Here is a 55,310-nt window from a genome sequence, read left to right as displayed (position 1 = left end):
GTCGAGGCCAAAATCCGCCGGATGATCTATGATGTATTTGGCTGCCGCCTGAAGCCGGGGTGGCATCTGGTCGATGTTTTTCCTCAGATGATCTGTCAGCTGGTGTTGGGTCTCGGTCATGAAAAAACATATGTTATGAAAGTAGAAGATGTAAAACATACGCTGCTTACATAGATGCGGCAACATGCAAACGGGGGCAGCGAATGTCACAGCATCGGTCGAAATCGGAACCCTATATTCTGGCAGCGCCCAATGGTGCGCGCCGAGGTGCGGCAGATCACCCAGCCCTGCCTGTCACAACCGTGCAAATTCTTGAAGCGGCCAGAGCATGCCATGAGGCCGGTGCGGCCGGTCTTCATCTGCACATTCGGGACACAGAAGGCCGTCACTCTTTGGACGCGGGACAGTATCTGGAAACACTTGCCGAACTTCGGCGGAGGGTTCCGGCCCTGGACATCCAGATCACAACCGAGGCGGCAGGGATTTTTGATGTAAGCAGCCAGTTCGAATGTCTGAGGAAGGTTAGACCGGCTTGGGCGTCGATCTCGGTCCGCGAAATCGCGCGCGATAACGATCTGGCTGACCGGATCTATGGTCTTTGCGCGGATCAGGGGACGCGGGTTCAGCATATTCTTTACGACGCTGAAGATGCGGCCCTATTAACACGGTGGCAAAAGCGTGGTGTTGTGCGCGAACAGCAATCCGACCGTTTGCTTGTTCTGGGGCGCTATCGGACTGATCAGGAATCAAAGCCCTCGGATCTGGATGCGTTTCCGGACGGGGATTCGCCCTGGATGATCTGTGCCTTTGGAAAACAAGAGCATGACTGTCTGGTACATGCGGCGTCCTTGGGCGGTGATGTCCGGGTCGGATTTGAAAACAGCATCGCAGATCGGAACGGAGACACTTGGGAAAATAACGCCGCCTCAGTCGCGGCCCTTGTTGCCAGATTGAAAGAGGATAGATCATGAGCCACGTTTTCCCACGCCATACGAAATCTCAGCTGCCAGTCGCGGTTGGCGGCGAAGGCTGCTATCTGATCGATGCTGACGGTAAGCGGTATCTGGATTGCGGTGATGCTGCTGTGTCCTGTCTTGGCCACTCTAACAGGGCGGTGATCGAGGCGGTTCAAGGCCAGGTTGAAAAGATCGCCTTTGCGCATACCGGGTTTATGACGTCCGAGCCTGCCGAAGCCCTAGCGGACCTTCTGATTGATCATGCGCCCGGGGATTTGGATCGCGTTTATTTCGTATCCGGAGGGTCCGAAGCAACAGAGGCCGCCATCAAACTGGCGCGGCAGTATTTTCTTGAGATCGGTCAGCCCGAGCGCCGCCACGTCATCGCGCGCCGCCAAAGCTATCATGGAAATACTTTGGGGGCCTTGTCAGCGGGGGGAAATGCCTGGCGCCGTGCGCAATTCGCACCGATGCTGATCGAAATGACCCATATAGCGCCCTGCTACGAATATGCCGAAAAGCAAGATGGTGAGAGCAGCCACGCCTATGGTCAACGGGTGGCCGATGAATTGGAGGCCGAAATTTTGCGTCTTGGCCCTGAAACCGTCATGGCGTTTATGGCCGAGCCAGTCGTGGGGGCAACGCTGGGGGCGGTCCCGGCGGTCGAAGGGTATTTTGGGCGCATACGTGAAATCTGTGATCAATATGGCGTTTTGCTGATCCTGGATGAGGTCATGTGCGGAATGGGGCGCACCGGGCATTTGTTTGCCTGCGATCACGATGGAATTGCCCCGGATATTCTGTGCATCGCCAAGGGTTTGGGGGCGGGTTATCAACCCATCGGCGCAATGTTGTGTACGAACGGGATATATAAGGCGATCCAAAATGGGTCAGGGTTTTTCCAGCACGGGCATACCTATGTCGGCCATCCGGTGGCAACTGCGGCGGCATTGGCGGTGCTGAAGGAATTGACGAGCCAACAACTGCCCCAGCGCGCCGAGTTTATGGGGCATAGACTGCAATCTGCGCTGGAAACTGCGTTCAGCGAGCACCCTCATATCGGCGATATTCGGGGCCGCGGGCTGTTCCGCGGTATCGAGCTGGTCTCGGATCGGGCCGGAAAAACACCGTTTGATCCCTCACTTGGTCTCGCGGGCAAGATCAAGAAGGCGGCGTTGAACGCTGGTCTGATCTGTTACCCCATGTCTGGCACGCGCGATGGTCGAAGTGGTGACCATATTCTGTTGGCGCCGCCTTTCATTATCGACGACGCACAGATTGAGGAATTGGTTGATAAGCTGGGGGTTGCACTCAAAGCCGCGATCTGACGCTCTTTTGATCTGACTTTCTCTTTTTACTCAATAGGGTATCGACAAAAGGTCAATTCCTGAAGGAGCGATGATGATTGTCGACATCTGGAAGAGTTTTCGGGACTTGCCCGCCTGGGTACAGATCTGGTTGGTGGTGCTGCTCATCCCGACCAATCTGGCACCTCTGACGTATCTGGATCAGCCAAATGGTATTCTAATCGCAGCACTCGCAATCGGTGGGATGGCATTGAATCTTCCGATCATGCTGGCGGCACGAGGGATGAGCAAAGCGATGGCATTTCCGCATCTCATCTGTTGGGTGCCAATGGTTTTCGTCGTGATTGCAGTATTTGCAAGCGAAGCCGAACTGGCGACTGGATATGCGAAATTTCTGGTGTTTCTACTGGTTATTGACTTGATTTCGCTGGCATTTGATGTGAATGACGCAAGGGTCTGGTTCAAAAGCCGAAGCGCAAAATAAAACCCCCTCAATCCGAGGGGGTTTCGAATAACTCAGTTGTCGCAGGGCTTACTTCTGCGGCAGCGGGCCGATCATCATGATCATCTGACGGCCTTCCATCTTGGGCATGTTCTCGACCTTGCCGATTTCCTTGGTGTCCACGGCAACACGTTCCAGCAGCTCACGGCCCAGATTCTGGTGTGCCATCTCACGACCACGGAAGCGCAGAGTCACCTTTACCTTGTCGCCGTTTTCAAGGAATTTGAACACGTTGCGCATTTTGACTTCATAGTCATGCGTATCGGTGTTGGGCCGGAACTTGACCTCTTTCACCTCAATGACTTTTTGCTTTTTGCGCGCTTCGGCCTCGCGTTTCTGCGTTTCGTACTTGAATTTACCAAAGTCCATGATTTTGCAAACCGGAGGGTTTGCATTCGGCGAAATCTCGACCAGATCCAGGCCGGCTTCGTCCGCGAGTTGCATGGCTTTGGCGGGATGAACCACCCCGACATTTTCACCTTCGGCGCCGATAAGGCGAATTTCGGGGGCACGGATCTTATCATTGACGCGCGGGCCGGTGTCTCTCTGAGGCGGCGCGTTGTGAGGTCTGCGAGCTATGGGTTCATTCCTTTGATGATTGCAGAATTTCAAGCCCGGAATTTAGACTGGGCTGCGGGACGTTTCAAGCGGCATAAGTGACCACCAGCGTGAATTTCCCATGATATTCCCGCGTTTTTGCCGATCTGATGTCGCATATCAGACCGGCAAACCGGATTAGCCAACAAAGGCCTTTTCAATGACGAATTCCTTGGGGTCGGAATTTGCGCCTTCGCGCAGTCCGAAATCCTCGAGGATTTTTTTGATATCCAGGTTGAAAGCCAATGATCCGCAAACCATCGCGCGGTCCGTATCCGGCTGGATGCCGCCCTCAATCGCCAGATCAGCAAATACTGTGCCGTCTTTCAACAGCTCTGTAATGCGGCCCATCTTGGGGCTCTGTTCGCGTGTGGTGGTCGGGTAGTAACGAATCTTGTCCGCAAAACCTTCGCCCATCAGCTCAGCCAGCATTTCGTCCTGGCGAATGTCTTCGATCAGCTGACGGCCATATTCCAGCTCGGCCACTTCGCGGCAGGTATGAGTGATGATGATCTCGTCATAATCCTCATAGGTCTGCGGTTCGCGCAGCAGTGAGGCGAAGGGTGCAAAGCCGGTGCCGGTGGCAAAGAACCACAGGCGCTTACCGGGCAGCAGGGCGTCATGGACCAGCGTGCCAACCGGCTTGGGCCGCAGGATGATCTGATCGCCTGGTTTGATGTGCTGAAGTTTCGAAGTCAGCGGGCCGTCCTGTACCTTGATCGAATAGAACTCAAGCTCTTCATCCCAGGACGGTGAGGCGATGGAATAGGCGCGCAGCAAGGGTTTGCCGTTGTCACCCAACAGGCCGATCATCACAAACTCGCCCGAGCGGAACCGCAAGGACGCGGGGCGCGACACTTTGAATGAGAACAGGCTGTCAGTCCAATGCTTGACGTCTGTCACAGTCTGGGCGTCCGGCAGAACGGGGGCCTTCACGGCGGTTGCTTCGGTCACGGGTTTCATCTCTGTCATCGTTTCACTGCCGGTGGAGTAAACCGACATCTCCGTTTAATCTTTGATCCAAGTCAGGAAAAGGGGGCTTTTGCCCCTACGTTCCTATTTGAGGCTGCGAAAGGCGATTTTAGCCGCGCAGGCGGGCCTGATAGTTGTTGTCCTGCCAGTTGGCGCGAGCCACCCATTGATCTTCGGGCTGACGATCGGCCAGAGTGTCTTCAATCTCGACCTCATCAAAGCCGCTGCGCCGCGCCATGGCATACTGGTCGGCAAGGACATGACCTTTGGCGCGCAAGCGACCGGTATAGCCTTTCAGGCGCAGGGTCCGCGCGATGGTAAAGCCGCGCCCATCCGCAAAGGACGGGAAATCGACACGCACCATCTTGGCGCAGCCCAGCCGTTCGGCAAGCTCATCGGGATCCGTGTCTGAGCTGACATCCAGCGCGACCACATCATTGGCCGCGTCTTCCAGCGTGACATAGCCATCAGTCCAATCATCGGGGGCGAACCCCTCATCGGTTACGATAACGTTCATGTGTTCTCTCCGGCGCGCATCATCTTGCCATCTACAAAATGAATGCCGCATTCTTCCTTGTTCTGATCGCGCCACCGTCCGGCGCGGGGGTCTTCGCCCTGTTTGACCGGCGAAGTACAGGGCGCACAGCCGATCGAAGGGTATCCTTTGGCCACCAGCGGGTGCCTGGGCAAGTTGTTCTCTTCCATATAGGCGCGCACATCTTCGGGCGCCCAATGGGCCAGCGGGTTGACCTTGATCCGGCCTGTGCCGTCCTCGACCTCAAAGAAATCAAGCGTGGCGCGGGACCCGGCCTGAAACCGTTTGCGCCCGGTGATCCAGCCATCATATCCCAACAATGCCTGTTGCAGCGGGAAGGTCTTGCGCAGGTTGCAGCACGCATCCATGTCCCGCAGACGCAGCGCGCCATAGGGGTCGTCGCGTTGAACATCCTCGTCATCCGCGCGGATGATCTTGACGTTTAGCAACCCCAACCGCTCGCTCACCTCCTGCTGATACTCCAGCGTTTCGGTGAACAGCATCTGCGTGTCGATGAACAGCACCGGGGTCATCTTGTCGACCACGGCCGCCATATGCAGCAACACCACCGATTCCGCACCGAAACTTGAGACCAGAGCGAGATCATCGATCTCTTCCATTGCTCCGTGCATCACGTCATGCGCGCTGTGGTGGCGGAACCGGGCGTTCAACTCACTGACCCGTTCGGTCAGTTCACGTCTATCCCGGCCCAGTTCAGTCTGGATCAGATCAAGCGGCATTCGCTCGCGCCTCGGGGTAGAGGGCCGCCTTGAACGGAGCCATTCCGACACGGCGATAGGTCTCGAGGAAGGTTTCTTCGGTGCCCTCACGCTGCTCCAGATAGGTTTCGACTATGCGCTCAACGGCCGGAACGATCTCATCATAGGCAAAGCCAGGACCCGTACGATCGCCGATTGCGGCGTTTTCCGTGCCGTCACCACCCAGAGTGATCTGGTAGTTTTCGACGCCTGCACGATCCAGACCAAGAATGCCGATATGGCCGACATGGTGGTGACCACAGGCGTTGATGCAGCCCGAGATCTTGATCTTCAGGTGGCCTATATCATGCTCCAGTTTGAGGTCTTCAAACCGGGTCGCAATTTCCTGAGCAACCGGGATCGAACGCGCCGTTGCCAGCGCGCAATAGTCCATGCCGGGGCAAGCGATGATATCGCTGATCAGGCCGATATTGGCGGTCGCCAGCTCGTATTCCTTCAGCTTTGCGTGGATCGCGGGCAGGTCCGATTTGTGGACATGCGGCAGGATCACGTTCTGCTCATGGCTGATGCGCAGCTCGTCATAGGCGAACTCTTCGGCCAGATCGGCCATCACGCGCATCTGCTCGGCAGTTGCATCACCCGGCGTCGCGCCGTGTTTCTTGATCGAGATTGTCACAATCGCGTGGTCCGCATTCTTGTGCGGCGCAATGTTTGTATCCACCCACGAGCGGAAGATCGGATCATTGGTGTAGGCGCCTTCAAACGACGCAACCGACGCTTCGCGGAAGGTAGGTGCAGCGAAGTGGCCCTTGATCTCTTCCAGCAGGTTCATATCCGCGCCTTTGAACTGCGGGCGGACCTGCAGGAAACGCTCGTTCACCTTGGCGCGGATGGCGTCGATGCCGTGTTCATGCACGGTGATCTTGATGCGCGCCTTGTACTTGTTGTCACGGCGACCGATCTGGTTCCACACGGACACGGTGGCCTCAAGGTAGGCCAGCAGGTCGTCGAAGGCGACGAAGTCAGACAGCTCTTTACCGATCATGGGCGTACGGCCCAGACCGCCACCGACGATGACACGGGCACCCAGAACGCCGTCACGCTCGACCAGTTGCAGACCGATATCATGCGCCTTGATCACGGCGCGGTCATTTTCGGACCCGGTGATGGCGATCTTGAATTTGCGCGGCATGAACTGGAATTCCGGGTGGTCGGTCGACCACTGGCGCAGCAGTTCCGCATAGGGGCGCGGATCGGCGACCTCATCCGCGGCGGCACCGGCGAAATGGTCGGCGGTCACGTTGCGGATGGTGTTGCCGCTGGTCTGGATGGCGTGCATGCCAACCTCGGCCAGCGCGTCCAGCATATCCGGGACGTCCTGCAGCTTGGGCCAGTTGTACTGGATATTCTGACGCGTGGTGAAGTGGCCGTAGCCCTTGTCCCACTTTACAGCCAGCAGGGCCAGTTGGCGCATCTGCGCGCTGTTCAGCGTACCGTAGGGAATGGCGACCCGCAGCATATAGGCGTGCAGCTGCAGATACAGGCCGTTCATCAGCCGCAGCGGCTTGAACTCATCCTCGGTCAGCGAACCGTCAATGCGGCGCTCGACCTGGGCGCGGAACTGTCTGTTGCGTTCTGCCAAAAATGCTGTGTCGAACTCGGAGTAGCGATACATGATTAGCTGTCCTTAAGTGCAGCCCCGAACCTGGGGCCTTTGTAGGGGAGAGAGAGGGCCAGAGATCAGGCCCGGGGCTGCGGGGAAGTTTCCTGTTTGCCGTGGGCATAGTTGGACGGACCAGTCCGGCGGAAGTCTTCCCGAAAATGGGTTGGCTCTGGGCCGTTGTCGCCGGCGACGGCGTCAGCCAGATAGGCACCGACAATCTTGCCTGCTTGGCGTTCGGCATCCAGAAGACGGACCTGTGCGTGGGCTTCGTCTGTGATCAGCTCTGCCTCGGATAATTCACGCGACCAGCGGTCGTCCTCGGTCAGATAGATGACGTCACCTTCCAAAAGATCGTTGGCGGTTACCACTTTGGGGGTAAAAGCGCGGGCCATCAGGCGTGCTCCTTTTTGAATTCAGTCAGGGCCTTGGCTGCCTGGCGGGGGGCAAGGCCGTAAAAAGTAAGGGTGGGGCCGTCCATGTCCGAGGCGTTCAGATCGGCGGGCATGTGATCCAGCGTCGTGGTCAATATGCGCTGATAGGGACGCGACGCGTTTTCGATCAGCGTCACAGGTGTGGCTCGGTCGGCGCCGTGCATGATCAGGCGGCCCTGAATAAACCGGGCAGACTTTTTGCCCATATAGATCGCCGCCACCGAACCGGGCTGCGCCAGGGCGCTCCAATCGTGATCGGCGAAGCCCTTGATGTCGTGCCCGGTCAGGAAACGGATCGAGGAATTGCGCCCGCGGCGCGTCTGGCTTTGCCCGATGCCTGCAACAGCGGCCGAGGCTGCGGTGATGCCAGGGATAATCTGCCACGAGATGCCAGCGGCTTCGACAGCGTCGATTTCTTCGTCCAAACGACCAAATACGGTGGGGTCACCGGATTTCAGGCGCACGACCCGTTGACCCTTCAGGGCGTGCTTTACCAGCAGCGCGTCGATGTCTTCCTGTTTCCACGAGGGGCCAAACCCGGCTTTACCAACATCGACCAGAACGGCCGTTTGCCCGGCAAGGGCCAGCACCTCGGCGCTGATCAGCCGGTCATGCAGAACCACATCCGCGCGCTCGAACGCGCGCAGGGCTTTGAGCGTCAGCAATTCGGGATCACCGGGGCCCGCGCCGACAAAGTCGACATGGCCTGCGTCCTGATATGTTTGCGTCACTTGCATGTTTCGGTCCGGGTTGGTTTGACTTGACCCTCAATATAGGAAATATTCCCGGTATTGCGCCATATGCGCGCATAAATAAGAACAAGCGTTTCGCTGTGTTGGTCAAGCGATACGAAAGTTTCGAAACGAGGAAGAAATTGGAATGTCAGTGCGGATTGATGACACGGATCGGAAAATTCTGGTTGAGCTGCAGCGCGACGCCAGCCAATCGCTGGACGAAATAGCGGCCCGGGTAGGCAGTTCCAAGACGCCTGTCTGGAATCGCATCCGCAAGCTGAAAGGGGCCGGGGTGATCGGTCAGCAGACGGTATTATTGGATGCCGAGGCGCTTGGTTTTGAGGCGACGTTCTTCGTGCTGATCCGCACCTCTGAACACGAGGCGGATTGGCAGCGAAAGTTCCTCAAAGCCCTGCGGGACCGCCCCGAAGTGCAAGAGGCGCACCGGCTGGCGGGGGATATCGACTATATCCTCAAGGTGCGGGTCAAGAACGCGCGCGCCTATGACGTGTTCTATCAGACTTTGATTTCCGAGGTGCGCGTCCACAATGTGACGGCTCTGCTGTCGATGGAAGAGATCAAGTCGACGACCATGCTGCCGCTGAATGCCCTGATCGAGAACTAGCGGTCAGACCTGAACCATCAACCGCTTTAGCCCGTGAAAATGGTAGCTGTTGGAATATTCCGGTTCCGCGCTGAGCGCTAGGTTGGGACAGCGTTCGAACAGTGCCGCCAGCGCTATTCGCATTTCGAGTCGGGCCAACGGTGCTCCGACGCAGAAATGCAGACCCGCGCCAAAGCTGCTGTTGGTCAGGATGGGGCGGGTTGGATCGAACTTATGAGGTTCGGCCCAGACTTGGGGATCACGGTTCGCGGCTCCAAGCAACAAAGCGACTTCGTCACCGCGTTTAAAACTGTGCCCGAACAGGTCGATCTCTTCATAGGCATAGCGCGTGAACATATGCAGCGGGGGATCAAAGCGCAGGATTTCTTCGACGGAGGCGTCAATCGTTTCAGGCTGAAAGGCATCGGCTTTTACACCTTTTCGCAATACGGTCCTAAGCCCATTTCCCAGAGAATGAACCGTGGCCTCATGACCGGCATTCAACAGCAGAATGCAAGTTGCAACCAATTCGTCACGCGACAGTTTTTCACCATCTTCTTCAGCGGCGATCAACCGGGTAATCAGGTCATCCCGAGGGTCAGACCGGCGCTTTTCGACGTAAGACGAGAGAAAGTCGGTGAACTCTTTTGCCGAGGCCGCCGCCGCATCCTCGGTCTGGCGTGTGCGGCTGGCCTGATACATCGCCACCATGTCATGGGACCAGCGCAAAAGCTCGGGCGACATCTCTTCGGGAACGCCTAGAAGGCGGCAGATCGTAACGACCGGAACTTGCGTGCAATAGGTGTCCAGAAGATCGAAGGGCGCATCCGGAAAGGCGTCGATCAGCTTGTGGCTGAGGTCTTGGATCGTTGGTTCCAGTGCCGCAATGGCACGTGACGTAAAGGCGCGCAGGACCAGGCGTCGAAGCCGGGTGTGGCGCGGCGGCTCTGCTTCTAACAACGAATGAGATTCGACCATCAGCCAGGGGGCTAGATGCGCAGGACCTGGACGTTGCATTTCCGCCGGTACTTCGCGACCGAAACGACGGTCCTTCAGCAAGGCCTGAACCGCCCGGTGGGATACAGCAGCGTGCATCCGGTAGTCGGCCCAATACACAAGGTCGCCATGCGCGCGGGCCGCATCATAAATCGGATAAGGGTTCTGGACAAAATTCGGGTCAACAGGGGATTGATGCAAAGTCTTCATGGCGGGCACACTTGCCATGAGGCGCGTTGAATGCAAGACCCAATGTCATGCAAAGGGTATGGTTAATTTCGACATTTCTGATTGCTGTTGGGCTGCTCACTGTTGGGGTGTGGTCATACGGCTTTCGTCAGGCTTTGTCGCCGCTGAGCGATAAGGCTGAGGCCGATCTGGAATTGGCCGCCGACCGTCTGAGCACACAAATGCAGGTCTATCAGGAACTGGCCGTTTTAATGGCCAGCCATCCAGCCGTTCAAACGCTGGTCACGCCCGAGGATCGCGCAACCGCGCAGGCGGTGTTGCTGGACGTGGCAGACAAAGCCGCCGCGGTGAACATTCTCTATCTGGACCGTCAGGGCAAGGTGCTAGCCGCCGCCCACCCGGTGCTGGATCCGACAATGGCAGCCCATCCCGCATTCAGGCGTGCCCTGCAGGGTGCGATGGGCAGCGACCACGGGGTCGAGCCTGCAAGCGGCGACCGGACCTATTCTTACGCAGCCCCCGCCTTTGGGCCCACCGGAACGGTCGAAGGCGCATTGATGGTTATCGCCGATGTGCAAGATGTCGAGCAAACTTGGCGGGGCAGTACCGAGGCTATTTTCTTTGTCGACGCAGAGGGCGTGGTCTTCATCTCGAACCGTTCTGATCTGTTGTTCTGGCACCGCACCGAAGGCCAACCGGGTCTGGCTCCGCCCGAGGGGCAGACGGTCGATTTCTCGTCGAACCTGATCGGACGGCACGAGCTTTGGACCTTGAACTGGGGCCGGTATCTGCCACAGCGTGCGTTACACCTTACACTTGATCTACCGGTGATAGACATGACAGCCGAGGTGCTGGTGGATGTGGCCCCGGCGCGCCGTCTGGCGAATTTGCAAGCAGCGGCGGTCGCTGCGATCTGTCTGGCCTTCGGGGCGCTTTTGTTTATGGCAACCGAACGCCGGCGCGCGCTTGCTGAGGCCAATGCGGTGCTGGAAAGCCGCGTGACGCGCAGAACCCATGCACTTACCGCCGCGAACTCCGCCCTGCGGCGCGAGGTCCATGAACGGGAAGAGGCAGAGGTGGCGCTGAAACATGCGCAGGAAGAGCTTATACAGGCCGGGAAGTTGAGTGCGCTCGGGCAGATGTCGGCGGGCATTAGCCATGAGTTGAACCAGCCGCTGATGGCCATTCGCCAATTCGCCGAGAATGGAACGGCTTTTCTGACCAGAGGTGACGAGTCAAAAGCCGCCGAGAACCTCACCAGAATTTCCGATTTGGCCGCGCGAATGGCGCGAATTATCAAGAACCTCAGGGCTTTTGCCCGCAATGAAAACGAGCCCATGGGCAGAGTTGATCTGGTTCAGGTAATAGAAACGGCGTTGGAACTGACCGAGGCCCGGCTGAATTCGGAAAACGTTCGTATGGAATGGCAGGCTCCGGATGTCCCTATCTATGCTTGGGGTGGCGAAGTGAGATTGGTGCAGGTGTTCGTAAATCTGATTAACAACGCCGCCGATGCCATGAGTGAGCAACAACAACGCATGATCAAGATCTCGATAAACAGTGACAAGACCTTGACGGTCACAGTCAGCGACACAGGTCCGGGGATCGAGAACTCGGAGAAGCTGTTCGAGCCGTTCTATACCACCAAAGCTGTCGGTTCGTCTGAGGGCATGGGGCTGGGGCTGTCGATCTCTTATGGTCTGGTTCAAAGCTTTGGTGGTAATATTCGGGGCACCAACGCTCCGACAGGTGCGGTATTCACTGTGGAACTGGAACATTTCAGGGAAGTAGGGGCAGCATGACCCGCAAAGTGCTTTTGGTCGATGACGACTCGGCAGTGCGCGAAGCGCTGGCCCAAACGCTGGAGCTTGCCGATTATGAACCCGTAACAGCCGGGTCCTTTGTGGCGGCGAAGGATCATATCCGAGCGGATTTCGCAGGAGTGATCGTGTCGGATATCCGGATGCCTGGTCGGGACGGGTTTCACCTGTTGACCTACACCCGCGATATGGATGCTGATCTGCCTGTCATCCTGTTGACTGGAGAAGGCGACATACCAATGGCAGTGCAGGCCATGGGGCAGGGCGCATTCGACTTTTTGGAAAAGCCCTGCGCCGCGGCAGATCTGCTAAAGGTGTTGGGCAAGGCATCCGAAGCGCGAGAACATGTCCTGCAACAACGCGCAATGAAAAGCGAACTCGAACGCGGCGATCCAGCGGCACGCCTGCTGTTCGGTCTCTCATCAAAGGCCGAAGAACTGAGGGAAAGGGTTCGTACGGTAGCCCAGACAGGGGCCGAAGTTTTGGTCACCGGACCGGCTGGCAGCGGAGTGTCCAAAGTTGCCGAGGTCGTTCACCTAATGTCGCCGCAAAGTCAGGGCCCATTTGTCAAACGTCCATCCGCCGGTTTGTCGACCAGCGATCTGGTTCATGTCTGCGAAGATGCAGCCGGTGGTTCCCTTTTTCTGGACGAAATCTCGGCCATGCCCGAGGCCACGCAATATGCAGCACTGGAGATGGTTGAACAGGGTGTAGGCGCCCGAATTCTGGCGGGCACGACCACTGACCTGGCCGAATTGTCTTCGGATGGACGGTTCCTTGCGGATTTGTTCTATCGTTTGGATGTGATGCGCGTTCGCATACCGTCGCTTGCCGAGCGCCCCGAGGATATACCTGTAATCTTCCGCCACTATGTAGCACAGGCAGCCGAACAGGCCGGGATAAAGGAACCGGAAATCACGTCGGACCATCTGGCATCGCTGATGACCAGAGACTGGCCGGGCAATGCACGGTCGCTGATGTCAGCCGCAATGAGGTTTGTGCTGGGAATGCCCGAAGATGTCTCGCAGGCCGCAGAACTGGGGTTGAGCGAGCAGATGGCACGGGTCGAAAGATCTCTGCTGATTGCTGCCCTTGGCCGGCATAACGGCAAAGCATCAGAAGCCGCAAAGGCGCTAAAGCTGCCTCGCAAGACCTTTTACGACAAACTGGCGCGATATCACATTCGTCCGGAAGACTACCGTAGGTGAAAGCTCCTGCCAGCTTTTCCCGCATTGTCATGCGGTTAAGCTGTTGGGTGTAGCAGTCCGCTGACGCGGACCGTGGGAAGAGCCAAAGCCTGGTAAACGATTCGCGTTCGGCGAATCGATATTTGTGCGGAAATCCACACAATGGCGCATATATATGTGCGGATTCTCGCACGGCTTCCCGAATGGCTCGAATGGATACCAGGCAGAAAGTGCGTAACACTCAGTAAATAAATGATAAAATACTACCCGATAGTGAAGCCCACAATAAGTTGAGGGCTTGACCCTGATTCGGTTCACTCGCCGCCATGGGACGGCTTCTGCGCGTCCGGAGACGTAGTGAAGTATCTGGGAGAACTCGACTGATGAAATTTTTGACAACGGCAGCGACGGCCGTCGCTCTAACCGTAACAGCAACCGCAGGCATGGCCGCTTGTGAAGACGGCGAAATCGTCGTGAAATTCGCGCATGTGACCAATACCGATAAACATCCCAAGGGTATTGCAGCCTCGTTGCTGGAACAGCGCGTTAATGATGAGATGAACGGCGTGATGTGCATGGAGGTCTACCCGAACTCCACGCTCTATAACGACGATAAAGTCCTTGAGGCGATGTTGCAGGGCGATGTGCAACTGGCGGCCCCGTCATTGTCCAAGTTCGAGAAGTTCACCAAGCAATTCCGCCTGTTCGACCTGCCGTTCATGTTCAAGAACATTGACGCGGTAGACGCATTTCAGGCTTCGGCTGACGGTCAGGCGATGAAAGACAGCATGCAGCGCCGTGGCCTGCAGGGGCTGGCATTCTGGCACAATGGCATGAAACAGATGTCGGCCAACAAACCGCTGGTCGATCCGTCGGATGCCGATGGCCTGAAATTCCGCGTCCAATCTTCTGACGTGCTGGTCGCGCAGATGGAGGCGATTGGCGGAAGCCCGCAGAAAATGGCTTTCTCAGAGGTTTATGGCGCGTTGCAGCAAGGTGTCGTCGACGGACAGGAAAACACTTGGTCCAACATCTACGGCAAGAAGTTCTTTGAGGTTCAGGACGGTATCACTGAAACCAACCACGGTGTCATCGACTATCTGGTCGTGACATCGGTTGACTGGCTGGACAGCCTGGATCCTGCGGTGCGCGAACAGTTCCTGACCATTCTGGGCGAAGTGACAGAACAGCGGAACAAAGAATCCTTCTCGGTGAACGAGGAAGCCAAGGTCTCGATCACAAATGCGGGCGGTATCATCCGTGAACTTAACCCTGAACAGCGTCAGGCCTGGATCGACGCCATGAAACCTGTCTGGGAACAGTTCGCCGGTGACGTGGGTCAAGAAAAGATCGACGCCGCACAGGCTATCAACGCCGGGTTCTGATCCTGGTATACGCCGCGCGTCCGGGGACTGGGGAGTATTCGACGCGCAGGCAGGGTGGGCCGATTTGGCCCGCCCAAACAGCACTTATCTCAACAAAATGTGGGGACAGATAGATGTCTGGTGCGCAATCCGGCCAAGGCGGGCTGGTCGACCATATCGAAGAAACCTTGATCGCATCGTTGCTGGGCCTGATGACGGCTGTGACATTTGCCAATGTGATCGCAAGGTATTTCTTTAATTCCAATATCCTATGGGCACTAGAGCTGACGGTATTCGCCTTCGGCTGGTTGGTGCTGCTTGGGGCGTCTTATGCCGTCAAGAAACACGCTCATCTGGGAGTGGACGCCATCCTGAACATGCTCAGCCCGGCGCCTCGACGGATTTTGGCTCTGATCGCTGTAGTCTGCTGTCTGGTGTTTTCTCTGCTGATGCTAAAAGGCGCATATGACTATTGGGCCGTGTTCGCGGATCTGCCGCCCACATCGGGGCGATGGTTCCCTACCGGGTTCAACTTCGATGCGCGCAGTCAGAGCTTTTATGAGGTCGACGACATTCCGATGGTTGCCCCGCTGCGGTTTCTGGAGGATCTGATCAACTATGGCGAGGGCTATGAAAAACTGCCCAAGGTGGTGCCGTATCTGGTTCTGCCCGTGTCGATGCTACTTTTGGTGATCCGCTTTGCGCAGGTTGCGGTACAGATTTGGCGCGGCGAAGCCGATCGGATGGTCGCTAGCCACGAAGTCGAGGACGAGATTGAAGAAGTCCGCGCTCAGCAAGGAGAGCACAACTGATGGATGTCATTCTTCTGTTCTCGATGGTCGTAGGCTTGCTGTTGATCGGTGTACCGATTGCGGTGGCTCTGGGGCTCAGTTCGACCCTGTTTCTGCTGATCTATTCCGACAGTTCGCTCGCTTCGGTCGCAGGTACCTTGTTTGAGGCTTTCGAAGGGCATTTTACCCTGCTGGCGATCCCTTTCTTCATTCTGGCCTCGTCCTTCATGACCACGGGCGGCGTGGCTCGGCGCATCATCCGTTTCTCGATTGCCTGCGTGGGGCACTTGCCCGGAGGTCTGGCGATTGCGGGCGTGTTCGCCTGTATGCTGTTTGCGGCCCTGTCGGGGTCGTCTCCGGCTACGGTGGTGGCCATTGGTTCGATTGTGATCGCTGGCATGCGGCAGGTTGGCTATTCTAAGGAATTCGCCGCTGGCGTTATCTGTAACGCAGGGACGCTGGGTATTCTGATTCCGCCGTCGATCGTGATGGTGGTCTATGCCGCCGCTGTCGAAGTTTCTGTCGGGCGCATGTTCCTCGCCGGTGTGATCCCCGGCCTGTTGGCTGGGCTGATGCTGATGATTACCATCTATGTGATGGCCAAGGTCAAGAACCTACCCAAGGGTGAATGGAAAGGCTGGGGCGAAATCCTTGTCTCGGCACGCGAAGCAGGTTGGGGTCTGTTCCTGATCGTGATCATTCTGGGTGGCATCTATGGGGGTATCTTTACCCCGACCGAGGCCGCTGCGGTGGCCGCAGTCTATGCATTTTTGATTGCCAGCTTCGTCTACAAGGACATGGGTCCCCTCAGCACCGAGGGTGAGGAAAAGAATATCTCTTTGCTCAGAAAGCCTTATGCGCTGATCACGGCGATTTTTCACCCCGACACCAAGCAGACGTTGTTCGAAGCTGGGAAACTGACCGTTACCCTGCTGTTCGTTATCGCCAACGCCCTGATCCTGAAACATGTTCTAACGGATGAACAGGTACCGCAGCACATAGCAACTGCCATGCTGTCGGCAGGTCTGGGACCGGTGACTTTCCTGATCGTGGTCAATGTGATCTTGCTGATCGGCGGCCAGTTCATGGAGCCTTCGGGCCTGCTGGTTATCGTAGCACCACTGGTGTTCCCGATTGCAATCGAGCTGGGCATCGACCCGATTCACCTAGGCATCATCATGGTTGTGAACATGGAGATCGGGATGATTACACCGCCGGTCGGCTTGAACCTGTTCGTGACCTCGGGCGTGGCGGGCATGCCGATGATGGGCGTTGTCCGGGCGGCCCTGCCATTCCTGGCGGTCCTGTTCGTCTTCCTGATCATGGTGACCTATATCCCGTGGATATCCACCTTCCTGCCCAACACCTTCATGGGGCCGGAGATCATAACAAACTAGCGGGTCCAACCGCTGAGAAAAAGACCGGGCAGGGGATCTCTGCCCGGTCACTGCGTCTTGAACGGGGCGCCATGGGGATTATCTAAAGGCAGAGGACGACCTCTCCATCACGGGACAGTATCCGGGACGACCCGGACTGATCAGAGGTCTCTTCTATGCCCTGGATTATCCTGTTGTTTGCTGGCCTGCTTGAAATTGTCTGGGCCGTGGCGATGAAGCAATCTGCCGGGTTCACCCGGTTCTGGCCGACCGCCCTGATGGCGGTTTCGATGCTGGGTTCGTTCACCTTGCTGGCACTGGCCATGCGGACGCTGCCTTTGGGAACAGCCTATGTCATCTGGACGGGAATAGGAGCGGTTGGCGCGTTTACCGTCGGCATCTTGTTTTTGGGCGAAGCCCTGACCGCCACGCGGATCTGCGCGGCAGTCTTGATCATTGCCGGGATGGTGACGATGAAACTGGCCTGATCAGGCCTGTTCCAGAGCCTGAATGATGCCCGAGAAATCGTCAGCCTTCAGGCTTGCCCCGCCAACCAACGCACCATCCACGTTCGACACGGCGAAAATCTCGGCGGCGTTCGATGGCTTGACCGAGCCGCCATAAAGCAGCCGGACCGAACGCCCAACGCCTTCGCCAAAGCGCCGTTCCAGCCGCGCGCGGATAAAGTCATGCACCTGACCGATTTCATCCAGAGTGGGCACTTTGCCCGTGCCAATGGCCCAGATCGGTTCGTAGGCGACTATTAGGTTTTCGCCCGTTGCCTGATCCGGGATCGAGCCGGACATCTGACCGCCGATTATATCCAGGGTATTGGCGGCCTCGCGCTGTTCCAGGCTTTCACCGACGCAGATGATTGCCTTTAGCCCACCATTCATAGCGGCAATAGACTTAGCACGAACATCTTCATTCTGTTCACCATGGTCTTCGCGGCGTTCAGAATGGCCAAGAATGACGGCTGACGCTCCGGCGTCGACCAGCATCTGGGCGCTAATGTCACCTGTATGCGCGCCCGAGTTTGCCGCGTGGCAATCCTGACCGCCTATCTGGATGTTTCCGCCCGGGACCTTCTCTTTGGCCCGATGGATCAAGGTGGCAGGTGGGCAGATCAGAATATCAACTGCCGGGGCAGCATGCATGTGAGAAAGGGCCTGAAGCTCGCTCAAGTCGGCAGCATTACCATTCATCTTCCAGTTTCCAGCCGCCAGTTTACGCCGCATATCGCGTCCCCTTGAAATAAATCGGTTTTCTGGTGACCGGATATCATTGCCAGTCAGGTCTGACAATTCCGGTTGCAGAGCCCGTTGCAAAACGGCAGTTTCCGCCGCGATGAGGAATGAGCAATATGATCGAACATCTTGATCTTGAAAAACTGGATCGGTGCGACACGGCGGAATTGGCCAAATTGACCCGCGCCGTCGGTGAAGTTGGGTTTCTGACCGTGTCCAATACTGGTATCTCCGCCTGTCGGGTGGAACGGGTCATCTCGGCATATCACGCATTCTTCCGGCTGCCAGAGGCCGAGAAACGGCGCGTTGATATGGCTGTGACCGGGTCCAACCGTGGGTGGGGCGCCTCGCGCTCGGAACAGGTAGATCCAGCTGCAAATCCTGACTTCAAAGAGGTGTTCGATTGCGGATACGAGCTAGCTGAGACCAATAGGTACTTTGGCAAGAACCTCTCGGTTTATGCCCCGAACCAATGGCCGGAAGCTGTGCCCGAGTTTCGATCAATCATCGAGGCCTATTATGGTGACGCTTGTTCGGTTGCCATGCGGGTGTTGCGCGCCATTTCGGTGGCATTGGGCAAGGATGCCAACAGCTTTGACACTGCCTTCGACACGCCCATGGCCCTGTTGCGCGGCAATTATTACCCGCAAAGGCCAGTCTGGGCAGGCGAAAAGGATTTCGGTATCGGAGCGCACACTGATTATGGCTGTCTGACTCTGCTGGCCACCGATGGTCGAGCCGGGTTAGAGGTACAGATGCCGGACCAGAGTTGGGCTCAGGTCCAAGCGCAGCCCGGAACATTCATTATCAATTTTGGGGAGATGCTGGAGCTCTGGACGGCAGGGGCGGTCAAGGCAACTCTGCACCGTGTGATCGGTGGATCTGCTGAAAGGCTGTCGGTTCCTTTGTTCTTCAACCCGTCTTATGACACCAATGTTGCCCCGCCACATTCAGAGAATGTCATCCAGGCAGGAGAGCACTTGACGCGTCGGTTCAACGAGACCTATGTGCACTTGCAGGCAGCGTCTTAAGGCTGAGTTGCAATGCTTTCGTCGAACTTGATGGATTCTCCGCAACCGCAGGCATCTACAACATTCGGGTTGCGGAACTTGAAACCGGATTCAAGTAACGAGACCTCATAGTCGATCTCTGTTCCAAACAGGAACATCTGTGCCATCGGGGCGATCATGATCCGCGCGCCGTCCTGCTCGACCACTTCATCATTGGTGTCAGGCTGGTCGACATAGTCCATGGTGTATTCCATCCCGGCACAGCCGCCTTTCTTGACGCCAATACGCAAACCAGCATGACCGCCCGAAGTCATCAGGCGGGCAATCTGCTCTGCAGCCTTTGGTGTCATTGTTACGGCCTGTTTGCCGGGGATGCCGAACATCATGATCTCCGTCGTTGTTCGTAGTTGCTAATGTAGTGCCCCGAGGCATCAGGCTCAAGACATAGCAGGTTTTCTTACCTAAGTTTTCCTGTCGGAATAGTTTTTCTACCTCAGCGGGTAAGCAAAGCTTGCTTTGCAAATTACACTCGTCATAGCCTGACCCATGATCCACTTTTGGAAAATATTTGAGGCTGAATAGCATGAAAAGACTTTGGTTTAGAAAAAAAGATATTCTTACAATTCCTTCTCTGATGCTCTCTGTGTTTTTGGCTCAGACGGCGATCGCAGAAGAAAAGCAACATCCGGTAAACTGTGCAACGGCAGAAGGTGATTTGCGCGCGATTGCAACCGAACGAAAACATGCGGAGGAAGAGCAGGCCAAAAGTGTAATTGCCATTACACCTGCTGGGGCGCTTCTAGGCCTTGTGACTGGAACCGAAAAGAAAAAACTAACTATGTTATCAGGAGATTACATACAGAAGCTTAACCAGAGGTCGGACGAAATCAAATCGACCTGCGGAATTCAATAACAGCAGGCCTTCGCACTTGGCCTTACATAAATCCAAGTTCCAGGCGCGCTTCGTCTGACATCATTTCCATGCCCCAGGGGGGCTCCCAGGTCAGTTCCACGTCAACTTCTTTTACGCCGGCCACGGGTTCGATTGCCTCGACGATCCACCCAGGCATTTCGCCGGCAACCGGGCAGCCGGGCGCGGTCAGTGTCATGATGACCTTGACCGCGTTTTCCTGGGTGATGTCGATCGTATAGATCAGACCCAGATCATAGATGTTTACAGGGATTTCGGGGTCATAAACCGTTCGGCAGGCGTCGACCACCGGCTCATAAAGAGGGTGTTCAATCGTTGAAGGGGCAATAAGAGGTGTGCCTTCAAACTGTTCGCTCGGATGAGTCATTCGTGCCTCGGGTTTGTTACCTGACGAATTATATAGGGAAAGCCTCGGGCAGCGTCCAGAGGCACAATGACACCCCCTTAAGGGGTGCCATACGAGTTTAGTCGTTTATGTCATGCCTGAACTTCTTCACCTGGCCATGGGGCAGAGCAAAGACGCGGCGCAGGATCAGCCAGGCAATCAGCGACAAAGTCGCAAAGATCATAAGCAGGATCGGCAGCGACGGTACTATGCCAGGGATTGCCAACAGAATACCCGTCAGCCCGGCCCCGATGGCAAAACCCAGAAAGATGAACCCAGGTAGGACTATTTCGAGGATGCCCAAAGCCAACGCGCCAGCCAGCCATAGCCACCATGTTAACCAAAAGGGATCAGCCATTATGTACGTCCTTTCAACATGTTGAAGGCGTTTCCGAAAGCTTCAAGCGCATTGGCAGGTACAACGATAGTCTGCGAGCCATTGCCGGTGCCCAGCGTGTTCAATGCCTCAACCTGTTTCAATGCAACCTGGTACTGAGCCGCTTCGATACCGTTTTCCTTAATCGCCTGGGCAACAACACTGGTTGCATAGGCTTCGGCTTCGGCTTGAATGCGGCGCGCTTTGGCCGTTTGTTCTGCCGCATAGAGTTCGGCGTCGGCCTGAAGCTCAACAGAGCGTTTCTTGCCCTCGGCCTCGGTTACCTGCGCGCGGCGCGCGCGTTCAGCATTCAACTGTTGCAGCATCGCGTCACGGGTCGCCTGATCGAGGTTAACGTCCAAAATCTCGGCGCGCGTCACTTCGATCCCCCAGTCATCCACTGCGGTTTCGACGCTTCCTTGAATCTGAGTGATCAGTTGAGCACGGTTCGACTGAACTTCGTCCAGGTCCATCTTGCCGATTTCCGCCCGGACGATACCGGCAACGGTCGTCGCGATAGCACCATCTACATCGCGGATGCGGTAGACTGTCTTTTCCGGCTCTAGGATGCGGTAAAAGACCGAAGTGTCGATTTGGACCAGAACGTTATCTTTGGTGATTGCGTCCTGCGTTGCATTGGGAAGCTGGCGTTCCAGAATGGATATCTTGTGCCGCGCAACATCCAGTAAAGGAACGATAAAGTTGATCCCAGGGCCAAGCACCGAATGCAAGCGCCCGAACCGTTCGACCACATACTTTTCTGATTGCGGCACGATTTTAATGCCTTTTAGCGTGATGATGACGATCAATGCCGCCGCGAGCAGGTAAATTATGTTCGAAGAAAGCAATCCAATGATTTGGTCTTCGGTCATATCTGTCCTCTTTTATTGTGTACGATAGTATACATTTGGGGGTTGAATCGCCCTTTTTCAACTCTGGTATGGAGGGATTGTGCTTGGATTCAAAACGCTGATCCATGGATTTTGGTTAGTTTTTGCTATTGTGACCGCTTTGCATCCCCTCGCGTTTGCGCTATCGGGCTGGGATGAAACTGATTATTGATACAGACCCCGGCATCGACGATGCGATGGCCATTGCATATGCCGCTGCAGCCCCCGAGATTGACTTGATCGGCCTGACGACCGTTTTTGGCAACACCCACGTTCATCAATCCAGCCGCAATGCACGGTTTTTGATGGATAAACTTGGGTTGGACATTCCCGTCGCCCAAGGCGCGGCCTACCCACAGGGAACAGGGCACCACGCACCGTCCGAACATGTTCACGGTCCCGAAGGTTTTGGGGATATTACCGATATCCCGGAAATCGGGGCGAACCATGATTTGAATGCCACGGAATTCCTGGTGGAAATGGCGCGCCGCCACAAGGGAGAGCTGACGGTTTGTGCAATCGGCCCCTTGACTAATATTGCTGCGGCGATGCGTTTGGACCCTGAGTTTTCGCAGAACATCAAACAGTTGGTGATCATGGGTGGGGCGGTTTTCTGCCCAGGAAACATCACGGAACATGCCGAAGCAAACATCTATCACGATGCCCTTGCCGCAAATGAAGTGTTTGCAGCACCCCCGGCGACCGTTGTGGTTGGTTTGGATGTCACTTTGAAAACGCTGTACAAAAGTGCGGATTTTGACGGTCTGGCCCAACGCTCGCCCGATATGGGGGCTTTCCTGCGTGACATCTCGGTATTTTACCTGAAATTCTACAAGGATATCGGCGGGTTGGAGGGCTGCGGCCTGCATGACTCGACTGCTGTGATCGCCTGCACCCATGGCACGATGTTCGAGATGGTCGAAACCGGGGTTGAGGTAATTGTGGGTGGTACGGAATCCGGCGCTACGCGTCCGGTCTCAACGCGACCGGCTGTGCTGGTATGTCGGGATGTTGACGGGGCAGGGGTTGTTGATCTGTTTACCCGGCAGGTTGCCTCTTTACCCTGACAACTTGCAATGGCTGAGCAGATCGGGCAAATCCTGCCCGGTTCAGCGACCCAAGGATGCCCAATGACAGACCGTTTCTCATTTGACCTGAAGGCCACCGACGGCAAGGCCCGCGCCGGAGTGATCCACACGCCGCGTGGCGAGGTGCGTACCCCGGCGTTCATGCCAGTGGGGACTGCTGCGACGGTCAAAGCGATGATGCCGGAAAGTGTTCGTGCAACCGGTGCCGATATCTTGTTGGGGAACACCTATCACCTGATGCTGCGCCCTACGGCCGAGCGCATTGACCGTTTGGGTGGGTTGCATAAATTTATGAACTGGGATCGCCCGATCCTGACGGATTCCGGTGGATTTCAGGTCATGTCCCTGGCTGGTCTGCGCAAACTGACCGAAAAGGGCGTGACCTTCAAATCTCATGTCGATGGGTCCAAGCACGAGCTGACCCCGGAACGCTCGATGGAGATACAGCGCTTGCTGGGTTCAGACATCGTGATGTGTTTTGACGAATGTCCAGCCCTACCCGCAGATCGAGATCGAATTGCTGAATCAATGCGCTTGTCGATGCGATGGGCCGATCGATCGCGACAGGCTTTCGGCGACCGTCCTGGACATGCGTTGTTTGGGATCATGCAAGGCGGGCTGGAACAGGATTTACGCGAAGAAAGTGCCGAGGCGCTGAAAGCGATCGGATTCGAAGGTTACGCGGTTGGCGGTCTGGCCGTGGGCGAAGGTCAGGAGGCCATGTTTGGTTGCCTCGACTACGCTCCTGACTTTCTGCCAGCCGACAGACCGCGCTATTTGATGGGCGTTGGAAAGCCTGACGATATTGTCGGAGCTGTCGCCCGCGGGATCGACATGATGGATTGTGTCTTACCCTCACGGTCCGGTCGCACAGGACAGGTGTTTACTCGTTACGGCGTGGTCAACATAAAGAATGCCCGCCACGCCGATGACCCGCGCCCGCTGGATGAGGCCTGCTCATGCCCGGCTTGTTCGAACTACTCTCGCGCCTATCTACACCATGTGTTCCGCTCGAACGAGATGATCTCGGGCATGCTGCTGACCTGGCATAATCTGCACTATTTCCAAGAAATCATGCAGGGTATGCGCGATGCCATTGCTGCTGGTACATTCGATGCCTGGCAGGCGACCTTCCATGCGCAGCGCGCGCAAGGGGATATTGAACAGATTTAGGTTCAGCGCCTTTTCAGTCGACCTAACAAGACACCAGATTGAGGGCGCTTTATCTGCGTTTACCGAACAGCCAGCGCTTCTTTTGTGGTTTTGCATCGAGGTCGTAGCCAAACCCTTCGAAAAAGCTACGAACTTCTGGGGTCAACATCCCACGGCCACTTGCATATTGAGGCAGGTCGAAGCCACCGCCATAGTTCAGCTCGACAACGACCGGACCAGACTCGGTTATAGCGATGTCGGTCGACTGGTATCGAATTGGCTGAAAGGTTCTTGCAGCACGGTCATTTATTTCGATCAATTCGTCCCAAAAAGGCAGTTTCAAGCCCATTAAACCGGGGTTGTCAGGATGGTCATCCAGGAATTCTGTTTCCATCTTGGCGCGACGCGCGACGGTTTCGATAACACCGGTTTCGATATTGATCGAACAAGCAAGGTTCCCCGGTCTCCAGAAGGCGTCCGCAATATTGGGGCCCTGCGGAAGTTTAATAACGGCAACTGGGCAAAAGACGTCGTTTTCTCTTACCAGAGTAACCATTCGCACCGTTGCAAGGGCTGAAGCGTAGTCTTGGATTGCAGAGTGATTTTTGAGCAAAGGTTGCACGACATATGAATTCTGCCCAACGAACTCGTCTAGGAATGCCTCATAGGTGATCGGCGGTTGGCCCGCACAAGTGATAGTGGATTGATCCGCGTCCTCGATCAAAAAGGCCCCAAAGCTTACCATCCCCTCGACGATCTTTCCAAAAAGCCCACCTTCCAGATGGTTGCAAACGAGATCGCGCAACGCCTCAGGAGTGTTGATTTTCGTAACCCCGGGGTAGTGTCGGTTCGAACGGTCGATGACGCCAACGGTTTCCGGGACAGGTACACCCGCTGTTTCAAGCAAAGTAGAAGCCAGTATCTTGTCTTCTGCGGCACTGTTCCAACCATGATGGTTACACTTGTGGGCGATGGGCCAATGGAGATCATTGGAGATGTATGCCGCGCGTTCGGCGTCGGTAAAGCGGTCTTCGTGATGAAGGCCATTGCGCACATACTCGACCATATTCAAACGGCTGGGAGGCTTTGCCATTTGATTGAAGCTCCGTTGGACTTGTAAAACAGAGCGCCCAGAGCTTTTGGCGGCATGCGCTAAAAGAGTCGCATGATCGGAGTCGCGGGCAGATAAGTACCGTTGATGGTCGGATTCCGCAGCATTGGTATTTTTTGGATTTGTCATCTCTACGACTCACAGTAATCGATCAGAAGTTGGGGTATGCAATCATATTGTTTGCAATGATGGCAGGCTTTGGGCAGTTGCCTGTTAGATAGTGTTGTACTTTTGCTGTTGGTTTCTGAATTTCCAGGCAGGCAATCGCCGAAGAAACCAAGCGGGGTCAAATTGAGAATTTGACAAGACCGATCATGTTATCGTCTTGCGGAGGCGCAACCTTCCGGTCATTGTTAGGTCCACTACAGGTAAGGTTGAAATAGGACGCTTGGCGCACCACCTTTACCTTCCAGACAGGAGACGGCCGGGGGTTGCCTAGATGAGGGACCAGTGCCGTCTTGCCAAAGATAAGGATTGAGCATGCAAGAGCCCCTGAATTCCTCATACCCAGTACTTCCGCTGCGCGACATTGTGGTTTTTCCTCATATGATCGTGCCTTTGTTCGTGGGTCGGGAAAGGTCTGTCCGCGCACTTGAGGAAGTGATGCAAGACGATAAGCAAATTCTGCTGTCTAGCCAGATTGATCCAGGTGATGACGATCCGGAAATCGACGGAATCTATCGCTCGGGCGTGCTGGCAAATGTGCTGCAGCTGCTGAAGCTTCCAGATGGAACCGTGAAAGTTCTGGTCGAGGGGCAAGCGCGCGTACAGATTACAGAATACCTTGATAACGAAGAGTTTTTTGAGGCTCGTGCAGAATATCTGACCGAGATTCCGGGTGATGTGACCACTACACAAGCGTTGCTTCGCACCGTTGCCGACGAGTTCGAGCGCTATGCCAAAGTCCGCAAGAACATTCCCGAAGAAGCACTGACCGCTGTTGGCGAAACCGCCGAACCCGCCAAGTTGGCCGACCTTGTGTCGGGGCATCTTGGTATCGAGGTCGAGCAAAAGCAGGAACTGCTGGAAACACTGTCGGTCAGCGAACGGCTTGAAAAGGTCTACGGCCTGATGCAGGGCGAGATGTCGGTTCTGCAGGTCGAGAAAAAGATCAAGACCCGCGTCAAAACCCAGATGGAGAAGACACAGCGTGAATATTATCTGAATGAGCAGATGAAGGCCATTCAGAAGGAACTTGGCGATGGTGAGGACGGCTCGAACGAAGTGGCCGAGCTGGAAGAGAAAATCGCCGAGACCAAACTGTCGAAAGAGGCGCGTGAAAAGGCCGAAGGTGAGCTGAAGAAGCTGCGCAACATGAGCCCGATGTCGGCTGAGGCCACGGTCGTACGCAATTACCTCGACTGGATTTTGGCCCTGCCTTGGGGCACCAAGTCCCGCGTCAAGAAAGACCTTGGCCGTGCGCAGAAAGTTCTGGACGACGATCACTATGGGCTTGAGAAGGTCAAAGAGCGGATCGTCGAATATCTGGCGGTTCAACAGCGGTCGAAAAAGCTGAAAGGCCCGATCCTGTGTCTTGTTGGCCCTCCGGGCGTTGGTAAAACGTCGCTGGGTAAATCCGTTGCCAAAGCCACTGGGCGCGAGTTCATTCGCATCAGCCTCGGCGGAGTGCGCGACGAATCCGAGATCCGCGGCCACCGCCGGACCTATATCGGCTCAATGCCCGGCAAGATTATCCAGGCGCTGAAAAAGGCCAAAACTACGAACCCGCTGATCTTGTTGGATGAAATCGACAAGATGGGGCAGGATTTCCGTGGCGATCCGGCCTCGGCCATGCTGGAAGTGTTGGACCCGGAACAGAACAGCACGTTCATGGATCACTACCTTGAGGTTGAATATGACCTATCCAACGTGATGTTCCTGACTACTTCCAACAGCTATAACATGCCCGGGCCTTTGCTCGACCGGATGGAGATCATTCCTCTGGCGGGCTACACCGAAGATGAAAAGAGCGAGATCGCCAAGCAGCACCTGATCAGTAAGCAGATCAAGAACCACGGTTTGAAAGCCAAAGAGTTCGAACTATCCGATGAGGCGCTGCAATCGATTATCCGCACCTACACCCGAGAAGCTGGCGTGCGGAACCTTGAACGCGAAATCGCCAAGGTGGCGCGGAAGTCGCTGACCAAGATCATCAAGAAAGAGGCGGATTCGGTCATGGTGACGCCGGACAATCTGGATGAATTCTTGGGCGTGCCCAAGTTCCGCTATGGTCTGGCCGAACAGGACGATCAGGTTGGGGTTGTAACCGGTCTGGCCTGGACTTCCGTTGGCGGCGATCTGCTGCATATTGAGGCGCTGAAACTGCCCGGTAAGGGGCGGATGAAAACCACGGGTAAGCTGGGCGATGTGATGAAGGAATCCATCGATGCGGCCTCATCTTATGTGCGGTCAATCTCACCTAAGATCGGGGTGAAGCCACCCAAATTCGACAACCTGGACATCCACGTCCACGTACCGGACGGGGCAACGCCCAAGGATGGTCCTTCGGCCGGCCTGGCAATGGTGACCTCAATCGTATCGGTTCTGACGGGTATCCCGGTGCACAAGGATATTGCCATGACAGGAGAGGTTTCCTTGCGCGGCAATGCGATGCCCATCGGTGGTTTGAAGGAAAAGCTGCTGGCGGCTCTGCGCGGCGGGATCAAGACTGTTTTGATTCCGGAAGAGAATGAGAAAGACCTGGCCGAAATTCCTGACAACGTGAAGGAGGGGCTGAAAATCATCCCGGTCACGCATGTTTCGGAAGTTCTGAAACACGCTCTGGTTCGGGATCCTGAACCTGTCGAATGGGACGAAGCCGCAGAAGAGGCCGCCGCCGCTGCAGCCAAAACGGCTGAGAACACGTCCCCGTCCGCCAGGGCGCACTAAAGGTCAGAATATGGCAATTAGGGGCGGGGTTAGCACCTCGCCCTTTTTCTTTGGTCAGACCAAATAGTCAGCCAATTACTGGCTTTGCATGTCGGATCACAGAGTAGAGAAATGGTGGGTGATAAGAGATTTGAACTCCTGACATCTTCGATGTGAACGAAGCGCTCTACCACTGAGCTAATCACCCGTGAGCAGGGGTATTATAAGGAGTTCAGCAAAGCCGCAAGAGGTCTTTGCGCCTTTTGGGCCCCGGGGGTTACGCTGCAAATGCCCAGTCGAGGTGCCCATATACGGGCGGCCTTGTGGGGCCGCCCTTTCACTTTTTTGATGTCAAAGAATGAAATCGTCCTGGGTCAGATCGTGCAAGCCAGAGATCTTGATAACCATCTCAGGATTTTTGTCGCCGTCAGTATCCACAAGAACAAGTGTGAAGTCGTTCTTGGTGCCTGCGTTGTTTTTCTTGACGTAATAGATTTCGCCTTCGTCCGACGTCTGGGCGGGTGTTGTACCGTTGAAGACAAATGAATCATCGCCGTCAATTACGGTGCTTGCGTCGATCGCACTTAGGTCGATCTTGTCTTCACCCTGAGTGAAATCGGTAATCCGGTCGGCATATTTCGCTTTGCGTGAACTTTCATCTGTTGACGTAAACACAAAGTCATCGGCACCTTCACCGCCGGTCATGATGTCCCTTCCGGCACCACCGATCAAAGTGTCGCTGCCTGCGCCACCATTCAGTGTATCTTTGCCAAGGCCCCCGTCCAGGCGGTCAGACCCTCCATTACCCTGCAGGATGTTTCGACCGTCCGTACCTGTAATGTCGTCATTTTGCTCGGACCCATCGACGTTTTCGACACCCGTAATGGTATCGGTTCCGTAACCGGTTGCCTGTGCATTGGTGTCAGACAAATCAACGGTTACGGCGCTTGTGCCGATATAACGCAACCAATCCAGGCCCTCTCCGCCGTTAATGATATCGTCGCCGTCGCTGTCCTCGGCTACAAAGTTGTCCGTGCCCTTGTGGCCGTACAGTTCGTCGTTTCCAAGACCTCCGGTCAGGGTGTCATTGCCGCCACCCCCAAGAACAATGTCATTACCCTCGCCAGCAGAAATAACATCGCTACCGCCGACACCCAACAATAGGTTATCAGCTTCATTCCCGACGATGAGATCGCCCTTTTTGCCGCCCACAGCATTCTCAATGACGACTCCATTTGCGATCGTAAATCCGCCGGTTATGCCTTTGGCATGGGATGGAGTGCCGCCTGCATCGCTGCCATCAAGATCCGCGTCATTGAGGTTGATCGTGACGCTGCGCTTAACACCATTTGCTGAAATCGTATCGACCCCATCGGTGTCCCAGATGGATGTCCAGAAGGTCCCGGCGCCATTTTTGCCTTTGATTTTATAGACGTTGTCGTCGGTGTTGTGGTCCGTCGTTCCGTAGATCGCCTGCAGTGCAGCTATATCAAGGGCCATGGGCGAGGCCGTGCCGCCAGCCTTATATGTCTTCAGTGGAACAACTTCGGGATAGCCCGAGTTGTAGGACATGATCGTGTAAACACCCTGGTTCTGCCCATCTGTCCCGTAATCGTCGAAGGGCTGCGTAACCCCCGGGAAAATAGTCGAGCTGCCGCCTTCATCATGTGGGTGGGCTAGACCAAGGCCGTGAAGAATCTCATGAATGATTGTCGCGAAGCCTTCACCGCCTTTGCGTAAGGCCTCTTTGCTAAACAGAGGCGTATCATAGGCAAAGATGCCGAACAGGGCGTCAATGCCAGAATCCTGCAGCAGAGGGTCGTCACCCGGAACTTGATGGACACCAAGAGATCCGGGTCCGCCAAGATCGTTTTGGGTCAGCAAAGCGTAGGTGATGTTAACGTCATTAATCTCGCCTGCTGGTGTCAGAAAGCCGACTTCGTTGAACTCGATCGGAATGATCGTTTCGATAATTGCAAATGCTTTGCGGATTGCTTCCTTCATGTAGGAGGCAAAGCCACGGCGACCTAACGATCCATCATCGAAGGAGTACGTGATTGTGCCCGGAGCACTGACGCCTCCGGCGCTGGTGTCCCAAGATGTGCCCCAAATCAGGCTGTCTACATAAACATGACCGGTAACATTTGCACCCGGAGAAGTTGTGCTGGCAACTGACATCTTAAATTTCTTCCTTGTCTAACACGCCGTTTGTTCCCGGTTTTTCCGGAATACAAAATTAGCGCCGTATATTTTGACCGGTTCTAGAATCGGTAATTCTTCCTTTGGCATCAGAAATTTCCAACGTTTTGGCCCGAGGATCAACCGAGCGTATGAAGTCTCTTTTGGCAGAGGTGTTTGTAATCGTCTTGCAGACCATTTGTGGTTGAAATGAGGCAGAACGCGGCAAGCTTTGGGTAACTCTCTGCCAGTAAGTTGATATGACTGTTCGCTTTGGGTTTATGCCAGAATAAGCTTGGGGAAGAGTTTGGGGGCTGTCCTGAGATCTGGATCTAGCGGACCCGTGCCAGGTGATGTGCTGCGCAAGGTTTCAGAATATTTTTGTCTGGCCAAAGGCAGCGGGTCGTGAATTATCGGCTGGTTTCTATTTGGCCATTCGTCGTGTGACGAGAAAACATCTCTAACAAAAATTACGTTCTGAGAAAAAACTTCAATTCGCCGCTTGACGATGTCCGGGCGTGGCCATAATACACCCCAACGTTCAGCAACGAACGGGCAGCGGGCGGTTGTAGCTCAGTTGGTTAGAGTACCGGCCTGTCACGCCGGGGGTCGCGGGTTCGAGCCCCGTCAACCGCGCCATCGCTGCCATCCTTGGTCCAGGGTAAAGGCCACGAAATAGATGCGCGGTTGTAGCTCAGCTGGTTAGAGTACCGGCCTGTCACGCCGGGGGTCGCGGGTTCGAGCCCCGTCAACCGCGCCATTTTCCACTAGTTTTCAGAAATCATGCCGTTTACCGGGTGACTCTATTGGTTTTGTTGTCAGTAGGTGGCGGCAACATCTCTCTCGTTCACATTTTGTTCTAACTTTTCTGTTGGAGACTCAGTGTGGCTCGCTTATCTCTAGGACACTTATGTGTTGGGGGCCAAACATGGCTGAGCTGAAGAATATCGAGGTGCGCGGCGCGCGCGAACATAACCTCAAAGGCATTGACGTGGATATTCCGCGTGACCAGCTTGTGGTCATCACTGGTCTGTCAGGCTCGGGCAAGTCGTCGCTTGCCTTTGACACGATCTATGCGGAAGGGCAGCGCCGGTATGTCGAAAGCCTGTCGGCCTATGCCCGGCAATTTCTGGATATGATGGAAAAGCCAGATGTGGACCATATCAGTGGTCTATCTCCGGCTATTTCCATCGAACAGAAGACGACCTCAAAGAACCCACGGTCTACCGTGGGAACCGTGACCGAGATTTACGACTATCTGCGCCTGCTGTTTGCCCGCGCTGGTACACCGTTCAGCCCTGCCACGGGCAAGCCGATCGAAGCCCAGCAGGTGCAGGATATGGTCGACCGGATCATGACGATGGAGGAGGGCACGCGAGGGTATCTCCTGGCCCCGATCGTTCGGGACCGAAAGGGCGAGTATAAGAAAGAGTTTCTGGAGCTGCGCAAGCAGGGGTTTCAACGCGTCAAGGTTGATGGCGCGTTTCATGAGCTGGACGAGCCGCCGACATTGGACAAGAAATTCCGCCATGACATCGACGTTGTGGTCGACCGGTTGGTCGTGCGCGAAGGTATGGAAACGCGGTTGGCGGACAGCTTGCGCACGGCGCTTGATTTGGCCGATGGCATTGCGATTTTGGAAACCGCACCGCGTGAAGGCGACCCGGAGCGGATTACGTTCAGCGAGAATTTTGCCTGTCCTGTCAGTGGCTTCACCATCCCCGAGATTGAACCGCGCCTGTTTTCCTTCAATGCACCCTTTGGGGCCTGTCAGGATTGCGACGGGCTGGGTGTCGAGCTGTTCTTTGATGAACGCCTTGTCGTTCCGGATCAGACACTGAAACTGTATGACGGCGCCTTGGCACCCTGGCGCAAAGGTAAGTCGCCGTATTTTCTGCAGACCATCGAAGCCATCGCGCGACATTATGAGTTCGACAAAAACACGCCGTGGAAAGATTTGCCCGAAAAGGTGCAGCAGGTTTTCCTGCGCGGGTCGGGTGAGGAAGAAATCCAGTTCCGCTATGACGAGGGTGGCCGGGTATATCAGGTAACCCGCAGTTTCGAAGGCGTTATCCCGAATATGGAGCGCCGCTATCGCGAGACTGACAGCGCCTGGATACGCGAAGAATTCGAACGCTATCAAAACAACCGGTCCTGCGGCAGTTGCGAAGGCTATCGACTGCGGGCCGAGGCGTTGGCCGTCAAGATCGCCGGATTGCATGTCGGGCAGGTCGTGCAGATGTCGATCCGCGAGGCGCTGGCTTGGGTTGAGGATGCTCCGAACCATCTGAGTGCTCAGAAAAATGAAATCGCGCGGGTGATCCTCAAAGAGATCCGCGAGCGTTTAGGATTTCTGAATAACGTTGGTTTGGAGTACCTTACGCTGTCACGTTCAAGTGGAACTCTGTCTGGTGGTGAAAGCCAGCGTATCCGTCTGGCCAGCCAGATCGGTTCGGGTCTGACCGGGGTGTTGTATGTACTGGACGAACCTTCGATCGGGTTGCATCAGCGCGACAATGACCGCTTGCTGGGTACACTCAAAAACCTGAGGGATCAGGGGAACACGGTCATCGTTGTAGAACATGACGAGGAAGCCATCCGCGAGGCCGACTATGTCTTTGACATCGGTCCGGGTGCGGGTGTGCATGGTGGGCAGGTGGTTAGCCATGGTACCCCGTCCGAGATCGCGACCGATGCAGCCTCGATCACCGGCCAATACCTGTCAGGCACCCGCGAAATCCCGGTGCCGTCCGAGCGGCGGAAGGGGAACAAAAAGAAAGTGACTGTGGTCAAGGCCACCGGGAACAATCTGAAGAAGGTGACCGCTGATTTCCCTCTGGGCAAATTCGTCTGCGTGACCGGCGTATCGGGCGGTGGGAAATCGACATTGACGATTGAAACCCTGTTCAAGACAGCCTCAATGCGGTTGAACGGCGCACGGCAGACACCTGCACCGTGTGAGACGATCAAAGGGCTCGAGCATCTGGACAAGGTGATCGACATCGACCAGCGGCCCATCGGGCGTACACCACGTTCCAACCCGGCCACGTATACGGGGGCGTTCACGCCGATCCGTGACTGGTTCGCCGGTCTGCCCGAGGCCAAAGCGCGAGGGTACAAGCCTGGCCGGTTCAGCTTTAACGTCAAAGGCGGTCGGTGCGAGGCTTGTCAGGGCGACGGCGTCATCAAGATCGAAATGCACTTTCTGCCCGATGTCTATGTAACCTGCGAAACCTGCAAAGGCGCGCGGTACAATCGGGAAACCCTTGAGATCAAATTCAAAGGCAAGTCCATCGCGGATGTCCTTGATATGACAGTGGAAGATGCACAAGAGTTCTTCAAAGCCGTACCGTCGATCCGCGATAAGATGGACGCGCTGGCGCGGGTCGGTCTGGGGTATATCAAGGTCGGGCAACAGGCGACGACCCTGTCGGGCGGTGAAGCGCAGCGGGTGAAGCTGTCAAAAGAACTCTCCAAACGCTCAACTGGTCGGACGCTTTACATTCTGGATGAGCCGACGACCGGTCTTCATTTCGAAGACGTCCGCAAGCTGTTGGAAGTGCTGCATGAATTGGTTGATCAGGGTAACACGGTTGTTGTGATCGAACACAATCTGGATGTTGTCAAAACGGCCGACCACATCATTGATATCGGACCCGAAGGCGGTGATGGTGGTGGTGAGATTGTCGCCACGGGAACGCCCGAAGATGTTGTTGTTGTGGAACGCAGCCATACGGGCAGGTATTTGAAACAGTTGCTGAACCCCGAGCGGGTCGCGGCGGAATAACCTCCGTCGCGGCAACTTCAGTATCTGGCGTATCGCAGCGTCTGCCAGTGGCGCAGTATTGGCGGAAAGAACAGGAACACGAAGCCGAAGCTGACATAGGCAAAAATCATCATCGGGATCCACAGCAGAACGCCAACCAGCCCAATAATCCCGGAAACACGCGCGGCTGAGTTCGCCGACATAATGCGCGTGAGCAAAGCAAAGAGCAGACGCCCCCCATCCAGCGGCATCAGGGGCAGCATGTTAAACGGCGCCAGCCACAGGTTTAGCTCTGCCGTCACCACCAGAACCCAGCCAATTTCGGGCGAGTTGGAAACGGTTCCAGCAATGAACACACGGTCCACAGGGTCAGGTACACAATCGGCCCCATGGCCACAATCAATTCGTCTTCATATGCCGAGGTTGACCGGCGATGTTCGCAGAATCCGCCGCCCCCATAAAGGACGACTCGATTGACGGGCACGCCCTGCACAAGACAGCCCCATGCGTGGCCCAACTCCTGCAGGAGAATCGAAATCAACTAAATCGCCACGAAGGCGAGCGCATAGGGCAGGTTGACCGGATCGCCGTTAAATCCGACAACGATCAAAACCAGAAAAATAAGGCTTTGGCTGAAATGTATCGGTACGTTCCATCGGCCGCGGGGCTCAAATAGCACGTTTTCAGTATTCATAATAAAACCTCGAAATAGTGAGGTTTATGATGATGTTAGATCGTGTCAAAATTTTAAAACAGGCCGGAAAATGCCCGAGCCTGCTTACTTTCTCAAATCGACTGAGGTTGGTTTTCGCCCGCTTGAATTCAGGCCGTGCTTGTCAGTTCAGGATGTCTGCAACCGCGCCGATCAGGTTCAGAACTTTGCGTGTATCCGGGTCGACACGATACACGTAGTCGCCTGCGCGGACATAGCTTCCCCTATTCAGGCCATACCGAAACGGATCATCAATCCAGCGATAGTCGCCATTGATAAACTCGCCATTTCTGTACAGCTTTTTGGCCTGTCCCGGAGGGACACAGGGTACGTTTTTCTTGGCCAGACCCGGCGGGCAGTGGCCGGCGTTTCCAGTTGCAACAATACCGCCCTGAGGCGCAATGCGGATGACCTTATTGCTATTCTTGTTCTTGCCGTTTCCCTTCCCGTTACCGGCAATGGCCGCCACCGGGGTCACGACCAGAGCAAGAACAGTAAGCGCTTTGACCAAATTATGCGTCATCGTAGCCCCAAGAATCGATGCTGAACCTCTCCATTAGATGGACATCGGCAGGAAAGGGGTCAACCCTATGGGCAGGAAGCCGCCCAAGGGCATCCTAGTTCCGACCGCGCTTTTCAAATCGCGGAAGCATGGCCGAGAAGTCCAGCCCCAGCCCATCTTCGCTTTCGACGAATTGCTGATACAGCTCGGTCGCCATCATCCCCATTGGGGTGTCGGCATCCGAGCTTTCCGCCGCCTGCTGACTGAGACGCAAGTCCTTCAACATCAGTTCGGCGGCAAAGCCGGGTTGATAACTATTGTCGGCCGGGCTTTGCGGGCCGATGCCTGGGGCAGGGCAGTATGCGTTCATCGTCCAGCTATAGCCCGAGGAGGTGCTGACAACGTCGAACATTTTCTGCCGGTCCAGCCCCAACTTGTCGGCCAGCGCGAAGGCCTCACATGTTGCAATCATGGTGACACCCAAAATCATGTTGTTGCAGATCTTGGCCGCCTGACCCGCGCCCGCGTCTCCGCAATGCACTGCCTTTTGCCCCATGATGTCGAACAAGGGCCGGGCTTTTTCGAATGCCTCGGCGCTTCCACCTGCCATGAATGTCAGCGTCCCAGCCGAGGCACCTCCGATACCGCCCGAGACGGGTGCGTCGACGGCCAAAACTCCCGCAGCCAATGCCATATCGGCAACAGCTCGGGCGCTGTCGACATCCACTGTCGAACAATCGACCCAGACGGCCCCTTCATTCATCGCTGGAATGATCTCATTTGCGACGGATCGAAGTATCTGGCCATTCGGAAGCATGGTGATGACGATGTCTGCGTCTTTTGCAGCGTCGGCCCCTGACCCAGTCAAAGTAACACCGGAAACCGACACCTCGGCCATATCAAACCCAGCGACTTCATGCCCGGCATTGGCAAGATTGACTGCCATTGGATTGCCCATGTTTCCAAGGCCGATAAACCCGATTTTCATTCTTTAATCCTCCTCGAATGTCAGGGCGACGCTGCCCAGGGGCCGCAGCATTGCGGAAATATCCACGGCGGGAACAGGTTTGCCATGGTGACGCCAATTTGGAGAGCGATCCTTGTCTATGATCTGCGCGCGGATACCTTCCAGAAAGTCTCCGTGTTCCATGGCGCGCGCCGTAAAGCGGTATTCCATCTCCAGGGCTTTTCGGATCGACAGATCCAGCGCCTTAAGCCGATGAATCATTTCAATGGTACAAGCTACGGATAGTGGAGAGTTGCGGCCCATCAACTTTTGCGCCGCGTCAGAGAACGGGGTTTCGGAAAAGCGCAACGCGTTGAGGATGTCGTTCAACCCCTCGCCATTGAAAAGCACGTCGATTTCCGCCTGGACCTTTTCAAGGTTACCTGTGGGTGGTGTCTGGGAATGCTCCACCAACAGGTCTGTGCTCCCGGAAGCTTCGAGCAGTTCGATCAGGCCGGGCCATTCTTCAATGGGGATAAAATGGTCGGCAAAGCCCGCATAAATGGCGTCCGCAGGGCCCATTCGGTGACCTGTTGTGCCCAAGTATTCTCCCAGTCGACCCGGAGCCAGCGCGAGCATCAGAAAGCCACCAACATCCGGCACCAAACCGATAGAGCACTCGGGCAGGGCAATCTGAGATGTTTCACCGACTATGCGGTGGCTTCCATGGCACCCAATTCCGACGCCGCCACCCATAGTAAACCCTTGTAGGAAACTGACCACGGGTTTGGGGTATTCGAAAATCAGCGCATTCAGCCTGTATTCATCGCGCCAGAAAGTCTGCCCATAGGCATAGTCGCCTTTGCACCCGGTATCATAAAGTTCTGCGATATCTCCCCCGGCGCAAAATGCTTTATCGCCAACGGCGTCCAGTATGATCAGGTCAACTGACTCGTCCTCGCGCCAGTTACGCATGGCCGTATCTATCGCCATGCACATGTCATAACTCAGCGCGTTCAAAGCTTTGGGGCGTGTCAGAGTGATGCGTCCAGCGCGGCCGGTAGTGTGAATTTCAATATCTGACATCGGGGTCTCAGCGTTGGGCAAGCATCTGACGAGAAACAATGACGCGCATGATCTCGTTTGTGCCTTCCAGAATTTGATGAACGCGCAAGTCGCGGACAAGCTTTTCGATACCGTAATCGGCGAGATACCCATAACCGCCGTGCAGTTGCAGGCATTGGTCGACCACTTTTGATCCGGTTTCAGTCACGAATTTCTTGGCCATTGCACAGAACTTGGTGGCATCCGGTGCGCCAGTGTCCAGTTTCCAGGCTGCCTGACGCAAGAACGTCCGGGCCGCCTGCAATTCTATTTCCATATCCGCAAGCCTGAACTGCAGCGCTTGAAACTGATCAATCGACTTCCCGAATGCCTGACGCTCGGACATATACTGAAGCGTCATGTTCAGACCGGCTTGTGCCGCCCCCAAGGAACATGAGGCAATATTCAAGCGACCGCCATCCAGGCCCATCATCGCATATTTAAATCCGTCACCTTCTGTACCTACCAGATTGCCCGCTGGAACTTTGCAGTCGTCAAACTGAACCTGCGCCGTTGGTTGGCTTTTCCAGCCCATCTTTTGTTCAAGTGCGCCAAAGCTAAGACCTTGAGTGCCATCTTCGACATACAGGGTTGAAATCCCTTTGGGGCCATCCTGTCCGGTGCGCACCATACAGACATAAGCATCTGAGTATCCGCCGCCCGAGATGAAGGCCTTTGTTCCGTTCAGCGAATAACCTTCGTTCGTGCGTTCGGCGCGAGTTTTCAGCGCGGCTGCGTCCGAGCCTGATCCGGGTTCGGTCAGGCAATAGCTGAGGACTGTGTTCAGGTTAAGAATATCCGGCATGATCCGCGATTTCAGCTCATCCGCGGCAAATGTGTCCAACATCTTGGCGCACATATTGTGGATCGTCAGGAAGGCCGCGACTGAAGGGCAAGCCATCGAAAGGGCCTCGAACACCATCGTCGCATCCAGCCTACTAAGACCGGAACCGCCACTATCTTCGGACACATAGAGACCGCCAAAGCCAAGCTCCCCTACACGGGGCCAAAGGTCTTTGGGAATAGTGCCTTCTGCCTCCCATTGCCGGGCGAAGGGTGCGATATGCTCCTGCCCGAACTCATAGGCCATATCGAAGATAGCAGTTTGCTCTTCGGTTGGTGCAAAATCCATTGGTTTCCTCCCACGTCGCCGGATGAATTGAACGAGTGTTTATTTCCTGATTCTTACAGAAATTTTGCACGCCCAGCAATTCCTGACAGGGATATTGCGAAAACGATTAGATCATACTTCGAGGCAGGTCATAAATCCTGATGGAATTCTTCGATCAGATGCTGAACCACAGCCCTGCCTGCATCCGCACCTTTGGCCGTCGCTTCGGCGTGAACACGTCGTTGCCGCGTGGCAGATGTGCCGTTTTGTGCGATTTGCTGTAGCCGGGCAAGTTCAGTCATGGTGCCCAGTGCTTCGGCATCTTCGGCCAGCATCCCCATCAGTTCACCCATAAGTTCCGGCATGGGCTTGATGGATCGATCCCCGAAATCAATCATGCCTTCGCCGACTCCGTAACGCTGCGCACGCCACCGGTTTTCACCAATCAGGAACCTGTCATATTGCCTCCAACGCAAATTGCGGTCTTTCAGACGGCACAACATTCGGACCAGCGCCTGCACCATGGCGGCCAGCGACAATGTGTGCTCCAACCTCGGCTGTACGTCCATGATGCGTGTTTCAAGCGTTGGAAAGCGATGCGAGGGGCGCAAATCCCACCAGATTTTCGAGGTATCCTCGATCACGCCAAGTTCGACCAGAATGCCTGTCGTACGTTCATATTCCGACCAACTTGCCAGGACCGGTGGTAATCCGGTGCGGGGCAGGTTGTCGAATACGGTCAGACGATAGGAAGACAGGCCGGTATCCTCTCCGTTCCAATAGGGCGAGGATGTGGAGAGCGCCAACAGATGCGGCAGGAAATAGGAAAGCTGCGGCATCAGGTCGGCCCGCAAGGATGGTTCTTCAACACCGACATGCACATGCATCCCGCAGATCAGCATCCGTCGCGCGACACCGCCCAGGGCATGCTGCAAGGCGTCATAGCGCTCTCGGCGCGTGTGGTGCTGTTTCTTCCAGTCCGCAAAGGGGTGGCAGGACACAGCAATCGGGGCCAGATTGTATTCTGCGGACCGATCCGCCACACCCGCCCTCAGGCGTTTCAAATCTTCTCGGGCCGTGCGGATCGTCGCATGGGGGCGGGTGCCAACCTCGATCTGGCACTGCAGAAACTCAGGGCTGACCTGGCCCTGAAAATCGGCCTGGCAGGCTTCCATCAGGGCAGCGGGTGCTTGGGCAAGTTCAAGGCTGTCGCGGTCGACCAGAAGATACTCTTCCTCAATGCCCAGCGTGTATTCCTGCTGCATGGCGGCCCTCTTTCTAGCTTTATGCGAAACAGTGAATACGGAAATACGCTTTTTGCCAAGTGTTTACCGGCAGAGTCCTTGCGGTCATCGGGCTAGCAACGGTAAGGAACGGGTCAAAGTTCAGAAGAACCCCGGAGCCTTTGTGTGAAACCCAGGAAATTCCCCCGGCTGAATGCCGTTCTCGACCGATTTGGTGTCAGGCTGATTGACAAAGTCACGGAACGGGACGAGCGCGCCCGGCTGGAGGCGTTCGAAAGGGCAGGCGGGCTGACCCGTCCGGCTTATTCGTTGTCACCGGGAATGGCCGAATTCGACATCTCGCAGCTGGTAGCCGAATATGGTGAACATGCCGCCGCTTTGGCTGCATTGAAAGATCCGTCCCGCAATCAAACCGGGTATAGGATCGGCAACGGGTATTATGACAGCCCAGATGCGGATGCGTTGTATCTTATGGTCCGTCGTTTCAAACCCAAGCGGGTGATTGAGGTTGGCTGCGGTAATTCAACGCGCGTGACACGGCAGGCTGTATTGGATGGCGGGCTGCAGACGCAAATCACCGCGATTGATCCTTATCCGCGCGCGGACATCGCGCAAGTTGTCGATCAATTCGAACAGAAACGGTTGGAAGAGGTCGATCCAGCCCTCTTCGAACAGCTTGAAGCGGGTGACATCCTGTTCATCGATTCCAGCCATGTTGTCCGGATGAGCAATGATGTCGCGCATCTGTTCTGTCGCATCATACCGGCCTTAAAACCGGGCGTTGTGATCCATGTGCACGATGTTTTTCTACCCTACGAATACCCCAAGCGGTTCTTCTATGACTGCCCGGGATGGGGCGAGCAATATATGTTGCATGCATTGTTGCAATCTAGTGCATATTCAATGCTTTGGCCTGGATACTTCTTGCAACAGGATCGCCAGGATGCGGTCGAAGCGCTACCGTTTTTGAAAGATGGGCGCGCGCAAAGTATTTGGGTTCAGTTCAAATAAATCTGACACTAAATTGATCCGGTGCAGCGAAACGCCCGTACCCCTTTCCATAACAACCTGGATAGGAGATCTCAAATATGTTTCGCCGTACTTTCCTGAGCGCCGCCGCCGCAATCGCACTTACCTTGCCGGTTCAAGCGAAGGCCGCCGATATCGTGGATACCGCCGTATCTGCCGGATCATTCACCACTCTGGTCGCGGCGGTTCAAGCGGCGGGTCTGGTCGATACGCTGAAAGGGGACGGTCCGTTCACCGTTTTTGCCCCCACGGATGAGGCCTTTGCCGCACTGCCCGAAGGGACGGTGGAATCGCTGCTACTGCCCGAGAACAAAGACCAACTGGTCGCAATCCTGACTTACCATGTGGTTCCGGCCAAAGTCATGTCAGGTGACATCGCTGGCAAGCGCGCCAAAGTCCTGACCGTGCAGGGTGATCGCCTGAGTGTGAATGGTAAGAACGGCGTAAAAGTGAATGGCGCCAAGGTTGTGCAGGCCGATATCGAGGCCAGCAATGGCGTGATCCACGTCGTCGATGCGGTGATCCTGCCGGAATAATTGGCAACCACCGTGTTCAAGCAAAAACCCCGGCCGTTATGGCCGGGGCGTTCTGTCAGACCAATCTGACCTTGGTGCCAACCTGAACCAGCGGGTACAATTCTTCAACATGCTGATTATAAAGGCCAATACATCCAGAAGAACTTTGGCGACCAATCTTGCGTGTATCGTGCGTGCCGTGCACCAGATATGCTGGCCAGCCCAGATACATCGCCCGCGTACCCAGCGGATTCCCGGACTCGCCACCTTCTATTCGGATGGGCAGGTTCGGGTCGCGCTCGCGCATTGAGGCGGTCGGGGTCCAGCTTGGGTTTTCGCGCTTGCGTACTACTTCGGTATAACCACGCCTTGTGAGTTCTTCGCTCATAGGGACTGAGCTGGGGTACAGTTTGTACGTCCCGTCAGCCCCCCAATAGTGTACAGCGCGGCTTGTGATATCTGCCAGCAGGCAGCCGACACCTAACTCATCGAAGTGATCCTGCCAATTCTGGTGCGAGAATGAGGAGACATTCCGCCGCACAGCGAGCTGTGTGCTGATCGCCTCTTCGTCGAGCGGGAAAGCATCGGCGCTGCTTTGAGCCCGCACCAATGCAGGTGTCATCAACAGAGACGCTGCACCTAACAATGCAGAGCGACGGGTCATGCGGGGATCTGACAAATTGGCCTCCGGTTCAGGAACTGCTCGCGCGAAACTGCGTGTAACTTATGTTTTGCTGATCAGATTTCCTAGGGAGTGTTGAGTGAATTTATTGTGAAGCGAACATCACAAGCGAAACTTGGCCGTGTATTAAAAAAGCCCGGCCAGTGGTGGCCGGGCTGTGTGGATCCGCCGCTTTCGTTTGGATCAGTCCATGGCTTTGAAGTTGAACTCGCCGCCTTCTTTGATGCCTGACGGCCAACGCGCGGTGACCGTTTTTGTGCGTGTATAGAATTTGAAGCTATCCGCACCATGCTGGTTCAGGTCACCGAACATGGATTTCTTCCAGCCGCCAAAGGTGTGATAGGCCAAAGGAACCGGGATCGGAACGTTGATGCCGACCATGCCGATATTGATCCGGCTGGCAAAGTCACGCGCGGTATCTCCATCGCGGGTGAAAATCGCCGTGCCATTGCCGTATTCGTGATCCATAGCCAAGCCAATCGCTTCTTCGTACGATCCTGCGCGGACGGTCGACAAAACCGGACCAAAGATCTCTTGCTTATAGATGTCCATGTCGGGCGTCACGTGGTCAAACAGGTGAGGGCCGACGAAGAAGCCGTCCTCATAGCCCTGCAGGCTAAAGTCGCGATTATCGACAACCAGTTTGGCACCTTGTTCAACGCCCGAGCTGATCAGTCCCAAAATGCGCTCTTTGGCAGCACCGGTCACGACCGGTCCCATGTCAACATCATCGCCGGCAGTGTAGGGGCCGACCTTCAGTTTCTCGATACGCGGAATAAGCTTTTCGATCAGCGCGTCGGCGGTATCCTCTCCGACCGGGACGGCAACCGATACGGCCATGCAGCGTTCGCCAGCCGCGCCGAAACCGGCGCCAACCAGGGCATCTGCTGCCTGGTCAAGATCGGCGTCGGGCATGACGATCATGTGGTTCTTGGCACCGCCGAAACACTGCGCGCGTTTGCCGTTGGCCGTGGCGCGCGAATAGATGTACTGCGCGATTGGGGTCGAGCCTACAAAGGAAACGCCCTGAATGATCTCGCTGTCCAACAGGGTGTCCACGGCCTCTTTGTCGCCATTGACCACCTGGAACACACCTTTGGGCAAACCTGCCTCAACGAACAGTTCCGCCAGCATCAAAGGTACTGAGGGATCGCGTTCGGACGGTTTCAGAACAACCGCGTTGCCACAGGCCAGGGCAGGGCCCACATGCCACAGTGGCATCATGGCCGGGAAGTTGAACGGCATGATCGAGGCCACAACCCCTAAAGGCTGGCGCATAGAATACATGTCGATGCCTGGGCCCGCACTGTCGGTGAATTCGCCTTTCAACATCTGCGGAGCACCGATGCAGTATTCGATCACTTCCAGACCGCGCTGCAGATCGCCTTTCGCGTCAGGGATCGTCTTGCCGTGCTCGCGGCTCAGCGCTTCGGCCAGCTTGTCCATGTCGCGGTTCATCAGGTGAACCATCGCCATCATCACGCGCCCGCGTTTTTGCGGGTTCGTTGCACCCCAGGCCGGTTGTGCGGCTGCGGCGCTAGCAATGGCTGCTGTGGTCTCGGCAGCACTTGCCATCGGGCATTTGTACTGTACCTCGCCGGTAGCGGGGTTGAACACGTCATCATATCGGCCGGACGTGCCGGCGACATTCTCACCGTTGATGAAATGGGACAGTTCGTTCATTGCGAATTCCTCCGAAGGTCTGCGCGCAGAATAGGCTTGCATAAATGGCTTGAACAGAGGCAATGTCCCAAAGGTGTTTTGCAAAATTGCAAAGGTGAAGCGTGACACCTAATTGGGATGATATGAGGGTCTTTCTGGCCGTTGCCCGCGAAGAAAGCCTTTCGGCGGCGGGTCGATTGCTTCGGATTGACCCGGCTACGGTCGGTCGCCGTGTAGCGCGGTTGGAAGCGTCTCTGGATGCGCCGCTGTTTACCAAATCGCAGCAGGGATATGTGCTGACCTCAGCTGGTGAGCGTTTGATGGACCACGGTTTGAAAGCCGAAGAGGCGATGCGCGCTGCAGCAGGCGCCATGGCAGAACCATCTGAGAGGTTGAGCGGGCAAATCCGGATCGGCGCACCGGACGGGTGTGCGAATTACTTGTTGCCGCAGGTGTGTGGCAAGATTTGTGACACCAATCCCAATCTGGACATACAAATTCTGGCCTTGCCGCGCGTCATCAACCTTTCCCGCCGTGAAGCCGATATGGCCGTGACCGTTAGTGCACCGACCGCTGGAAAACTGCTTGTACAGAAAATTACCGATTACAAACTTCATCTTGTCGCAACGCAGGAATACCTTGCCGATCACCCTGCGGTTTATTCCATCAGCACGTTAGGGGGGCATCGTATGATCGGATACATACCTGATATGATATTCGACCGCGAACTGGACTATCTGGTCGATCTGGGTGTTGACCGAGTCGCGCTGGCCTCGAATTCGGTCTCTGTCCAACTGCGGCAGGTTTCGCAGGGATCAGGGATCTGCATTGCGCATGATTTCACACTGCCATTTCACCCGAAGTTGAAGAAAATATTGGTTGATCAAGTGAGTTTGACACGCAGTTTTCATCTGGTCCGACATCAAGGTGACCAACGAAACGAGCGGCTGAATCGGTTCGCGCAGGCCCTGTCCCAAGGGATTCGCGATGAAGTTGAGCGGCTTGAGGCTGAAGCTTCACCTTGACAGGCTATTTCATTCCGGCAACGCTTTGGAAAACACGAAGTTATTTCGGAGGTTACGTCAATGCTTGTTCAGGCCATTCTGAAATCCAAAGCCACCGGAGGCGTGGTGACAGTTGCTCCTTCGCGCACAGTTTCAGAGGTTGCAGGAATCCTTGCGGAAAAGCGCATCGGAACGGTGGTTGTATCAGAAGACGGCGGCAAGACCGCATCAGGCATCTTATCAGAGCGTGATATTGTGCGCGAACTGGCCGCAAGCGGCAGCGGATGCCTATCAAAACCCGTAAGCGCGTATATGACCCGCGAGCTGGTGACAGCGACGCAACAGGATACTGTCCAGGATATAATGTCGCGGATGACCGAAGGGCGCTTTCGCCATATGCCGGTTGTTGAGGACGGTAACCTCGTTGGCATTGTTACCCTAGGCGACGTTGTCAAAGCACAGCTTTCCGAACTGGCAATGGAAAAAGACGCATTGGAAGGCATGATCATGGGCCATTAAGCCCATAGAAACGCGACGCAACTACTTGCACCCATAGCCAAGTTATGTTTGCTTGCGCAGAAATTTCGTTGCGCAGGAGGCGGCAATGAGGGTTGGATTGTATCCCGGAACATTTGATCCGATCACCCTGGGTCATATTGATATCATCCGTCGCGCGGCTGCTCTGGTTGACAAGCTCGTGATTGGGGTGGCGATCAATCGGGAAAAGGGGCCGTTATTTTCGTTGGAAGAACGGGTCGAGATGATCGAAGCCGAATGTTCCTTTCTTTCCGAACAGACCGGAACTGAAATTGTCGCCCATCCTTTTGAAAACCTGCTTATCAACTGTGCCCGCGACGTAGGTGCTCAGGTCATCGTCAGAGGTCTGCGTGCTGTTGCGGATTTCGAGTATGAGTTCCAGATGGTCGGTATGAACCGCGCATTGGACGACTCGATCGAGACGGTGTTCCTTATGGCTGAGGCCCGCCATCAGGCGATTGCCTCGAAACTGGTGAAAGAGATCGCGCGATTGAACGGGGACGTGTCGAATTTCGTCACGCCCCGCGTAAATGACGCGCTGCGTGCGCGCTTAGGATAGCGCGCCCATCGCGGCCGCCGTGTCCAGCATCCGGTTCGAAAAGCCCCATTCATTGTCGTACCAGGCCAGCACCCGGACCAACGTGCCGTCTGTCACCTTGGTTTCAGCCAAAGAGACGGTCGAACTGTGTGCGTCGTGGTTGAAGTCGATCGACACTAGTGGGCGGCTTTCCGCAGCCAGGACACCGGGAATATTGGCCGCGGCATCAATGAACAACTGGTTGACCTCTTCTTCGGTTGTTGGGCGCGACACTTCGGCCACCAGATCCACAACCGAGACGTTCGGAGTGGGAACACGGATTGCCTGTCCAGTCAATTTACCTGCCAACTGGGGCAATACGAGACCTACGGCTGAGGCTGCCCCCGTAGTGGTGGGAATCATCGACAATGCAGCCGCGCGTGACAGATACGGGTCTTTTCCGGCGGTATCGTGAACTGGTTGGCTGGCTGTATAGGCATGAACGGTTGTCATGTTTCCGTGGACAATGCCCAAACCCTCGTCCAGCGCCGCAGCAACGGGCGACAAACAGTTGGTCGTGCAGGATGCGTTCGAAACGATCGTATCCTCGACGGTCAGTTCATAGTCATTTACCCCGAAGACGATGGTTTTGACCGCACCATCCCCGCGGGCAGGAGCAGAAATCAGAACTTTTTTGGCGCCGTTGTCAAAATGGCGCGCCGCGGCTTCGCGCGTGCGGAACACGCCTGTGCATTCGAGAACAACGTCAATATCGGACCAATCGAGTTTCTCAGGCTCGCGTTCGCTGGTTAGGCGGATCGGGCCTGCACCGACATCCAAACCGGCGTCGGTCAGGGAAACGGGCTTTGTATAACGTCCATGCACACTGTCGAATTCAAAGAGATGCGCGTTAATTTCGGGCTTGGCCAAATCGTTTATGGCCACGATCTGAACGTCGGTCCGCCCAGATTCCATCAAGGCCCGCAAAACACCGCGCCCGATCCGTCCAAATCCATTGATTGCCAACTTGAGTGTCATGGTCTGCTCCGTCTGGGTGTCTGTTATTGCAAAGTTAGCGCTAACAAAGCTAGATCAAGGAAAAAGTCAAGAAAAACCTCTGTCAGCGCCAGAAGGCGAGCCAGTCCAGGAAGGTGTAAAGTTTCTTTCCCAGGAAGATCAGGTTCTCAGAGTCGAACATTGCGTAATCGACTAGCAGACAGCCAAGTATTAGAAGGCCAAGCCAGATAGCAATTTGATTGGTCATGTTGGCCCCGAATGAAAACACCCGCCCAGATAAACTGAGCGGGTGTAAAGGTACAACATTTCTACGGCGTTTTAGTTAAGCCGTCCCATGGCAACGGCGACGTCTGCCATACGGACCGAGAAGGCCCATTCGTTGTCATACCAAGCCAGAACACGAACCATGCGGTTGTTAACGACCCGTGTCTGGTCTGGTGCGAAAATCGAGCTTTCTTCGGTATGATTGAAATCGGTCGAGACCAGCGGCGCGGGCTCATAGCCCACGACGCGCTGCATTGATCCCCGTGATGCTTCACGAACGATGGCATTAACATCTTCGACAGTCACGTCACGCGCCGCATGGAAAGTCAGGTCGACAGCAGAAACGTTTGGTGTTGGTACACGGATAGCCGAGCCGTCCAAACGACCCTTCAGGTTCGGCAGAACTTCGCCCAGAGCTTTGGCTGCACCTGTTGAAGTTGGGATCATGGACATTGCCGCAGCGCGCGCGCGATACAGGTCACTATGACGGCGATCCAGTGTCGGCTGGTCGCCGGTATAGGCATGGATCGTAGTCATGATACCGTGTTCGATCCCGATACCTTCGTCCAGCACCTTGGCAAGCGGAGCAAGGCAGTTCGTGGTGCAAGAGCCATTCGAAACCATTCTATCTTCAGTAACCAGGCTGTTGTGGTTCACGCCATAGACAATGGTTTTATCAACATTCTTACCTGGCGCAGACAAGAGAACCTTCTGAGCACCGCGTTCCAGATGCGTTTTGGCTTTCAGGCCATCGTTGAATTTTCCGGTGCACTCCAGAACGACGTCACAACCTTCCCAATCAAGCTCGTTCATATCGTAAGTCGAGAACACCTCCATTGGGCCGCGGCCCAAATCCATGGTGTTGCCTTCGATCGAAACATCGCGGGGAAAGCGGCCGTGGATGCTGTCGTATTTCAGCAGGTGGGCGGTGGTTTCCAATGGGCCGGTCGCGTTGACCTTGATCACTTCGATGTCGTTGCGGGCCGATGCCGCAATATGCGACAGGGTGCAGCGGCCGATACGGCCAAATCCATTGATGCCGACCTTGATGGTCATCTGACGTCTCCAAAAATGCGCTTGCTCTGCGGGGCATATAGCGGCACAGACGCTTTCTCAAAAGGGCAAAAGTGACATATTCTTAACGTGTTAGCGCAAACCTTCGCCGGTTGCGCTAACGCTTGCGCTAGCCGTCGGATCGGGTAGGGTCCCCTGGCGACAGGTGAGATGAGAGGAAACACGCATGAGTGGTTTGTTGGCACTGTTGGATGATGTTGCTGGCATAGCAAAGGTTGCTGCGGCGTCAGTGGACGATGTGGTCGCTGCCGCCGGCAAGGCCGGGGCCAAGACTGCGGGCGTGATCATCGACGATGCAGCAGTTACTCCGAAATATGTGCAGGGCTTTGCCCCGGCGCGGGAATTGCCGATCATCTGGCGCATTGCGCGCGGCTCGATTTTCAACAAGATTATCCTGCTGTTGCCAGTCGCCTTGTTGCTGGCCAATTTTGCACCCTGGTTGATAACGCCCTTGTTGATGCTTGGCGGGTCCTATTTGTGCTTCGAAGGGGCAGAAAAGATATTTCACCTGCTTTTCCCTCATGGCAGCCACGTTATAGACGAAGATATGAAGGTCAAAGACCCGGGCCATCTGGAAGAGCAGAAAGTCAAGGGTGCGATCAAAACCGATTTCATCCTGTCCGCCGAGATCATGACAATCGCCCTTGCCGCCATCGAGGCACCGAATATCTGGATGCAGGCGGCAACGCTGGCCGTTGTTGGACTAGGTGTGACCCTGGCCGTTTATGGCTCGGTCGCCTTGATCGTGAAGATGGACGATGTGGGCCTTTTCCTGGCGCGGAACGCACCAACGCCGATCGGGCGCGGATTGGGGCGTGGATTGGTCAAGGCGATGCCGGTTGTCATGAAAGTGCTGTCGATTGTCGGCACAGCTGCGATGCTGTGGGTTGGCGGCTCGATCATCATTCACGGGCTTGAGGTTCTGGGTTTTGGCTGGTTGGGGCATCAGATCCATGACATGGCCTATGCAGCCGGGCATGCGGTTTCGGCGCAATGGGAAGGTGCCGTGGAGTGGATTTCCAAAGCCACGATGGATGGCATATTCGGACTGGCCTGGGGGTTCGTGCTTATCCCGATTGCAACCAAAGTGGTCGCGCCGATTTTGTCTCGAAAATCTGAAACGCATTAGTCAGAAAACGAAAAGGGCGGCGCATGGCCGCCCTTCGCTTGATGTTTGGAATTGGGAATTACAGCTCCAGCAATTCCTTGACCTTTGCAACTGTGGCCTCTGCAGTGATGCCGAAATGTTTGTACAGTTCATCAGCGGGGGCAGACGCGCCAAAGCCCGACATGCCGATGAAGCCCGCCTTGGCGTCACGGCCGCGTTCACCCAGCAGCCAGCGGTCCCAGCCTCCGGCGCGGACGGCGGCCTCGATGCCGACACGGACGGCTCCACCGGGCAGAACCCGCTTGCGATACGCTTCATCCTGCTCGGCGAACAGTTCCATGCATGGCATCGACACGACGCGCGTGCCAATGCCCTCGGCCTCGAGCATCGCCTTGGCTTCCATCGCCAGCGACACTTCCGAACCGGTTGCGATCAGGATTGCCTGACGCTTGCCTTCGGCTTCGGCAAGAACATAGCCGCCTTGTGCAGTCAGGTTTTTGGTTTTGTGATCCTTGCGTACGGTCGGCACGCCTTGGCGGGTCAGAGACAAGACCGAAGGGCTGTCCTTGAAGGTCAGCGCCAGTTCCCAGGATTCCGCTGTTTCAACGGCATCCGCCGGGCGGAAAACATAGGTATTCGGTGTCGCGCGTGAGATCGCCAGATGCTCGACCGGCTGGTGGGTCGGGCCGTCTTCGCCCAGACCGATCGAGTCATGGGTCATCACAAAGACCGTGGGTATCTTCATCAGCGCTGCAAGCCGCATCGAGGGCCGCGCATAGTCGGTGAACGCCATGAAGGTACCGCCATAGGGGCGGATGCCGCCATGCAGCGCCATACCGTTCATCGCGGCGGCCATGCCGTGTTCGCGGATACCATAATGGATGTACCGACCCTTGCGGTTTTCCGGCAGGAACACGCCCATATCGGCCGATTTCGTGTTGTTCGAACCGGTCAGGTCAGCAGAGCCGCCAATAGTTTCCGGCATGATCGGATTGACCGCGTTCAGAACTTTCTCGGACGAGGCACGGGTGGCCAGTTTGGGCTGATCTTCCGACATCTGCTTTTTGAACGAGCGGATGGCACCGGCCAGCTTTTTGGGTGCCTCGAACGCATAAGAGCGGTTGAACTCGGCCTGTTTGCGTTCAGAGATCTGCGCGAAACGCTCCTCCCACGCAGAACGCTCGGCTGCGCCGCGCGAACCGATTGCTTCCCAGGCTGATTTGACATTTGCCGGGACTTCGAAGGCGCCTTGGGGGGCGGCATAGGCCTCTTTGGCCGCTTTCAGCTGTTCCTGATCGGTCAGGGCGCCGTGGCCTTTTGAGGTATCCTGCGCCGCGTGACCCAAAGCGATATGGCTTTCGCAGGCGATCATGGTCGGCTTGTTGGACGATTTCGCCTTGGTGATGGCCTCGTCGATGGCCTGCGGATCGTGGCCGTCAATCTCGATAACCTGCCAGCCAGAGGCGGCAAAGCGTTTCACCTGATCGGTCCGGTCAGCGATGTCGACCGTGCCGTCGATGGTGATGTTGTTGTTGTCCCAGAACACGATCAGCTTACCCAACTCATGACGGCCGGCCAGCGTGATGGCCTCTTGGCTAACACCTTCCATAAGGCAGCCATCGCCCGCGATGACATAGGTATAGTGATCTACGATCTTCTTGCCGTAGTGAGCGCGCTGGATTTCCTCGGCCATGGCAAAACCAACGGCATTCGAGATCCCCTGACCCAGCGGGCCGGTTGTAGTTTCGATCCCGTTGACAAGGAAGTTCTCGGGGTGACCTGCAGTTTTTGCGCCCAGCTGACGGAAATTCTTGATCTGTTCCAGCGTAACGTCAGCGTTCCCAGTGAGATACAACAGCGAATAGATCAGCATCGAGCCGTGACCGGCGGACAGGATGAACCGGTCGCGGTCGGGCCAGCTTGGGGCCGAGGCGTCGAATTTCAGGTGCTTTTCGAACAGTACGGTCGCGACATCGGCCATGCCCATTGGCATACCGGAATGGCCGGAATTGGCGGCGGCGACGGCGTCGAGGGTCAATGTGCGGATGGCCGCAGCTTTGTCCCAGTGTTCGGGGTTGGCATTGCGCAGCGCAGTCAGGTCCACGGGTGTTGTTCCTTTGGATTACAGGCAGATGGCCGCTCAATACCATTCAGCCCTCAAAGTGCAAGTAGAACTGGGTGCTGCAGGGTTTTGCTGGATCAAGAATGTGACCCAAGTCGTTGAAAGCAAACAGTGGGTATTTTCGATGCCATTGGGTTAGACTAGGCCAAGACGCGTACAAGGTTGATTCGGATAACCTCGCGAAACAAGGAACCTTGATAAAAAGGTGGCAGGGGCATGAGCCAGATCGAAGAACTACAACGCCGTATTGTGGCCGCGATGGATCGGATTGGATCCGGCATTGCGACAATGGCGGAAGTTGGCGCAGGCAGCGGTGGAGAAGATGACACTCTGCGTGTAGCTCTGGATGATGAGAGGGTTGCGAATGCTCAACTTGAAGAGCGTCTCAGATCATTAAAAGAAAGGCACGATTCCGAAGTCGATGCCATGCGCCTAGAAATCGAAGGCTTGCGCAATACGCCGTCTGATAGTCAGGAAAGTGCAGCGCTGCGCGAGCAACTCGAAGATGCCAAGGCACAGCTTACTTCGGTCGAAGCCGCACGGGCCGAGTTGGCAAGCGCAAAGGCAGCATTGGAAGATCAGGATGTTGTCGAAGAACTGAAAGCCGAAAATGCCCGTCTTCGTTCGGAATTGGCGGATAGTGAACGCGTGGCGGAACTCAGTGCCGAGTTAGAAATGCTGCGCGCCGAACGCAGTAGCCATGGCTCGGCGATGTCGCGTCTGGATGATGATCTGCAGCGCATGCGCAAAGCCAACGAACAACTACGAATGTCGGTCGAAGAGCTGCGCACAGCTGCAGAAGACGGAATGACCGATGCGGATCTGTTGAACCGTGCCACAGCTGCCGAGCTTGAGGCAACGCGCGCAGCGCAGGCCACCGATGCGGCCGAAGCACATGCCGTGCTGGCCCGGTTGGAACCGTTGCTGTCTCAGGCGAAATTGGCCGAAGGAGAGGTGGAATAATGCCTGAATTGACCATTCAAATCGGGGGGCGCGGCTTTGAGGTTTCATGCCAGGAAGGCGAAGAGGTTTTCCTGCAAGCTGCTGCAAAATTGCTGGATGATGAAGCGCAGGTATTGTCGGATCAGATCGGTCGGATGCCTGAATCCCGGATGCTTTTGATGGCTGGATTGATGTTGGCAGACAAAGCCGCCGCCACAGGTGACAAAATCAACTCGCTGGAAAATAAGCTGGCGGAGGCCGAAGCCGAGCTTCGGAACCTGCGTAGCATGCCACAGCCCGAGCCGGAAAGAATTGAAGTTGCCGTGGTTCCACCTTCGGTCACTGACACCTTGGCAGAGTTGGCTGCTCGGGCCGAGGCAATGGCGGCATTCATAGAAGAAAAGTCAACGAAATGATAAATATGCGTACTATTGCTATTGCAACTTTCATGTCTGTGTCAGCGCAGGTTTCCTGGGCTGGGATCGATATTCTGCCCGTCACATTTACTTGTGATAACGGCGTGCCTCTTGAGGTTGCCTATTTCAATGCCGAGGACGGATCCAGCGCGGCAGCCATGATGGTCGACAATAAGCTGGTGACTTTGCGCCAAGCTCAGAGCGGCTCTGGTATCCGCTATGAATCCGACGGAACAACTGGCACTTACATCCTGCGCTCCAAAGGCTGGGACGCCACGGTGAGCTTTCTGGCGACAGGTGCAGATGCCGCCAGCGAGCAGGTCTTATTGGGAAATTGCGTCAGCCGCTGATCAGGCGTTTGCTTCCCTGATTTTATCAGCGGCTTCCTTGTTGTAGCCGACACCGTTTTCGTCAAACAGCGTGTCCAATTCGCCCGACAGGGTCATCTCGGTGATGATGTCGCATCCGCCTACGAACTCGCCTTTGACATAGAGTTGCGGAACAGTCGGCCAGTCAGAATAGTCCTTGATCCCCTGACGCAAGCCTTCGTCGGCCAGCACATTCACGTCAGAAAATTCTACGCCCATGTAGTTCAGCACGCCTGCCACGCGCGAGGAGAATCCGCATTGCGGCATTTCCTTGGTGCCTTTCATATATAGCACCACATCATTGGCTTTGACGGTCTCATCGATCTGGGTTTTCACGTCGGTCATGTTACTTTTCCTTGTCATCCGCATCCGGGGCGGTCGTTTCATCCTTTGATGGGGCGGCGACCCATCCTTCCTTTTCCAGCCGTCGGTGTTCGGCCTGCGCCAGAGCCAGCGGATTCAGCCCGTATCTCTCGATGCCGTCAACCTTGATGATTTTGTCCGGGTTTGGACGCATGTCGACCAGTTTACGCTTTCTGTTTCGCTTCACATAGGCCTCGATCAGCGCGGCGGCAACTATCAAAGCCGCGATTGCTGAAATCCAAGCCAGCCATGTACTCATTTTTTTGGAGCCATGGCTTTAGCGTATTGCTGCGGATCTCGGGTCACCCTCGCCACAGTCGGGTGTCCACCGCCCGGGCCGCCCGTATGCACGCCATGAGTTATTAGTTGATCTCCTTGGCCGGGTTCGCTTCCGCGAGCTTTCTTATTGGTGCCGGGCAAAAAAGATGATCGAACAACCAATATGCACCCAACCAGCGCCACCAAAGAGCAAATCCCGTAAATCCAGAAAGTCGTGCTCACTCAGGCACTTTCGTCGTCAGCGCCAGCGCGTGCAAATCGCCATCCGGGCCGTCCATCTTGCCTTTTAGGGCCGCATAGACTTCTCGTTGCTGTTGCACCCGGTTTTTGCCACGAAAGCTCTCATCCACGACCATGGCCGACATATGTACGCCGTCGCTGCCGCCGACCTGAATGTCCGCATCGGGAAACGCGTCGCGCAGCAGGTTCTCAATCTCGTTGGCGCTCATCGGCATGTAGGTTTCTCCTGAAAGTCTTTCCCAAGATGTAGTGCGCCGAGGCGGGGCGCGCAAGGGTCAGATAGACGCCCCGAAATGACAAAAACCTGCACTTGTCAAAGTGCAGGTTTTCAGAAGCGCAGATGCCAAAATTAGGCGACGGCTTCGGCGAAGCTGTTGCGGAAAGTGGCAGTCAGTTCATCAAGCAAGGCCTCAGAAGAGCCGATGCGGACGCTGTCGCCCGTGAACCGCCCTACCGATACCAGTGGAACGCCAGCCTGACCTGCAGCAATCATCAGGGCTTCGGCCTGGTCAAAGTTGCAGGCGACCAGATAACGGGCCTGATCCTCGCCAAACAGGAATTCGGTCGAGGCGTCGTCAAGCGTTATGCCAACGCCGGTTGCTTCGGCCAGTTCGAAGGCTGCCAATGCCAGACCACCATCGCCAAGATCGGTGCAGGCCTTGATCATCTCTCGGTTTGCGCGGATGAACTCTCCGTTGCGCTTTTCGGCGTCCAGATCGACATGCGGCGCGTCGCCATCTTCGCGGTTGAACACTTCGGCCAGAAGGGCGGATTGGCCCAGATGCCCCTGCGTTTCGCCGATGACCAGAGCCACGTGGCCGTCGCGGACCTCATTACCTATGATCTCGTCCGTGTGCGCCAGAAGGCCGACCGCTCCGATTGTCGGGGTCGGCAGGATCGCCTGACCGTCGGTCTCGTTATACAGCGAGACGTTGCCGGAAACGATCGGCATATCCAATGCTTCAACTGCGGCACCGATGCCTTTGATCGCTCCGACGAACTGGCCCATGATCTCGGGCTTTTCGGGGTTGCCGAAGTTCAGGTTGTCGGTGGTCGCTAGTGGCAATGCCCCGACGGCGGTCAGGTTGCGGTAGGCTTCGGCAACAGCTTGCTTGCCGCCTTCTACAGGGTTGGCTCGCACATAGCGCGGGGTCACGTCACTGGTGAAAGCAAGAACCTTGTCGGTGCCGTGTACACGAACCATGCCGGCGCCCAGACCAGGCGTACGCACGGAATCGGCCATAACCATGGTGTCATACTGCTCGTAAACCCATTGCTTGCCCGCATAGTTGGGCGAAGCGAGCAGGGCGCGCAGACCGTCGATTGGGTCGATCTGAGGTACGTCGGCCAGATCTTCTGCTTGCGGTGTAGGCTCCCACGGGCGATCATATTCGGGCGCGGTTGAGGAGAGTTTGGACAGAACCAGATCGGCTTTGACCTCACCATTATGCATGATCAGAAAGCGATCTTCGGCGACGGTTTCACCCACGATAGCGAAATCCAGATCCCATTTATCGAAAACGGCGCGAGCCTCGGCTTCAAGCTCGGGTTTGAGAACCATCAACATGCGTTCTTGGGATTCCGACAGCATCATCTCATAGGCTGTCATGTTCTCTTCGCGTTGGGGAACGTTTTCCAGATCAAGCCGAACGCCCAGACCGCCTTTGTCGCCCATTTCCACGGCGGAACAGGTCAGACCAGCCGCGCCCATATCCTGAATCGAGATCACTGCGCCGGTTTGCATCAGCTCCAGCGTCGCTTCCATCAGGCGTTTTTCGGTGAACGGGTCGCCAACCTGAACGGTGGG

At 55.8% G+C, this 55,310-nt stretch carries 58 protein-coding genes and 3 tRNA genes (2 of these 61 cut by a window edge); 27 read left to right on the top strand and 34 right to left on the bottom strand.

Annotated features, from left to right (window positions below; all coding sequences use genetic code 11):
• A protein-coding gene (locus AC2FJW_RS01460; protein ID WP_496749019.1) for a MurR/RpiR family transcriptional regulator crosses the window boundary here: on the bottom strand, window positions 1-120 show its start. The gene continues 780 nt to the left of window position 1, outside the view; only the first 120 of its 900 coding nucleotides appear in the window; the start codon lies at window positions 118-120; its stop codon lies beyond the left edge, outside the window.
• Between the two features lie 83 nt (window positions 121-203).
• Here AC2FJW_RS01460 and AC2FJW_RS01455 point away from each other — a divergent pair, with 83 nt between their 5' ends.
• The 3 genes from AC2FJW_RS01455 to AC2FJW_RS01445 all read left to right on the top strand — a co-directional run bounded on the left by AC2FJW_RS01455 (window position 204) and on the right by AC2FJW_RS01445 (window position 2,747).
• On the top strand, window positions 204-971 hold the full coding sequence (locus AC2FJW_RS01455) for a beta-keto acid cleavage family enzyme (RefSeq protein ID WP_496749018.1): 768 nt from the start codon (window positions 204-206) through the stop codon (window positions 969-971).
• On the top strand, window positions 968-2,284 hold the full coding sequence (locus tag AC2FJW_RS01450; RefSeq protein WP_496749017.1) for an aspartate aminotransferase family protein: 1,317 nt from the start codon (window positions 968-970) through the stop codon (window positions 2,282-2,284). Before AC2FJW_RS01455 ends, AC2FJW_RS01450 begins: the two co-directional genes overlap by 4 nt.
• A 73-nt stretch (window positions 2,285-2,357) precedes the next feature.
• Window positions 2,358-2,747, top strand: coding sequence for a hypothetical protein (locus AC2FJW_RS01445; RefSeq protein WP_496749016.1), 390 nt, complete (start codon window positions 2,358-2,360; stop codon window positions 2,745-2,747).
• A 48-nt stretch (window positions 2,748-2,795) separates the two neighbouring features.
• Here the strand turns inward: AC2FJW_RS01445 and infC are convergent, their stop codons facing one another.
• The 7 genes from infC to cobA form a co-directional block, all read right to left on the bottom strand.
• Window positions 2,796-3,377, bottom strand: a complete 582-nt coding sequence (gene infC / locus AC2FJW_RS01440; protein WP_246097134.1) for a translation initiation factor IF-3 — start codon at window positions 3,375-3,377, stop codon at window positions 2,796-2,798.
• Between the two features lie 123 nt (window positions 3,378-3,500).
• Window positions 3,501-4,334, bottom strand: coding sequence for a ferredoxin--NADP reductase (locus AC2FJW_RS01435; RefSeq protein WP_496695304.1), 834 nt, complete (start codon window positions 4,332-4,334; stop codon window positions 3,501-3,503).
• A gap of 109 nt (window positions 4,335-4,443) precedes the next feature.
• Window positions 4,444-4,851 (bottom strand): DUF934 domain-containing protein, encoded by a 408-nt coding sequence (locus AC2FJW_RS01430; protein WP_496695306.1) that lies wholly within the window; start codon window positions 4,849-4,851, stop codon window positions 4,444-4,446.
• On the bottom strand, window positions 4,848-5,609 hold the full coding sequence (locus AC2FJW_RS01425) for a phosphoadenylyl-sulfate reductase (protein WP_496749015.1): 762 nt from the start codon (window positions 5,607-5,609) through the stop codon (window positions 4,848-4,850). The genes AC2FJW_RS01430 and AC2FJW_RS01425 overlap by 4 nt, the downstream gene beginning before the upstream one ends.
• On the bottom strand, window positions 5,599-7,263 hold the full coding sequence (locus AC2FJW_RS01420) for a nitrite/sulfite reductase (RefSeq protein WP_496749014.1): 1,665 nt from the start codon (window positions 7,261-7,263) through the stop codon (window positions 5,599-5,601). Before AC2FJW_RS01420 ends, AC2FJW_RS01425 begins: the two co-directional genes overlap by 11 nt.
• Window positions 7,264-7,328: 65 nt before the next feature.
• Window positions 7,329-7,643 carry a DUF2849 domain-containing protein gene (locus tag AC2FJW_RS01415; RefSeq protein WP_496749013.1) on the bottom strand — a complete coding sequence of 105 codons (315 nt, stop codon included), beginning with the start codon at window positions 7,641-7,643 and terminating at the stop codon, window positions 7,329-7,331.
• A complete protein-coding gene (gene cobA, locus AC2FJW_RS01410; RefSeq protein WP_496749012.1) occupies window positions 7,643-8,419 on the bottom strand; it encodes a uroporphyrinogen-III C-methyltransferase in 777 nt (258 codons plus the stop codon). The genes AC2FJW_RS01415 and cobA overlap by 1 nt, the downstream gene beginning before the upstream one ends.
• A 142-nt stretch (window positions 8,420-8,561) precedes the next feature.
• Between cobA and AC2FJW_RS01405 the strand changes: the two genes are divergently transcribed.
• On the top strand, window positions 8,562-9,041 hold the full coding sequence (locus tag AC2FJW_RS01405) for an Lrp/AsnC family transcriptional regulator (RefSeq protein ID WP_142634084.1): 480 nt from the start codon (window positions 8,562-8,564) through the stop codon (window positions 9,039-9,041).
• A 3-nt stretch (window positions 9,042-9,044) separates the two neighbouring features.
• Here the strand turns inward: AC2FJW_RS01405 and AC2FJW_RS01400 are convergent, their stop codons facing one another.
• On the bottom strand, window positions 9,045-10,226 hold the full coding sequence (locus tag AC2FJW_RS01400; RefSeq protein ID WP_496749011.1) for a cytochrome P450: 1,182 nt from the start codon (window positions 10,224-10,226) through the stop codon (window positions 9,045-9,047).
• A gap of 47 nt (window positions 10,227-10,273) precedes the next feature.
• On the opposite strand from AC2FJW_RS01400, the gene AC2FJW_RS01395 reads away from it, so the two are divergent.
• From AC2FJW_RS01395 to AC2FJW_RS01370, 6 genes are all read left to right on the top strand, one after another.
• Window positions 10,274-12,007 carry a sensor histidine kinase gene (locus AC2FJW_RS01395; RefSeq protein ID WP_496749010.1) on the top strand — a complete coding sequence of 578 codons (1,734 nt, stop codon included), beginning with the start codon at window positions 10,274-10,276 and terminating at the stop codon, window positions 12,005-12,007.
• Complete coding sequence (locus AC2FJW_RS01390; RefSeq protein ID WP_271946867.1) at window positions 12,004-13,233, top strand: sigma-54-dependent transcriptional regulator; 1,230 nt, start codon at window positions 12,004-12,006, stop codon at window positions 13,231-13,233. The genes AC2FJW_RS01395 and AC2FJW_RS01390 overlap by 4 nt, the downstream gene beginning before the upstream one ends.
• 362 nt (window positions 13,234-13,595) lie before the next feature.
• Entirely contained in the window at window positions 13,596-14,597 is a 1,002-nt protein-coding gene (locus tag AC2FJW_RS01385) for a DctP family TRAP transporter solute-binding subunit (RefSeq protein WP_496679567.1), read from the top strand.
• A 113-nt stretch (window positions 14,598-14,710) separates the two neighbouring features.
• A complete protein-coding gene (locus AC2FJW_RS01380; RefSeq protein ID WP_496691312.1) occupies window positions 14,711-15,388 on the top strand; it encodes a TRAP transporter small permease in 678 nt (225 codons plus the stop codon).
• Window positions 15,388-16,764, top strand: coding sequence for a TRAP transporter large permease (locus tag AC2FJW_RS01375; RefSeq protein ID WP_271946870.1), 1,377 nt, complete (start codon window positions 15,388-15,390; stop codon window positions 16,762-16,764). Before AC2FJW_RS01380 ends, AC2FJW_RS01375 begins: the two co-directional genes overlap by 1 nt.
• A gap of 155 nt (window positions 16,765-16,919) precedes the next feature.
• Window positions 16,920-17,231, top strand: a complete 312-nt coding sequence (locus tag AC2FJW_RS01370; protein ID WP_281994682.1) for a DMT family transporter — start codon at window positions 16,920-16,922, stop codon at window positions 17,229-17,231.
• Here AC2FJW_RS01370 and tpiA read toward each other — a convergent pair whose 3' ends face one another.
• On the bottom strand, window positions 17,232-17,981 hold the full coding sequence (gene tpiA / locus AC2FJW_RS01365; protein WP_496704700.1) for a triose-phosphate isomerase: 750 nt from the start codon (window positions 17,979-17,981) through the stop codon (window positions 17,232-17,234).
• Window positions 17,982-18,097: 116 nt separating this feature from the next.
• Here tpiA and AC2FJW_RS01360 point away from each other — a divergent pair, with 116 nt between their 5' ends.
• Entirely contained in the window at window positions 18,098-19,021 is a 924-nt protein-coding gene (locus tag AC2FJW_RS01360; protein ID WP_496749009.1) for an isopenicillin N synthase family dioxygenase, read from the top strand.
• On the opposite strand, the gene AC2FJW_RS01355 is transcribed toward AC2FJW_RS01360, so the two are convergent.
• A complete protein-coding gene (locus AC2FJW_RS01355) occupies window positions 19,018-19,383 on the bottom strand; it encodes a HesB/IscA family protein (RefSeq protein WP_142634067.1) in 366 nt (121 codons plus the stop codon). The two genes, AC2FJW_RS01360 and AC2FJW_RS01355, sit on opposite strands and share 4 nt — an antisense overlap.
• 200 nt (window positions 19,384-19,583) lie before the next feature.
• On the opposite strand from AC2FJW_RS01355, the gene AC2FJW_RS01350 reads away from it, so the two are divergent.
• Entirely contained in the window at window positions 19,584-19,913 is a 330-nt protein-coding gene (locus tag AC2FJW_RS01350) for a hypothetical protein (RefSeq protein ID WP_496749008.1), read from the top strand.
• Between the two features lie 22 nt (window positions 19,914-19,935).
• Here AC2FJW_RS01350 and AC2FJW_RS01345 read toward each other — a convergent pair whose 3' ends face one another.
• From AC2FJW_RS01345 to AC2FJW_RS01335, 3 genes are all read right to left on the bottom strand, one after another.
• Complete coding sequence (locus tag AC2FJW_RS01345; protein ID WP_142634063.1) at window positions 19,936-20,298, bottom strand: SUF system Fe-S cluster assembly protein; 363 nt, start codon at window positions 20,296-20,298, stop codon at window positions 19,936-19,938.
• A gap of 97 nt (window positions 20,299-20,395) precedes the next feature.
• Complete coding sequence (locus AC2FJW_RS01340; protein WP_142634061.1) at window positions 20,396-20,674, bottom strand: NfeD family protein; 279 nt, start codon at window positions 20,672-20,674, stop codon at window positions 20,396-20,398.
• Window positions 20,674-21,564 (bottom strand): SPFH domain-containing protein, encoded by an 891-nt coding sequence (locus tag AC2FJW_RS01335; RefSeq protein ID WP_142634059.1) that lies wholly within the window; start codon window positions 21,562-21,564, stop codon window positions 20,674-20,676. The genes AC2FJW_RS01340 and AC2FJW_RS01335 overlap by 1 nt, the downstream gene beginning before the upstream one ends.
• Window positions 21,565-21,737: 173 nt before the next feature.
• Between AC2FJW_RS01335 and AC2FJW_RS01330 the strand changes: the two genes are divergently transcribed.
• The gene (locus tag AC2FJW_RS01330; RefSeq protein ID WP_496749007.1) at window positions 21,738-22,649 is read left to right on the top strand and encodes a nucleoside hydrolase; all 912 of its coding nucleotides are present in this window, start codon (window positions 21,738-21,740) and stop codon (window positions 22,647-22,649) included.
• Between the two features lie 63 nt (window positions 22,650-22,712).
• A complete protein-coding gene (gene tgt / locus AC2FJW_RS01325; protein WP_142634055.1) occupies window positions 22,713-23,843 on the top strand; it encodes a tRNA guanosine(34) transglycosylase Tgt in 1,131 nt (376 codons plus the stop codon).
• Between the two features lie 49 nt (window positions 23,844-23,892).
• Here tgt and AC2FJW_RS01320 read toward each other — a convergent pair whose 3' ends face one another.
• The gene (locus tag AC2FJW_RS01320; RefSeq protein ID WP_496749006.1) at window positions 23,893-25,062 is read right to left on the bottom strand and encodes a sugar-transfer associated ATP-grasp domain-containing protein; all 1,170 of its coding nucleotides are present in this window, start codon (window positions 25,060-25,062) and stop codon (window positions 23,893-23,895) included.
• Window positions 25,063-25,413: 351 nt separating this feature from the next.
• Between AC2FJW_RS01320 and lon the strand changes: the two genes are divergently transcribed.
• Window positions 25,414-27,822: an endopeptidase La gene (gene lon / locus AC2FJW_RS01315; RefSeq protein WP_496749005.1), complete on the top strand. Its 2,409-nt coding sequence runs from the start codon at window positions 25,414-25,416 to the stop codon at window positions 27,820-27,822.
• A 112-nt stretch (window positions 27,823-27,934) separates the two neighbouring features.
• Here lon and AC2FJW_RS01310 read toward each other — a convergent pair.
• Together AC2FJW_RS01310 and AC2FJW_RS01305 are read right to left on the bottom strand one after the other, a co-directional pair.
• Window positions 27,935-28,009 (bottom strand) — tRNA-Val (locus AC2FJW_RS01310).
• 143 nt (window positions 28,010-28,152) lie between these two features.
• Entirely contained in the window at window positions 28,153-29,979 is a 1,827-nt protein-coding gene (locus tag AC2FJW_RS01305) for a M10 family metallopeptidase C-terminal domain-containing protein (protein WP_496695330.1), read from the bottom strand.
• Between the two features lie 562 nt (window positions 29,980-30,541).
• Between AC2FJW_RS01305 and AC2FJW_RS01300 the strand changes: the two genes are divergently transcribed.
• From AC2FJW_RS01300 to uvrA, 3 genes are all read left to right on the top strand, one after another.
• Window positions 30,542-30,618 (top strand) — tRNA-Asp (locus AC2FJW_RS01300).
• Window positions 30,619-30,662: 44 nt separating this feature from the next.
• A tRNA-Asp gene (locus AC2FJW_RS01295) sits at window positions 30,663-30,739 on the top strand.
• Window positions 30,740-30,907: 168 nt separating this feature from the next.
• A complete protein-coding gene (gene uvrA, locus AC2FJW_RS01290; RefSeq protein ID WP_496749004.1) occupies window positions 30,908-33,766 on the top strand; it encodes an excinuclease ABC subunit UvrA in 2,859 nt (952 codons plus the stop codon).
• Between the two features lie 17 nt (window positions 33,767-33,783).
• Here the strand turns inward: uvrA and AC2FJW_RS01285 are convergent, their stop codons facing one another.
• The 7 genes from AC2FJW_RS01285 to AC2FJW_RS01255 all read right to left on the bottom strand — a co-directional run bounded on the left by AC2FJW_RS01285 (window position 33,784) and on the right by AC2FJW_RS01255 (window position 39,385).
• Entirely contained in the window at window positions 33,784-34,110 is a 327-nt protein-coding gene (locus AC2FJW_RS01285) for a site-2 protease family protein (protein ID WP_496749003.1), read from the bottom strand.
• 176 nt (window positions 34,111-34,286) lie between these two features.
• Complete coding sequence (locus tag AC2FJW_RS01280; protein ID WP_496749002.1) at window positions 34,287-34,439, bottom strand: hypothetical protein; 153 nt, start codon at window positions 34,437-34,439, stop codon at window positions 34,287-34,289.
• A 142-nt stretch (window positions 34,440-34,581) separates the two neighbouring features.
• Window positions 34,582-34,980, bottom strand: a complete 399-nt coding sequence (locus AC2FJW_RS01275) for a hypothetical protein (RefSeq protein ID WP_496749001.1) — start codon at window positions 34,978-34,980, stop codon at window positions 34,582-34,584.
• A 94-nt stretch (window positions 34,981-35,074) separates the two neighbouring features.
• Window positions 35,075-35,947, bottom strand: coding sequence for a 3-hydroxyisobutyrate dehydrogenase (gene mmsB, locus AC2FJW_RS01270; protein ID WP_496749000.1), 873 nt, complete (start codon window positions 35,945-35,947; stop codon window positions 35,075-35,077).
• A gap of 3 nt (window positions 35,948-35,950) precedes the next feature.
• Window positions 35,951-36,991, bottom strand: a complete 1,041-nt coding sequence (locus AC2FJW_RS01265) for an enoyl-CoA hydratase/isomerase family protein (protein WP_496748999.1) — start codon at window positions 36,989-36,991, stop codon at window positions 35,951-35,953.
• Window positions 36,992-36,998: 7 nt separating this feature from the next.
• Complete coding sequence (locus AC2FJW_RS01260) at window positions 36,999-38,141, bottom strand: acyl-CoA dehydrogenase family protein (RefSeq protein ID WP_496748998.1); 1,143 nt, start codon at window positions 38,139-38,141, stop codon at window positions 36,999-37,001.
• A 128-nt stretch (window positions 38,142-38,269) separates the two neighbouring features.
• Window positions 38,270-39,385, bottom strand: a complete 1,116-nt coding sequence (locus AC2FJW_RS01255; protein ID WP_142634035.1) for a carboxylate-amine ligase — start codon at window positions 39,383-39,385, stop codon at window positions 38,270-38,272.
• Window positions 39,386-39,529: 144 nt separating this feature from the next.
• Here AC2FJW_RS01255 and AC2FJW_RS01250 point away from each other — a divergent pair, with 144 nt between their 5' ends.
• Both AC2FJW_RS01250 and AC2FJW_RS01245 read left to right on the top strand, forming a co-directional pair.
• Window positions 39,530-40,375, top strand: coding sequence for a class I SAM-dependent methyltransferase (locus AC2FJW_RS01250; RefSeq protein WP_496748997.1), 846 nt, complete (start codon window positions 39,530-39,532; stop codon window positions 40,373-40,375).
• Window positions 40,376-40,452: 77 nt separating this feature from the next.
• Entirely contained in the window at window positions 40,453-40,929 is a 477-nt protein-coding gene (locus AC2FJW_RS01245; RefSeq protein ID WP_496695341.1) for a fasciclin domain-containing protein, read from the top strand.
• 55 nt (window positions 40,930-40,984) lie between these two features.
• Here AC2FJW_RS01245 and AC2FJW_RS01240 read toward each other — a convergent pair whose 3' ends face one another.
• Window positions 40,985-41,572, bottom strand: coding sequence for a L,D-transpeptidase (locus AC2FJW_RS01240; RefSeq protein ID WP_185956612.1), 588 nt, complete (start codon window positions 41,570-41,572; stop codon window positions 40,985-40,987).
• A gap of 201 nt (window positions 41,573-41,773) precedes the next feature.
• Window positions 41,774-43,273, bottom strand: a complete 1,500-nt coding sequence (locus tag AC2FJW_RS01235) for a CoA-acylating methylmalonate-semialdehyde dehydrogenase (protein ID WP_281972157.1) — start codon at window positions 43,271-43,273, stop codon at window positions 41,774-41,776.
• 101 nt (window positions 43,274-43,374) lie between these two features.
• Here AC2FJW_RS01235 and AC2FJW_RS01230 point away from each other — a divergent pair, with 101 nt between their 5' ends.
• The 3 genes from AC2FJW_RS01230 (at window position 43,375) to coaD (ending at window position 45,352) form a co-directional block, all read left to right on the top strand.
• A complete protein-coding gene (locus tag AC2FJW_RS01230) occupies window positions 43,375-44,277 on the top strand; it encodes a LysR family transcriptional regulator (RefSeq protein WP_496708410.1) in 903 nt (300 codons plus the stop codon).
• Window positions 44,278-44,337: 60 nt separating this feature from the next.
• Window positions 44,338-44,775 carry a CBS domain-containing protein gene (locus AC2FJW_RS01225; RefSeq protein WP_142634023.1) on the top strand — a complete coding sequence of 146 codons (438 nt, stop codon included), beginning with the start codon at window positions 44,338-44,340 and terminating at the stop codon, window positions 44,773-44,775.
• 85 nt (window positions 44,776-44,860) lie between these two features.
• Entirely contained in the window at window positions 44,861-45,352 is a 492-nt protein-coding gene (gene coaD, locus AC2FJW_RS01220) for a pantetheine-phosphate adenylyltransferase (RefSeq protein ID WP_142634021.1), read from the top strand.
• On the opposite strand, the gene gap (AC2FJW_RS01215) is transcribed toward coaD, so the two are convergent.
• From gap (AC2FJW_RS01215) to gap (AC2FJW_RS01205), 3 genes are all read right to left on the bottom strand, one after another.
• Complete coding sequence (gene gap / locus AC2FJW_RS01215) at window positions 45,344-46,348, bottom strand: type I glyceraldehyde-3-phosphate dehydrogenase (protein ID WP_496748996.1); 1,005 nt, start codon at window positions 46,346-46,348, stop codon at window positions 45,344-45,346. The two genes, coaD and gap (AC2FJW_RS01215), sit on opposite strands and share 9 nt — an antisense overlap.
• Window positions 46,349-46,430: 82 nt before the next feature.
• Window positions 46,431-46,574 (bottom strand): hypothetical protein, encoded by a 144-nt coding sequence (locus tag AC2FJW_RS01210; protein WP_496679620.1) that lies wholly within the window; start codon window positions 46,572-46,574, stop codon window positions 46,431-46,433.
• A 71-nt stretch (window positions 46,575-46,645) separates the two neighbouring features.
• A complete protein-coding gene (gene gap, locus AC2FJW_RS01205; protein WP_142634017.1) occupies window positions 46,646-47,647 on the bottom strand; it encodes a type I glyceraldehyde-3-phosphate dehydrogenase in 1,002 nt (333 codons plus the stop codon).
• A gap of 184 nt (window positions 47,648-47,831) precedes the next feature.
• Between gap (AC2FJW_RS01205) and AC2FJW_RS01200 the strand changes: the two genes are divergently transcribed.
• Window positions 47,832-48,794 carry a DUF808 domain-containing protein gene (locus tag AC2FJW_RS01200; RefSeq protein ID WP_142634015.1) on the top strand — a complete coding sequence of 321 codons (963 nt, stop codon included), beginning with the start codon at window positions 47,832-47,834 and terminating at the stop codon, window positions 48,792-48,794.
• Between the two features lie 58 nt (window positions 48,795-48,852).
• Here AC2FJW_RS01200 and tkt read toward each other — a convergent pair whose 3' ends face one another.
• Window positions 48,853-50,877 carry a transketolase gene (gene tkt, locus AC2FJW_RS01195; protein WP_282021287.1) on the bottom strand — a complete coding sequence of 675 codons (2,025 nt, stop codon included), beginning with the start codon at window positions 50,875-50,877 and terminating at the stop codon, window positions 48,853-48,855.
• Window positions 50,878-51,111: 234 nt separating this feature from the next.
• On the opposite strand from tkt, the gene AC2FJW_RS01190 reads away from it, so the two are divergent.
• Genes AC2FJW_RS01190 through AC2FJW_RS01180 form a run of 3 tightly spaced genes read left to right on the top strand, consistent with a single transcriptional unit; the run spans window position 51,112 to window position 52,603 of the window.
• A complete protein-coding gene (locus AC2FJW_RS01190) occupies window positions 51,112-51,858 on the top strand; it encodes a hypothetical protein (protein ID WP_496748995.1) in 747 nt (248 codons plus the stop codon).
• Complete coding sequence (locus tag AC2FJW_RS01185; protein ID WP_281994664.1) at window positions 51,858-52,253, top strand: cell division protein ZapA; 396 nt, start codon at window positions 51,858-51,860, stop codon at window positions 52,251-52,253. The genes AC2FJW_RS01190 and AC2FJW_RS01185 overlap by 1 nt, the downstream gene beginning before the upstream one ends.
• A 32-nt stretch (window positions 52,254-52,285) precedes the next feature.
• On the top strand, window positions 52,286-52,603 hold the full coding sequence (locus AC2FJW_RS01180) for an MliC family protein (protein WP_271946931.1): 318 nt from the start codon (window positions 52,286-52,288) through the stop codon (window positions 52,601-52,603).
• Here AC2FJW_RS01180 and grxD read toward each other — a convergent pair whose 3' ends face one another.
• The 4 genes from grxD to purL all read right to left on the bottom strand — a co-directional run.
• A complete protein-coding gene (grxD, locus tag AC2FJW_RS01175) occupies window positions 52,604-52,966 on the bottom strand; it encodes a Grx4 family monothiol glutaredoxin (protein WP_496748994.1) in 363 nt (120 codons plus the stop codon).
• A 1-nt stretch (window position 52,967) separates the two neighbouring features.
• Window positions 52,968-53,243 (bottom strand): hypothetical protein, encoded by a 276-nt coding sequence (locus tag AC2FJW_RS01170; RefSeq protein ID WP_496748993.1) that lies wholly within the window; start codon window positions 53,241-53,243, stop codon window positions 52,968-52,970.
• Window positions 53,244-53,481: 238 nt separating this feature from the next.
• Window positions 53,482-53,718: a BolA/IbaG family iron-sulfur metabolism protein gene (locus tag AC2FJW_RS01165; protein WP_496748992.1), complete on the bottom strand. Its 237-nt coding sequence runs from the start codon at window positions 53,716-53,718 to the stop codon at window positions 53,482-53,484.
• A 134-nt stretch (window positions 53,719-53,852) separates the two neighbouring features.
• Window positions 53,853-55,310, bottom strand: the 3' portion of a protein-coding gene (gene purL, locus AC2FJW_RS01160) for a phosphoribosylformylglycinamidine synthase subunit PurL (RefSeq protein WP_496749173.1). The gene runs 702 nt beyond the window's last position; the window shows 1,458 of its 2,160 coding nt (coding positions 703-2,160); the start codon falls outside the window, past its right edge — the gene reads right to left on this strand; it ends in the stop codon at window positions 53,853-53,855.

It is taken from the genome of Ruegeria sp. CDSA020 (genome assembly GCF_059612345.1).
Note: the sequence above shows the minus strand (reverse complement) of the source record. Positions and strands in the feature narration are given on the sequence as shown.

Excerpts from the sequence above, each read along its gene's own strand:
- grxD (WP_496748994.1), bottom strand. The coding sequence starts at position 52,966 with ATGACCGACGTGAAAACCCAGATCGATGAGACCGTCAAAGCCAATGAT.
- AC2FJW_RS01395 (WP_496749010.1), top strand. The coding sequence starts at position 10,274 with ATGCAAAGGGTATGGTTAATTTCGACATTTCTGATTGCTGTTGGGCTG.
- AC2FJW_RS01400 (WP_496749011.1), bottom strand. The coding sequence starts at position 10,226 with ATGAAGACTTTGCATCAATCCCCTGTTGACCCGAATTTTGTCCAGAAC.
- AC2FJW_RS01390 (WP_271946867.1), top strand. The coding sequence starts at position 12,004 with ATGACCCGCAAAGTGCTTTTGGTCGATGACGACTCGGCAGTGCGCGAA.
- AC2FJW_RS01405 (WP_142634084.1), top strand. The coding sequence starts at position 8,562 with ATGTCAGTGCGGATTGATGACACGGATCGGAAAATTCTGGTTGAGCTG.
- AC2FJW_RS01340 (WP_142634061.1), bottom strand. The coding sequence starts at position 20,674 with ATGGCTGATCCCTTTTGGTTAACATGGTGGCTATGGCTGGCTGGCGCG.
- tpiA (WP_496704700.1), bottom strand. The coding sequence starts at position 17,981 with ATGCGGCGTAAACTGGCGGCTGGAAACTGGAAGATGAATGGTAATGCT.
- coaD (WP_142634021.1), top strand. The coding sequence starts at position 44,861 with ATGAGGGTTGGATTGTATCCCGGAACATTTGATCCGATCACCCTGGGT.
- AC2FJW_RS01330 (WP_496749007.1), top strand. The coding sequence starts at position 21,738 with ATGAAACTGATTATTGATACAGACCCCGGCATCGACGATGCGATGGCC.
- AC2FJW_RS01360 (WP_496749009.1), top strand. The coding sequence starts at position 18,098 with ATGAGCAATATGATCGAACATCTTGATCTTGAAAAACTGGATCGGTGC.
- AC2FJW_RS01430 (WP_496695306.1), bottom strand. The coding sequence starts at position 4,851 with ATGAACGTTATCGTAACCGATGAGGGGTTCGCCCCCGATGATTGGACT.
- mmsB (WP_496749000.1), bottom strand. The coding sequence starts at position 35,947 with ATGAAAATCGGGTTTATCGGCCTTGGAAACATGGGCAATCCAATGGCA.
- AC2FJW_RS01350 (WP_496749008.1), top strand. The coding sequence starts at position 19,584 with ATGAAAAGACTTTGGTTTAGAAAAAAAGATATTCTTACAATTCCTTCT.
- tgt (WP_142634055.1), top strand. The coding sequence starts at position 22,713 with ATGACAGACCGTTTCTCATTTGACCTGAAGGCCACCGACGGCAAGGCC.
- AC2FJW_RS01265 (WP_496748999.1), bottom strand. The coding sequence starts at position 36,991 with ATGTCAGATATTGAAATTCACACTACCGGCCGCGCTGGACGCATCACT.
- AC2FJW_RS01355 (WP_142634067.1), bottom strand. The coding sequence starts at position 19,383 with ATGTTCGGCATCCCCGGCAAACAGGCCGTAACAATGACACCAAAGGCT.
- AC2FJW_RS01245 (WP_496695341.1), top strand. The coding sequence starts at position 40,453 with ATGTTTCGCCGTACTTTCCTGAGCGCCGCCGCCGCAATCGCACTTACC.
- AC2FJW_RS01435 (WP_496695304.1), bottom strand. The coding sequence starts at position 4,334 with ATGACAGAGATGAAACCCGTGACCGAAGCAACCGCCGTGAAGGCCCCC.
- AC2FJW_RS01165 (WP_496748992.1), bottom strand. The coding sequence starts at position 53,718 with ATGCCGATGAGCGCCAACGAGATTGAGAACCTGCTGCGCGACGCGTTT.
- cobA (WP_496749012.1), bottom strand. The coding sequence starts at position 8,419 with ATGCAAGTGACGCAAACATATCAGGACGCAGGCCATGTCGACTTTGTC.
- AC2FJW_RS01180 (WP_271946931.1), top strand. The coding sequence starts at position 52,286 with ATGTCTGTGTCAGCGCAGGTTTCCTGGGCTGGGATCGATATTCTGCCC.
- AC2FJW_RS01320 (WP_496749006.1), bottom strand. The coding sequence starts at position 25,062 with ATGACAAATCCAAAAAATACCAATGCTGCGGAATCCGACCATCAACGG.
- AC2FJW_RS01380 (WP_496691312.1), top strand. The coding sequence starts at position 14,711 with ATGTCTGGTGCGCAATCCGGCCAAGGCGGGCTGGTCGACCATATCGAA.
- AC2FJW_RS01305 (WP_496695330.1), bottom strand. The coding sequence starts at position 29,979 with ATGTCAGTTGCCAGCACAACTTCTCCGGGTGCAAATGTTACCGGTCAT.
- AC2FJW_RS01275 (WP_496749001.1), bottom strand. The coding sequence starts at position 34,980 with ATGACGCATAATTTGGTCAAAGCGCTTACTGTTCTTGCTCTGGTCGTG.
- gap (WP_496748996.1), bottom strand. The coding sequence starts at position 46,348 with ATGACACTCAAGTTGGCAATCAATGGATTTGGACGGATCGGGCGCGGT.
- AC2FJW_RS01260 (WP_496748998.1), bottom strand. The coding sequence starts at position 38,141 with ATGGATTTTGCACCAACCGAAGAGCAAACTGCTATCTTCGATATGGCC.
- AC2FJW_RS01255 (WP_142634035.1), bottom strand. The coding sequence starts at position 39,385 with ATGCAGCAGGAATACACGCTGGGCATTGAGGAAGAGTATCTTCTGGTC.
- AC2FJW_RS01280 (WP_496749002.1), bottom strand. The coding sequence starts at position 34,439 with ATGAATACTGAAAACGTGCTATTTGAGCCCCGCGGCCGATGGAACGTA.
- AC2FJW_RS01425 (WP_496749015.1), bottom strand. The coding sequence starts at position 5,609 with ATGCCGCTTGATCTGATCCAGACTGAACTGGGCCGGGATAGACGTGAA.
- AC2FJW_RS01385 (WP_496679567.1), top strand. The coding sequence starts at position 13,596 with ATGAAATTTTTGACAACGGCAGCGACGGCCGTCGCTCTAACCGTAACA.
- AC2FJW_RS01345 (WP_142634063.1), bottom strand. The coding sequence starts at position 20,298 with ATGACTCATCCGAGCGAACAGTTTGAAGGCACACCTCTTATTGCCCCT.
- uvrA (WP_496749004.1), top strand. The coding sequence starts at position 30,908 with ATGGCTGAGCTGAAGAATATCGAGGTGCGCGGCGCGCGCGAACATAAC.
- AC2FJW_RS01415 (WP_496749013.1), bottom strand. The coding sequence starts at position 7,643 with ATGGCCCGCGCTTTTACCCCCAAAGTGGTAACCGCCAACGATCTTTTG.
- lon (WP_496749005.1), top strand. The coding sequence starts at position 25,414 with ATGCAAGAGCCCCTGAATTCCTCATACCCAGTACTTCCGCTGCGCGAC.
- AC2FJW_RS01370 (WP_281994682.1), top strand. The coding sequence starts at position 16,920 with ATGCCCTGGATTATCCTGTTGTTTGCTGGCCTGCTTGAAATTGTCTGG.
- AC2FJW_RS01170 (WP_496748993.1), bottom strand. The coding sequence starts at position 53,243 with ATGAGTACATGGCTGGCTTGGATTTCAGCAATCGCGGCTTTGATAGTT.
- AC2FJW_RS01235 (WP_281972157.1), bottom strand. The coding sequence starts at position 43,273 with ATGAACGAACTGTCCCATTTCATCAACGGTGAGAATGTCGCCGGCACG.
- AC2FJW_RS01190 (WP_496748995.1), top strand. The coding sequence starts at position 51,112 with ATGAGCCAGATCGAAGAACTACAACGCCGTATTGTGGCCGCGATGGAT.
- AC2FJW_RS01375 (WP_271946870.1), top strand. The coding sequence starts at position 15,388 with ATGGATGTCATTCTTCTGTTCTCGATGGTCGTAGGCTTGCTGTTGATC.
- gap (WP_142634017.1), bottom strand. The coding sequence starts at position 47,647 with ATGACCATCAAGGTCGGCATCAATGGATTTGGCCGTATCGGCCGCTGC.
- AC2FJW_RS01185 (WP_281994664.1), top strand. The coding sequence starts at position 51,858 with ATGCCTGAATTGACCATTCAAATCGGGGGGCGCGGCTTTGAGGTTTCA.
- AC2FJW_RS01210 (WP_496679620.1), bottom strand. The coding sequence starts at position 46,574 with ATGACCAATCAAATTGCTATCTGGCTTGGCCTTCTAATACTTGGCTGT.
- AC2FJW_RS01240 (WP_185956612.1), bottom strand. The coding sequence starts at position 41,572 with ATGACCCGTCGCTCTGCATTGTTAGGTGCAGCGTCTCTGTTGATGACA.
- AC2FJW_RS01445 (WP_496749016.1), top strand. The coding sequence starts at position 2,358 with ATGATTGTCGACATCTGGAAGAGTTTTCGGGACTTGCCCGCCTGGGTA.
- AC2FJW_RS01420 (WP_496749014.1), bottom strand. The coding sequence starts at position 7,263 with ATGTATCGCTACTCCGAGTTCGACACAGCATTTTTGGCAGAACGCAAC.
- AC2FJW_RS01200 (WP_142634015.1), top strand. The coding sequence starts at position 47,832 with ATGAGTGGTTTGTTGGCACTGTTGGATGATGTTGCTGGCATAGCAAAG.
- AC2FJW_RS01450 (WP_496749017.1), top strand. The coding sequence starts at position 968 with ATGAGCCACGTTTTCCCACGCCATACGAAATCTCAGCTGCCAGTCGCG.
- AC2FJW_RS01335 (WP_142634059.1), bottom strand. The coding sequence starts at position 21,564 with ATGACCGAAGACCAAATCATTGGATTGCTTTCTTCGAACATAATTTAC.
- AC2FJW_RS01225 (WP_142634023.1), top strand. The coding sequence starts at position 44,338 with ATGCTTGTTCAGGCCATTCTGAAATCCAAAGCCACCGGAGGCGTGGTG.
- AC2FJW_RS01455 (WP_496749018.1), top strand. The coding sequence starts at position 204 with ATGTCACAGCATCGGTCGAAATCGGAACCCTATATTCTGGCAGCGCCC.